Genomic DNA, 57,671 nt, shown 5'->3' on the forward strand with positions numbered 1-57,671 from the left:
AGGACCTGATGGAGAGATATGAGCGGCACAGACATTCAAAGTGGTACCAGGCGGCGATGGACCTGATCGTGCGGGCCACCTGGGACAGGATGAAGGAGGAGAAGGAAATGTGCGAGGCGTTGAGAGAGTTGTTTGCAGATGAGCTGCAGGAGTCGGAGGAGAGAGGAAAAGAAAAGGGGAAGGAGCAGGGGGAGGAGACAAAGCTTATATCACTGGTCTGCAAGAAAATCAGGAAAAACAAGGCAGTATCAGTCATAGCGGAAGAGCTTGAAGAGCCGGAGGAGAAGATAAGTCTTATCTGCGAGACGGCCCGCCGGTTTGCCCCGGACTATGACGCAGACCAGATCTACGCAGTCCTTGCCAAAAAAGAGACAGAGGAAGTGAAGAAACCGTAATAGACGGTCTGCATGTATATTTGAAACGATATTTTGCCCACACAGCAGCCTGTGTGGGCTTTTTCTGGTGTGATCATCGGCCTACAAGGACAATGACAGACCGCGCTCCGATGAGCAGACTGTCCCCTGCCAGCACAGGGAGGGGGTCCTCAAAGAGGATATGCTCCTCGTCTCCGGTGTTGACCGCGATGTGCCAGTGGAGGCCGCCGGGGAGGTGGGGCAGGGTCATGCTGTGGGCCTCCCAGTGCACATTGATCGCCAGATAGACAATGTCGTCCCTGGACTTGGACGAATCGTAGCCCGCAAAGAGGACGCCGGCCACCCCGTTTCCGTCATCCCGGGGCGCTTCCCAGGGCTCCTCCGAGTGATAGCTGATGTCCGGCAGGGTGTAGCGGCAGCTCCTGGCAGATCCCCGCAGCACCGAGTGCTCCCTGCGGAAGTGGATCATGTACTGGAAGAAGCGGAAGATGTCCTGGTGCTTTTCCAAAAGGGACCAGTCCAGCCAGGAAATCTCGTTGTCCTGGCAGTAGGGGTTGTTGTTCCCGAACTGGGTGTTGCAGAATTCGTCTCCCGCAAAGAACATGGGCGTGCCCCGGCTGCACAGGAGGACAGCGCAGGCGTTGCGTATCATCCTCATGCGCAGGGAGAGGACCTCCGGGTCGTCTGTCTCGCCCTCAGCCCCGCAGTTCCAGCTCCGGTTGTCACCCGCACCGTCTGTGTTGTCCCAGCCGTTTGCCTCGTTGTGCTTCTCGTTGTAGGAGTACAGGTCGTAGAGGGTGAAGCCGTCGTGGCAGGTGAGGAAGTTGACGGAGGCGTGGGTGCCCCGTATCTTGGGGTCGTAGATGTCCGGGGAGCCGCTGATCCGCTGCAGGGCCGCGGAGGTGTGGGAGATGCCTCCTTTCAGGAAATCTCTCATGTCATCCCGGTATTTTCCGTTCCACTCGCTCCAGCGGTTGAAGGAGGGGAAGTTGCCCACCTGGTAGAGACCGCCTGCATCCCATGCCTCCGCGATCAGCTTTGTGTTTCCCAGGAGCGGGTCAAAGGCCAGACTCTTGAGGAGCGGAGGGTGCTCCATGGGTGAGCCGTCCTCGTTGCGCCCCAGGATGGAGGCAAGGTCAAAACGGAAGCCGTCTATCCTGTAGGAGGTGACCCAGTAGCGCAGGCAGTCCAGGATCAGCTGCTGCACCACCGGGTGGTTGCAGTTCATGGTGTTGCCGCAGCCGCTGAAGTTGTAGTAGCAGCCCTCCGGGGTGAGGAGGTAGTACACGTTGTTGTCAAAGCCTTTAAAGGAGAAAATGGGACCGTTCTCGTTTCCCTCCGCCGTGTGGTTGAAGACCACGTCCAGGATGATCTCAATGCCGTTGTCGTGGAGCTCCTTTACCAGCTCTTTCAGCTCCAGCCCCTCCCGGTTGTACTCCACGTCAGCGGCGTAGCTGGTGTTGGGGGCAAAGAAGCTGACCGTGCTGTAGCCCCAGTAGTTGAGGAGCTCTTTCCCGTTGTAGGTGCGCTTGTCCATGAGCTCGTCGAACTCGAAGACAGGCATCAGCTCCACCGCATTGACGCCCAGGGCCTTCAGGTAGGGGATTTTTTCTTTTACGCCCAGGAAGGTGCCGGGGGCGGACACATCCTTTGCCATCTTTGTGAAGCCGCGCACGTGGAGCTCGTAGATGACCAGGTCCTCTATGGGGGTGCACAGCTGGGGCGCCACGCCCCAGTAGAAGTTGTTTTTTACCACCCTGGCCCGGTAGCCCTTCTCCAGCACCTTCTTCCCCCAGGTGCTCTGGCCGGTGATGGCCTTGGCGTAGGGGTCGATGAGGATGTTTTTCTTGCTGAACAGAAGGCCCTTCTCGGGGGCCCAGGGACCGTCCAGGCGGAAGGCGTACTCGAATTCCTCCACGTCCAGGCCGAAGACGATCATGGAGAAGACATTTCCTATCTTGTAGTTCTCCGGGATAGGGAGGACGGCATAGGGCTCCTCCGCCTCCCGATGGTAGAGGAGGATCTCGCAGGAGGTGGCGCTTTGGGAGTGGACCGTGAAGCTGACTCCCGACGGGATGGCCCAGGCTCCGAAATACTGGTAGAGGCCCGGGCGGACGCGAAATCCATTGATAGTTGCAAGCGGTTCCATGTGGGCTGGTAAGGTTTCTTTGATCATAGCTGCCTCCTTTGTCTGCTGTGTTGTCTGTTGTGTTGTCGGGTGTGTGGAGTGGACGGGTTACTGCAGGTGCTGGTAAAAAAAGACGGCCAGCTGGGTGCGGTCTCTGAGGGAGAGCTTTTCCAGCAGGCTGCTCAGGTAGTTCCTCACGGTTCCCTTCCCCAGGAACATGCGGGAAGCGATCTCCCTGTTGCTGAGTCCCTCCGCCACCAGACTGATGAGCTGATACTCCCTGTCTGTGAGACCGTACTCCTCACGCGGAAAAGCTTTCTCTTTCTGGAGAAGCCCCGGGATGCGGGACATGATCTCCGTGCCGAACACGGTCTGGCCTGTCTGCACGGCCCGCAGGGCGGGCAGGATACTGCTGTAGTCGGCTTTCAGGAGATATCCTTTGACCCCGCAGCGGAGGGCCTGGATGATGTACTCGTCGTCTGAAAATGTGGTGAGAAGGAGGATGCGGGCTCCCGGATCCTCCGCGAGGACAGCCTTTGAGGCCTCCAGGCCGCTCATGCCCTCCATGCGGATATCCATGAGGAGCACGTCCGGCCGCAGGGCTCTGTAGAGGGAGAGGGCCTCCCGGCCGTCGCTCCCTGTCCCTGTGACCGTGACATGCGGGTCTGCCTCCAGTATGGTCTTCAGCGCTGTGGTCACGAGCGCGTCGTCGTCAATGATCACTATATTCATATAGATTTCCTTTCTGTCATGTCTTTTGCCGCTGCCTTTGGGACAGAGGCGTGGATGGAAAATCCCTGCTCTGTGTTAAACTGGATGACGCCGCCCAGGCAGCGGATCCGCTCCTTCATGTTTGAGAGCCCCATGCCGTCCGTGAGAGACAGAGGGGCGGAGGTGCCGTTGTCCTGGATGCACAGCCGGTAGAAGCCGGGGTGCTCCCGGAAGGAGACGGTGACCCTGGAGGCATCGCTGTGGCGTATCACATTGCTCAGGGCCTCCTTGCAGATCATGATCACACTGTATTTTACCTCCCTCGGGATGGACAGCCCTGCCTCGTAGGAGAGGGAGGCGCTGCAGAACTGAAAATCCCGGATCAGGTCCTCCATCGCCTCCTTCAGGCTGACAGAGTCATCCCGCAGGTCGTGGACGCTGCGCCGGATGCTTGTCATGGCGGTGTGGAGGGTGTCCTCCAGCTCCTCCAGCGGTCTGTCCAGAGCCCTGTCCTGGCTAACCGTGCGGATAGCCCCTGTCATGAGGATGGAGCGGGAGAGCATATGTCCCACATTGTCGTGGATCTCCCTGGCGATCCGGTTCCGCTCTTTCAGGGTCGCGGTGTACACCTGGTAGTCCTGGTTTTCCAGCAGGGCTCTGTTTTTTTCTTCCAGGAGAAGATTTCTCTCCATGCCTGTGTCCCTGGCCGCATGGACCTCTTTTTCCAGGCGCAGGCCCTCCTGCGTCCGCCTGGCAAGGAGCAGGGCGGCCAGGCAGAAGCACAAAAGAAAAGCGGCGGGCCTGGGGCTGGCAGCGGGGACGTGGAAGGCTGCGGGCAGGAGGCACAGGGCAAAGAGAAGGGGGCTTTTGCAGGTGCAGACGGTGTACAGCACAGGGGGCAGGAAGATAAGCTGCCAGGGCGTAAGGAGAGCGGAAATAGTCCAGCAGAGAAAGGCGGGGATATATACGGATTTCCGCGGAAAGAGGAGGACGGCGGAAAGGCAGATCAGGGTTACCAGGAAGCCGGTGACGGCCCAGGTCAGGTCCTGACAGAAGAGGGTCAGGGACAGGGAACAGACAAACAGGAGAAGGCAGTCGCTCAGTCGTTTCATCAGGGGCCTCCTTTCTTTGGGATGGATAAAAAATGACAATTGTCATTCGGTCTGCTGACAGGTGACACTATCATTATAGGACGGAAACTTTTATACTACAAGTGAAATCAAAAATGAGAGAGGGAGGTCAGTATGGAGGAGAAAACCATTGTCAGTATACACAATCTGGTGAAGAGATACGGGGATGTGCTGGCTCTTGACCATCTGGATCTGGAAATAAAGAGAGGGGAGATATACGGCCTTTTGGGGCCAAACGGGTCGGGGAAGACCACGGCCATCAACTGCCTGCTGGCTCTCCTTGGATATGACAAAGGGAGCATCCGGGTCTTCGGAGAAAAGATGGAGCCGGACAGCTATGAGAGCAAGAGGAGGATCGGCGTGGTCATGCAGAATGTGGCCGTCTTCGAGGAGCTGACCGTGCGGGAGAACATCGACTATTTCTGCAGCCTGTATGTGAAGGACAAAAAGCGGCGCAGGCAGCTTGTGGAGGAGGCGGTCCGCTTTACCGGGCTGGAGGACCATCTGAAAAAATATCCCAAAAAGCTTTCCGGGGGACTTCTGCGCAGGCTGAACATCGCCTGTGGCATCGCGCACCGGCCGGAGCTGATCCTCATGGATGAGCCCACGGTGGCGGTAGACCCCCAGAGCCGCAATCACATCCTGGAGGGGATAAAAAAGCTCAATGAGCAGGGCTCCACCATCATTTACACATCCCATTACATGGAGGAGGTGGAGAAGATCTGCACCAGGATATCCATCATGGACCGGGGCCGCATTCTGGCCACAGGCACAAAGGAGGAGCTGAAGGCCATGATCGGCACCGGGGAGACCATCACGGTGGAGACAGGCGGAATGACAGGAGAGCAGGTGGAGGAGGTCAGGCTGCTCCCGGGCGTGGTGTCGGCAGACTGCCAGGAGGGAGTCCTGCGGGTGCAGTGCACCCAGGGGGCGGGCAACCTGACAGGGCTTCTGCACAGGCTGGAGGAGGCGGACATTCCCTTCGGGAGGGTCTGGTCCCAGCCCCCCACGCTGAACGACGTGTTCCTGGAGATCACGGGAAAGCGGCTCAGGGACAGAAAGGAAGAGGAGGAGGGATAAAATGGGAACCTATCTGAAATACAGATTTCTCACCCTTGTGCGGGAGAAGTCCTTTATGTTCTGGGCTCTTGCCTTTCCGCTGATCCTGGCGGTCCTCTTCTACGTGTCCTTCGGCAACCCGGCAGGGGATGGCATGGGAGAGAAGATGCAGTCTGTGCCGGCCGGCGTGGTGATCACGGAGGAAAACCCTCCTTTCTCTGCCTTCCTCGAAGCCCTGGACGGGGACGTGATAGAAATAAAAGAGTATGAAGACAGCCAGGAGGCTTTCGCCGCGCTGCGGGAAGGAGATGTGACAGGCGTCTTCACCGTAAAGGAAGAGCCGGAGCTGACAGTGGACGGCTCCGGGCTTGCACAGAGTATCCTTGGGGAACTCATGGAGGGGTACGAGCAGCAGGCCTTTCTCCTTGCCCGGGCAGCCAAGGACCACCCGGAGGGAGTGGAACGAGCCGCCGCGGCCGCACTGGAAGCGTCCGAGGAGAGCGGGGTGCGGGAGGTGAGCCTTGGCGGAAGGACCACTAATACGGGAGTGCAGTATTTCTTTGCCCTCATCGCCTTCTCCTGCCTGTCCGGCGCCTATCTTGGCATCAAGACGTGCTGCGACGGGCAGGCCAATCTGTCTGCCCTGGGAGCCCGCCGGAGCGTCTCTCCCATGCACAAGCTGAAGGGGATCCTGGCGGATTTTGCCGTGCTGATCCTTCTCCACTATGCAAATGTGCTGGTGCTGACCGGATTTATATGGCTCGTGCTGGGAGTGGACCTTGGCAGCAGCCCGGGATGGGTCCTTCTTGTGGACCTTGCGGGGACCCTGATCGGGGTGGGCATTGGCATCCTGACAGGGAGCATCAGCCGTTTTTCCTTCTCCATCAAGATGGGGCTTTGCGTCTGTGCGACCCTGTTTCCCTCCTTCCTGGCAGGGCTTATGTTCGGGAACATGAAATATGTCATAGAGACCCGCTGCCCGGTCCTTGACCGGATCAACCCTGCGGCAGTGCTGAGCGACGCCTTCTACTGCCTGGCGGTGTACGAGGACTATGACAGACTGCTGGAGGATATGGCGATCCTGGGAGGCATGAGCATCCTCTGCATCCTCCTGGCCTTCGCCGCAGTGAGGAGGGAACAGTATGACAGTATTTAGAGGATTTATCAAGCTGGCGCTCCGTCAGCTCCACATGCTGCTCCTGTATGTGGCTGTCTTTGTGACTATAGCTGTTATTGTCCAGCTCTCCCTGAGAGAGGAGGGGACGGATACCTTTGAGATGACCTCTCTGCCTGTGGCCGTGGAGGACCGGGACGGGGGAGCGGCGGCAGAGGGGCTGAAGGAATACCTGGGACAGATCCACCGTGTGACGGAGTGGGAGGGGGACCTGACGGGTCTGCAGGAAAAAATGTTTTACAGGGACATCTACTATTTAGTGCGGATACCGGAGAACTTTGAGGCTGCCTGCCTTGCGGGGCAGGAGAAGCTGGAGGTGACCAAAATCCCGGGGACGACCAGCGCTTACTATGTGGACAGCCAGATCAGCGCCTGGCTTCGGGAGATGAAGGCCATGCTGGCAGCGGGATACGGGATCCAGGAGGCCTGCGCCCTTGTGCTGCAGGCCCAGAGCGGGGCCGGCTCTGTTCAGATGCTGGACGAGAGCGGGTACGGGGGAGAGCCGGCGCCCCACGCCTTTCTCTTTCAGTATCTGCCCTACATGGTCCTCTCTATCCTGTGCTACGGGGCGGCCTTTATCATGATCGCCTTCAGGAAGGAGGAGGTGAGGCGAAGGCTCCTTGTATCCCCTGTGCCCAGGCTGCGTCAGAACCTGGGGCTGATGGCCGGATATCTGGTCCTGGGGGCGGTTGTGTGGGTGATCTCCCTGATCTTGCCGGTCACCCTCTACAGAGGTGACTTCCTGTCAGACGGAAATCTTCCCTATTATATGGCAAATGTGACCGCCCTGGTCCTGGTCAGCCTCTCCATCGCCTATGTGATCGGCATGCTGGTGAAAAACGCGGACATAGTGAACGGTGTGGTCAATGTGGTGACCCTGGGCATGTGCTTCCTCTGCGGTGTCTTCGTGTCTATGGATGTCCTGGCCGAGGGGGTGAGGCGGGCGGCAGCGTTCCTGCCTGTGTACTGGTACGAGACTGTGAACGGGATCCTGTCGGACCACGCCTCCCTCACGGCCGGCCAGAGGGCGGAGGTGCTGCAGGGGCTGGGGCTCCAGCTTCTCTTTGCGGCGGCCATCTTCGGCGTGGGGATGGCGGTGAGCAGATACCGGGAGACCGATTGAATTTGAGACCTCCTTATGTTACAATCTTTAGAGTACGATTGGAGCGTAAGGAGGTCTTTTATTATGAAAAATTTTGTGCAGTACGCACCCACGGAGATCGTATTTGGAAAGGATGCGGAGAAGGAAGCCGGGCGGCTTGCCAGGAAGTGGGGCGGGGATAAGGTCCTCATCGTCTACGGCGGCGGAAGCGTGGTAAGGAGCGGCCTTCTGGACAAGGTGAAGGAAGAGCTGACGGCCGAGGGCGTGTCCTATGAAGAGCTGGGCGGCGTCAGGCCCAATCCCCGCCTCGGTCTGGTGAGAGAGGGCGTGAAGAAGGCGGCGGACTTTGGCGCGGACCTGATCCTGGCCCTGGGAGGCGGAAGCGTCATCGACACAGCCAAGGCTGTGGCCATCGGTGCCGCGGATCATTCTGTGGACGTGTGGAGTTACTGGGCCGGGGAGAGACAGGTGCAGGCGGCTCTGCCGGTGGGTGTCATCCTCACCATCTCCGCAGCGGGCAGCGAGACAAGTGACTCCGCTGTCATCACCAACGAGGAGACCGGCAAGAAGGCGGGAATCAACACGGATTTTAACAGACCGAAGTTTGCCATCATGAACCCGGAGCTTACATACACCCTGCCGAAATACCAGCTTACCTGCGGCATCGTGGATATCATGATGCATACGCTGGAGCGGTATTTCACGCCGGTGGACGGCAACATGCTGACCGATGAGATCGCAGAGGGACTCTTAAGGACCATGATCACCTGTGGGAAAAAGGCATATGAAGACCAGACGGACTACGATGCCATGAGCGAGATCATGTGGTGCGGCAGCATTTCCCACAACAATCTGACAGGTCTTGGACGGCCAAAGGATTTCCTCTGCCACAAGCTGGGACATGAGATCGGCGGTATGTTTGATGTGGCTCACGGTGCAACCTTGTCCGCTATCTGGGGAAGCTGGGCAAGGTACGTGTACAAGATCGATCCGGCCAGATTTGCCCGGTATGGAGAGAAAGTATGGGGCATTGTTGAGGATGATGAGGAGAAGGCGGCTGTGGCGGCTATTGAGGCGACAGAAGATTTCTTTCGGTCTCTCCATATGCCCGTCTGCATCGGGGAGTTGGAGATAGGCGTGCAGTCGGACGAGGTGCTGCGGAAGCTGGCGGACAGCGCCACAAAGGGGGATACCATCCTGCTGGGTTCATTCAAGAAGATAAATGCGGAGGACGCCTACCAGATTTACAGGGCGGCAAACCATGACTGAGAAAGATACGAGAGGTGAAACGGTATGATTTTTTTAGGAAAAGAAGAAGTTGAGAAGCTGGTGGACCCAAATGAGATCATGGACCAGATTGAGGAGGCTTACCGGATCTTCGGGGCGGATGCCTACTATATGCCGCCCCGCCCGGTGATCGAGCACGAGAACAAGACGCTCATCTACATGCCATGCTTCACGGAAGACATCATCGGCACCAAGATGCTGACCATCTTCCCGGAGAACGCAAAGCTGGGGCTTCCCTCCCTGGACGGGCTTGTGATCCTGAACGACAGGACAACAGGCGCGCCGTTGGCCATCATGGATGGCCAGGCTGTGACGGCATGGAGGACAGGGGCTGTAGGCGGCGTGGGGATCCGCCATCTGTCCAGAAAGGATGCCCGCACAGTAGGTATTGTAGGCGCTGGAGCACAGGGCTTCCACCAGGCTGTGTACGCCTGCGCGGCCAGGAACATTGAGACCGTCTACATCTGGAACCACAGCGACCGTGATCTGACGGATTTCATGGCAAGACTGAAGAAGACTATTGCGGATCCGGCGGTGGAAGTAGTACAATGTAAGACAGTGGAAGAACTGGTGAAGGCCAGCGATATCATCTGCACCGCCACCCCGTCGGAGGAGCCGGTACTTCCCAATGACAGGGAGCTGCTGGAAGGAAAATGCATCATCGCCATTGGGTCCTATACTCCGCAGATGCGGGAGATACCGGATGTGATCTGGGATCTGGTGGACAACGTGTACATCGAGCTTCCCTATGCCTGTGAGGAGAGCGGCGATCTGAGCCAGCCGCTTGCCGAGGGAAGACTCACCATGGACAGAGTGGTTCTTATGGATAAGTTCCTGGCATCCGGGGCTGACGAAGATGAGATCGCAAAGAAAACCACATATTTTAAATCTGTGGGCATGGGTCTTTTTGACGTGTGTGTGGCACAGAAATTACTGGAGAAAGCAAAGGAGAGATAAGAAATGAAATTAGTAGCGACAGAGAAAGCACCAAAAGCACTTGGACCGTATTCACAGGGATACATTTACAACGGCGTGTTCTACGCGGCAGGACAGATCGCCATCAACCCGGCAACAGACGCAGTTGAGGCAGATACCATCGAGGGACAGACAGAACAGGTGTGCAAGAACATCGGCGAGCTCCTGGCGGCAGCAGGCACAACCTACGACAAAGTCATCAAGACAACCTGCTTCCTGGCAGACATGGGAGACTTTGGTGCGTTTAACGAGGTGTATGCAAAATATTTCACATCCAAACCAGCCAGAAGCTGTGTGGCTGTGAAGACACTTCCAAAGAATGTGCTGTGTGAGATCGAAGTCATCGCGGCAGTGGAAGAGTAAGAACAAAAGCCCTGGAAGGCAGAAGAGTAAGAAAAGAGGTAGAGTGAAAAATGGCAGAGCAGCAAAACGGGTGCTCCCCCTCCGACTGTGCGGGGTGCGCCCATGCAGACTCCTGCGGCAGCAAGCCCCAGGATATGAGGGAACCGGCGAACCCGTTTTCTCATGTGAATAAAGTGATCGCCGTGGTCAGCGGAAAAGGCGGCGTGGGCAAGTCCATGGTGACAGCCTCCCTGGCAAGGATCATGCGGGAGCAGGGATTTTCCGTGGGGATCCTGGATGCGGATATTACAGGGCCGTCCATCCCGAAGATGTATGGTATACACGAGACGGCAAAGGGGAGCGACGAGGGAATCTTCCCCAGCGTGGCAAAGGACGGCACGAAGGTCATGTCCGTCAACCTGCTCCTGGAGCATGAGTCTGACCCGGTGATCTGGAGAGGTCCCATCATCGCGGGAGTGGTGAAGCAGTTCTGGACCGATGTTATGTGGGGGGAGCTGGATTACCTGTTTGTGGACATGCCTCCCGGAACCGGGGACGTGCCTCTCACGGTGTTCCAGTCCCTGCCGGTGGACGGTATCGTCATCGTCACCTCCCCCCAGGACCTGGTGCAGATGATCGTGGACAAGGCCTGTAACATGGCCAGGCAGATGAACATTCCGGTGCTGGGCATTGTGGAAAATTACAGTTATCTCGTATGCCCGGACTGCGGAAAGAAGATCTCCGTGTTCGGCGAGAGCCACATCGAGGAGACAGCCCGGGAACTAGGCGTGCCGGTCCTCGGGAAAATGCCCATTGACCCGAAGCTGGCGGAGTCCGTGGAAGAAGAACGGTTCTACGAGGCGGACAACCAGTACCTGGCGGACGTGGTGAATAAGTTATAACGTAAATGGGGACGTAACCCTTTTTAAAAGGGTTACGTCCCCATTTACGTTTGTTGGTGTGCAATTTTGTATCATCCCCTGCGTAAAAATGAACAAACTGGTGTGAAATTGTGTATCACATAAAATAAATAATGGCAGTAAGAGAGGACCGAAAGAAAAGGACAGTCATATTTATCGCCTCTTGACATGCAGAACGTACGTTTGTATACTGAAATAAGAACATATGTTCTATATTGTTAAGAGGAGATGTATAATCATGGAACTTCAGCAGTCTATATCCATAGCTGACAAACTGAAAATACTGACTGACGCGGCCAAATATGATGTGGCCTGCACGTCTAGTGGCACCCAGCGCAGCAACGACGGCACGGGCATCGGAAGCTGTGCTCAGGCGGGAATATGTCACAGCTTTTCTGCGGACGGGAGATGCATTTCCCTGCTGAAGATCCTGTTTACAAATGAGTGTATCTACGACTGCAAATACTGCATTAACCGAAGGAGCAACGATGTGCCAAAAGCCTCCTTTACCCCGGATGAGATCTGTACGCTGACGATGGAGTTTTACCGGCGCAATTACATAGAAGGCCTGTTTTTGAGCTCTGGTGTGCTGAAAAGTCCGGATTATACAATGGAGCTTATCTACGCGGCGCTCTATAAGCTGCGGACAACGTACCGCTTTCAGGGCTACATCCATGTGAAGGCTATTCCCGGCACTAGTCAGGAGCTGCTGGAGAGGCTGGGATTTCTGGCGGACAGGATGAGCGTCAACCTGGAACTGCCTACAGCAGAGGGACTGCGTCTCCTTGCGCCCCACAAGACAAGAGAGAGGATCCTTGCGCCCATGCGGCTTGTGCAGAACAGAATGGAGGAAAACAGGCAGGAGATCCAGCTGTACCGGAATGCCCAGAGATTTGTGCCCGCCGGGCAGAGCACCCAGATGATCATAGGCGCCACACCGGAGACGGATTTTCAGATCATTCATGTGGCAGAGGCTCTCTATAAGAAGTTCGGGTTAAAGCGAGTGTTCTATTCTGCTTTTGTACACGTAAATGAGGACGCCTCCCTGCCGGCCAGAACAGGGGAGGGGCCGCCACTCCTTCGGGAACACCGACTGTACCAGGCGGATTTTCTGCTCAGATACTACCAATTTCAGGCTGGGGAGCTCCTGACAGAAGAAAATCCAAACTTCAATATTTTCCTTGATCCCAAGTGCAACTGGGCTCTGCGCAATCTGGATGTATTTCCTGTTGAGGTCAATACCGCAAGATATGAACTTCTGCTGCGAGTACCAGGCATTGGTTACAAGTCGGCTGGAAGGATCGTGAAGGCCAGGCGGTATGGAAAACTGGATTTTGGCGATCTGAAGAAAATGGGGGTGGTGCTCAAAAGGGCTCTGTATTTTCTGACGTGCAGCGGGAAGATGATGTATCCGGTAAAAATCGAGGAGGACTATATCACGCGGAATTTATTGAATGTAAAGGAGAGACTGCCTGAGGGGGCCGGCGGCATGACATTCAGACAGCTCTCGCTTTTTGATGATGTAAGATTTGGCAGTGCGGCGGAGGGAGGCGTCATATGAAAACAATCTATATCTGCACAGACAGCATCACAGGAATCTTTTCTGCTGTGTATGAGGCGTGGAAAGACCGGCGCCGGGAGGGGGCAAGCGGGATTGCGATCCAGGGCAGCGTGGAGCCGGAGCTGTTCTGCGAGTACCGGGAGATCCTGGAAAAGGAGAGTAAAGCGGAGGCAGTGGAGCGGATGATCCTGGGCAATCTTGGTCAGGATGTCTATCACCATATTTACTATGCAGCTCTTTCGCGGGACGACCAAAAAGGCGAGGCGATCCTGGGTACCCTTCTTGCGGCCCGGAAGATCAGGCAGCCCCGGAAGATCATGGAGCATCTTGGAAACTCTTCTGTAGAAAAGGTGTTTGAGTTAAGCCGTGCTGTGGGAAATGAAGCCCATCTGCTGACAGGGTTTGTGCGCTTTCAGGAACTGGAAAATGGAATACTTTTTGCGGACATCACACCGAAAAATCAGGTCCTGCCCTGTCTGGGAGCTCATTTTCAAGAACGCTTTCCACTGGAGAACTGGATGATACGGGATAAAAACCGGGATATGTTCGTTGTTCACGAGTCGGGACGGCGCTGGGTCCTGGTGCAGGAGGAAGATATGGAAGGCCGATTGGATGCGAGACTGTCCCGCCTTTCAGATCAGGAGGAAGAAATGCAGAAGCTGTGGCGGGAGTTTTGCAATACCATTTCCATTAAGGAAAGAGAAAACCCCAAATGCCAGAGGACTCACCTTCCGCTTCGGTACCGCCCCAACATGACAGAATTTGTTAGATAGTTCAGGATAGACAATTCCAAAAAATAATCAGATATTATTTTTTTGCTATGCACAATACCCCACCAGTTGGTTTGATTTCGGACGTAACATTGTTGAAAAGTATTACGTCCCCACTTATAATAGACCTATGGAAAAGCAACTGATCAAAATTTCGGTCCGCGCCCTGGTGGAGTTCATCCTCCAGAGCGGGGACCTTGACAATCGAACTGCCTCAGCTGACAAGGAGGCCATGCAGATGGGGGCCCGCCTCCACCGGAAGATCCAGCGGCAGATGGGAAGTCTGTACACTCCGGAGGTGTCCATGAAGTGCCAGGTACCGTACGAAAAGTTCATCCTCCAGGTGGAGGGGCGGGCGGACGGCGTCATGGATACGGAGGAGAGACTGGTCATTGACGAGATCAAAGGCGTGTTCAAGGATGTGAACACGATGGAGGAGCCAGTCCCGGTGCATCTGGCCCAGGCCAAATGCTATGCTTTTATCTATGGGGAGCAGAACGGGCAGGAGAAGATGGGTGTGCAGATGACCTACTGCCATCTGGAGACTGAAGAGATCCGCCGTTTCCGGCAGGAGTACACGATAGAAGAATTGAGAGAGTGGTTTTACGGCATCACGGATGCCTATGAGAAGTGGGCACTCTTCCAGGTGGAGTGGAAGGAAAAGCGGAATGCCTCCATCAAACAGGTGGAATTTCCCTATCAGTACAGGGAAGGGCAGAAAAAGCTGGCAGCCGCAGTCTACAGGACCATCCAGCGGAAGAAAAAGCTGTTTATCCAGGCACCCACGGGGGTGGGCAAGACTATGGCCACGGTCTTTCCTGCTGTGAAGGCAGTGGGCGAAGGGCTGGCAGATAAGCTTTTCTACCTCACGGCCAAGACTATCACCAGGACAGTGGCCCAGCAGGCCTTTGACATTCTGAAACACGCTTGTTCAGAAGAGGATGAGAAGGGGGCTCTCTGCTACAAAGTCATTACCCTGACAGCCAAGGAGAAGATCTGCTTCTGCGAGAAGCCGGAGTGCAACCCGGACTACTGCCCTTACGCCAAAGGGCATTTTGACAGGATCAACGATGCGGTCTACGAGATGATTATCACCTCTGACGACATGAGCCGGCAGGCGGTGGAGGAGCAGGCAAAGAAGTGGCAGGTGTGCCCTTTTGAGCTGGGGCTGGATCTGTCTTTGTGGGCAGACGCGGTGATCTGCGATTACAATTATGTCTTTGACCCAAACGCAAAGCTGAAGCGTTTTTTTGGTGAGGGAGTAAAAGGGGACTATATTTTCCTGATCGATGAGGCACACAATCTGGTGGAGCGGGGGCGGGAGATGTTCAGCGCCAGCCTCTGTAAGGAAGATGTGATGAAGGTGCGCCGCCTGGTAAAGACAAGAGATGGGCGGCTGGCCCGTCAGCTGGAGGAGTGCAACCGCCAGCTCCTGGCCCTGAAGAGGGAGTGTGACGGCTGCCAGGTGCTGGAGAGTGCCGGAGGCATCTACCTGAAGCTTTTGTCAGTCATGGCGGAGATGGAGAGATATCTGGAAGAGTGCAAGGAAGAAGATGTGCGGGAGGAGGTGCTGGACCTCTATTTTGAAGTGCGGATGTTCGAGACGATCTACGAGAAGCTGGATGAGAATTATATGATCTACTCGGAGATTGACGGGGAGGGAAAATTCCTCATCCGCCTGTTCTGCGTCAACCCTGCGGTGAACTTAAATGAGGCGCTGGAAAAGGGGGTGAGCACGGTCTTCTTTTCTGCCACCCTCCTTCCTATCCGGTATTACAAGCAGCTCTTGAGCACAAAAAGTGACGACTACGCTGTGTATGCGGAGTCCACCTTCGCAAGGGAAAACCGCCTTCTCCTCCTGGGAAATGACGTCAGCACCCGCTACACGGCGAGGGGAGAAACCACCTACCGGAAGTATGCCTCCTATCTCCTAGAGATGGTGCGGGAAAAAAAGGGCAATTACATGGCCTTTTTCCCCTCCTACAAGTTCATGGAGGAAGTATACGACCGGTTCCTCCTCCTGGCTGAGAAGGAGGGAAGCCGGATCCAGTGTGTGATCCAGGCCCCTTACATGTCGGAGGAGGCGAGGGAGATTTTCCTGGAAGAATTTGAGGAGGAGAGAGAGGAGAGCCTGCTTGGGTTCTGCGTTATGGGCGGCATCTTTTCCGAGGGCATCGATCTGTCCAGAGACCGGCTTATAGGCGCTGCGGTGGTGGGGACCGGACTGCCCCAGGTGTGCAGGGAACGGGAACTTCTGAAAGACTATTTCGACAAAAAAGGGCTTCGGGGATTTGACTATGCTTACGTCTATCCGGGCATGAACAAGGTGCTCCAGTCTGCGGGCCGTGTCATCCGCACGGAGGAGGACAGAGGGGTGATCCTGCTTTTGGACGACCGCTTCCGGGAGCCCAGATACAAAGAGACCTTCCCAAGAGAGTGGGAAGGCCTGGAGATATGCAATGTGAAAAATGCGGGTGATAAAATGCGGCTGTTCTGGGATCAGACTTCCTCGAAATAGTCGAGAAAGGCAGCAGCTGCCTTGGACAGGGGGATGCGTGTGCCCCGGACAGCCAGCAGCTCCCTCTGGGGCAGTTCTTCCTTTGTCTTTACGACGAAGAGATTGTCGTCCTCCCCGGGAATGCAGTAGTCCGGGAGAAAGGCGATGCCCAGCCCGATCTTGGCCAGGTCAATGAGCAGGTCATTGCTGCTAAGCTCCACCTCCGGGACAAGGTCCAGGTGATGCTGCTGGAACTGGCTGTGGAGAAATTCGCTGGTGGTGCTTTTTTTGTCCAGCATCAGGATGGGATACTTAAGAAGCTCTGCAAAAGAGAGCTGGCGGCCTTTTAGTTCCTCAAAGTCCCGGTTGGCCAGAAAGACATCCTGAAACAGTTTGATCCGTTTGACCGTGGCAGCGCTCCCTAAGTAGGCGTTGGGCGAGTTGACAACGATAAAGTCCACTTGTCCTGATTTCAGCAGCTCCACGCTCTGGATGGAGGTGGCGTTGGTCACCTTGATGTGAGCGCCGGGAAAAGCCTCGTGGAACCGCTTGATGTAGGGCACGAGAAAATACCGGCAGATGGTGTCGCTGGCGCCGATGCGGATCTGTCCTCCGGTGGAGGCGGACTCCATAAGCTGGGACTCTCCCCGCTGGATCAGGTTCATGGCCGGCTCCACGTGACGCAGCAGGATCTCCCCCTCGGGTGTCAGCTGGACTCTCTTTGTGCTCCGGATAAAGAGAACCTGGTCCAGCTTTCTCTCTAACGTCTTGATGGATTGGCTCACCGCTGACTGGGAGATGAAAAGCTGCTTGGAGGCCTCGGAAAAACTTAAAGTCGAGGCAACATAGTAAAATACTTTATATAATTCATAGTTAATATCCATGATAAGTCCTCCTAATAAAAATCATTAGTATTATAAGGGAAAATCAGGGAAATTACAATCACAAAAAACAAGACAACAGAAAGAAGGATTGCTTTATGAAGAAACTGCATCACATACTGGCCGTGGCAGCCATGTTCCTGCTTGTGCTGGCCCTCCTGATCACCAGCTTTCAGATCGCCATCTACGGAGATCCGGACTATGCATTTTATGAGAGGGAATACGAGAAATACAATGTCACGGATAGTCTTGGCATGGAGATGGAGGATGTCATGGATGTGACAGAGAAGATGATGGATTACCTCATCGGGGAGAGACCAGAACTGTCAGTGATCACAGAAGTGGAGGGGCAGACCCAGGACTTCTTTAACGAGCAGGACCGGCTCCACATGGCGGATGTAAAGAACCTGTTCCTTGGAGGCCTGTCTCTTCGGTGGTGGCTGCTGGGGGGAGCTGCAGTGCTTATCATCCTCCTTGTGATCCTGAAAGGAGACTGGAAACGGATCCTTCCAAAGGCATATTTTATAGCGCTGGGTATTTTTCTGGCATTGACTGTGGTGCTGGGGCTTCTGATCGCCTCGGACTTCACAAAGTATTTTACGATCTTTCACGAGATATTTTTCACCAATGACCTGTGGCTTTTTGACCCGGCCACGGATTACATGATCCGAATGCTCCCAGAGGGATTTTTCTATGATATGGTCATGCGGATCGGAGGCGTTTTCATTGGCTCGCTTCTGATCCTGCTGATCGTCTTTCTTGTGTGGCAGCGCTTCCTTGGGAAGGCAAGTCCGGCACCGGATGCCAAAGGAAATAAGAAAAACTTATAAAAATGTTTAGTTATATTAACTTTACTAATAATAAACCCCATGTTATCATAGAGTTAGCGTATCATAAAATGAACATATAAAAAACGGAGGAAGTTTTATGGGCAATGTAAGACGAGTATATGTGGAGAAAAAACCGGAGTATGCAGTCCAGGCGAAAGATCTCTTCCACGAGATCAAAAGCTACCTGGGGATAAAGACTCTCACCAGCGTGAGGGTGCTGATCCGCTACGATGTGGAGAATATTTCAGAGGAGACTTTTGAAAAAGCCTGCAGAGGTGTTTTTGCGGAGCCGCCGGTAGACATTTTGTATAAAGAGACATTTCCGGCAGCGGAGGATGACAGGATCTTTTCTGTAGAGTTCCTCCCGGGACAGTTTGACCAGAGAGCGGACTCTGCCGAGCAGTGTATACAGTTTATAAAGGAAGATGAGAAGCCGGTTATCCGCACCGCAACCACCTATGTGATCGGGGGAGAACTGACGGATGAGCAGTTTGAGGCAGTCAAACATCACTGCATCAACCCGGTGGATTCCAGGGAGACCGGTATGGACAAGCCGGAGACCCTTGTGACAAAATTTGACGAGCCGGCAGATGTCAAGGTCTTTGACGGGTTTAAGGACCTGGAAGAGGAGAAGCTCCGGGAGCTCTATGATTCCCTGGGACTTGCCATGACATTCAAGGACTTCCAGCACATCCAGAACTACTTTAAGGGCGAGGAGGACAGAGATCCCTCTATGACAGAGATCCGTGTGCTGGATACGTACTGGTCTGACCACTGTCGTCACACCACCTTCTCCACTGAGCTGAAGGATATTACATTTGGAGAGGGAGATTACAAAAAGCCTATCGAGGACACATACCGCCAGTATCTGGCGGACCACAGCGAGATCTTCAAAGGACGGGAGGACAAGTTTGTCTGCCTGATGGATCTGGCTCTCATGGCCATGCGCAAGCTGAAGAAGGAAGGAAAGCTGGAGGATCAGGAGGAGTCCGACGAGATCAACGCCTGCAGCATCGTTGTGCCGGTGACTGTGGACGGCGTGGAGGAAGAGTGGCTTGTGAACTTTAAAAACGAGACTCACAACCACCCCACGGAGATCGAGCCTTTCGGAGGGGCGGCTACCTGCCTTGGTGGCGCTATCCGCGATCCCCTGTCAGGACGTACCTATGTATATCAGGCCATGCGTGTCACCGGAGCAGCGGATCCCACTGTCTCTGTGAAAGACACCATGAAAGGGAAACTGCCCCAGAAGAAGCTGGTGCGGGAGGCTGCTCACGGATACAGCTCCTACGGCAACCAGATCGGTCTTGCTACCGGGGCGGTCAAGGAAATCTATCATCCCGACTATGTGGCCAAGCGCATGGAGATCGGCGCTGTCTTAGGAGCAGCCCCCAGGCGTGCAGTGATCCGTGAGACTTCAGATCCGGGAGACATCATCATTCTTCTCGGCGGACGTACGGGCCGGGATGGCTGCGGCGGCGCTACAGGTTCATCCAAGGTGCATACGGAGGAGTCCATCGAGACATGCGGCGCGGAAGTGCAGAAAGGAAATCCGCCTACAGAGAGAAAGATCCAGCGCCTCTTCCGCAGAGAGGAAGTGAGCTGCCTGATCAAGAAGTGCAACGACTTTGGCGCAGGCGGCGTGTCCGTTGCCATCGGTGAGCTGGCAGACGGCCTCAGGGTGGACCTGGATAAGGTGCCGAAGAAATACGCCGGACTGGACGGAACGGAGATCGCTATCTCTGAGTCCCAGGAGCGTATGGCAGTTGTGGTAGATCCAAAAGATGTGGCAGCCTTCATGGGCTATGCGAAAGAGGAAAACTTAGAGGCTGTGGAAGTGGCAGTGGTGACAGAGGATCCAAGACTTGTCCTTGTGTGGAGAGGAAAAGAGATCGTGAACATCTCCAGAGCTTTCCTTGATACAAACGGCGCCCACCAGGAGATAAGCGTGGCCGTGGACATCCCGGACCGCGCAGGCAAGGTGCTGACGGATAAAGTGGAAGTGACAGATGTGAAAGCAAAATGGCTGGAGACACTGGCAGACCTGAACGTATGCTCTCAGAAAGGGCTTGTGGAGATGTTTGACGGTTCCATCGGAGCAGGATCTGTGTTCATGCCTCACGGCGGAAAATATCAGATGACAGAGACCCAGGCCATGGTGGCGAAGCTCCCTGTACTGAAAGGGGACTGCGACACAGTGACCATGATGAGCTACGGCTTTGATCCCTACCTGTCAAGCTGGAGCCCCTACCATGGAGCGGTCTACGCTGTGACAGAGTCTGTGGCCAAGATCGTGGCAGCAGGCGGCGACTACCGGAAGATCCGCTTTACTTTCCAGGAGTACTTCCGCCGGATGACGGAGGACCCCCACCGCTGGAGCCAGCCGTTGGCCGCTCTCCTTGGAGCCTATGCGGCCCAGCTTGGATTTGGTCTTCCTTCCATCGGAGGCAAAGACAGTATGTCCGGTACTTTCGAGGACATCGATGTGCCGCCTACTCTTGTTTCCTTTGCCGTGGATGTGGCAAAAGAAAAAGATATCATCACGCCGGAGCTGAAGAAAGCGGGAAGCAAGCTTGTGTGGCTGCGCATCCCGAAGGATGAGTACGATCTGCCGGTATATGAGAAAGTGATGGAGCAGTACGGAAAATTTGCGGAGGATATCAAGGCCGGAAGGATCATCTCCGCCTACGTGCCGGACCGCCACGGCGTCATCGCCGCTGTCAGCAAGATGGCCTTTGGAAACGGCATGGGCGTGAAGATCGAGCACAGCATGGATGAAAGAGAACTCTTTGCCCCCGCCTTCGGAGACCTGGTAGCTGAGGTGCCGGAGGGCAAAGTGGGAGAGCTGCAGATCACCTACACGGTCATCGGTGAGGTGACGGATGACAAGGCTTTCTCCTACGGCGATGCAGTCATCGGACTTGACGAGGCGGAAGAGGCATGGACAGGCACTCTGGAGAAAGTGTTCGCCACACGGTCCGGCGCCCAGGACGGCCCCACAAGCTGGTTCATCAGATCAGAGAAGAAAGAGGACGGAGAGCTTAAGGAAGATGGCTGCTTCCACGCATCAAAAGTCCACATCTGCAGCCACAAGATCGCCCAGCCCACGGTGTTCATTCCTGTGTTCCCGGGCACCAACTGCGAGTACGACAGTGCGAAGGCCTTTGAGAGAGCAGGGGCCAGGGTCATCACGAAGGTGTTCAGGAACATGGACGCGGCGGACATCGTGGATTCTGTGGACGTGTTTGAGAAAGCCATCAGCCAGTCCCAGATCATCATGTTCCCGGGCGGATTCAGCGCAGGCGATGAGCCCGATGGATCAGCCAAGTTCTTTGCCACTGCTTTCCAGAACGCGAAGCTGAAAGAGGCGGTGGAGAAGCTCTTAAATGAGAGAGACGGCCTTGCCCTTGGTATCTGCAACGGCTTCCAGGCCCTCATCAAGCTGGGTCTTGTGCCAAATGGAAAGATCACAGGGCAGACAGAGAATGCACCGACGCTGACCTACAACACCATCGGACGGCACATCTCCAAGATGGTGTACACAAAGGTGGTGACAGACAAGTCCCCATGGCTTGCAAAAGCCGATCTTGGCGGCGTCTATGTCACTCCTGCTTCCCACGGAGAGGGACGCTTTGTGGCTCCTGCCGAGACCATTGCACAGCTCTTTGCAAACGGACAGGTGGCTACACGGTACTGTGATCCGGAAGGAAACATCTCAAATGACGAGGAGTGGAATGTGAACGGCTCCTACTTTGCCATCGAGGGCATCACGAGCCCGGACGGAAGGGTGCTGGGCAAGATGGCCCATGTGGAGCGCCGGGGCCGGAGCGTGGCCGTGAACATCTACGGAGAGCAGGATCTTAAGATCTTTGAGTCCGGCGTGGAGTATTTTAAATAAAGCAGCTGGATAAAAATGCATTTTTGCATGTGCAATATTGCAAAGTTTCTGTAAAAATATACTAAACAGGGTACGAAATGCAGGAATGAAAGTATAAAGTTGCAAAAAAATCATAAAAAATACAAAAAATACTTGTGTTTTGCCCGGGAATATTTTATTCTGTTAAAGAGGCAAAGAGGTCTAGTTAAGAGCAGGCTTATGCCTGCTCTTTTTGCTGGCTTCCGCCTGATAAGAAGATCAAGGAGGAAGAAAACAATGTCATATGTAGATGAAGTGATTGAAAGAGTTGTGGCAAAGAATCCGGCAGAACCGGAATTCCATCAGGCTGTAAAGGAAGTGCTGGAGTCCTTAAGACCTGTAATTGAGGCAAACGAGGAGAAGTACAGAAAAGAAGCTCTTCTTGAGAGACTGACAGAGCCTGAGAGACAGTTCAAGTTCCGTGTGCCGTGGGTGGACGACAACGGACAGGTACAGGTAAACACAGGCTACCGCGTACAGTTTAACAGTGCGATCGGACCATACAAGGGCGGCCTTCGTCTTCATCCGTCTGTAAACCTTGGTATTATCAAGTTCCTCGGATTTGAGCAGATTTTCAAGAACTCCCTTACAGGACTGCCCATCGGCGGCGGCAAGGGTGGTTCTGATTTCGATCCCAAGGGTAAATCAGACAGAGAAGTGATGGCATTCTGCCAGAGCTTCATGACAGAGTTATGCAAATATATCGGCGCTGACACAGACGTTCCGGCCGGCGACATCGGAACAGGCGCAAGAGAGATCGGATACATGTTCGGACAGTACAAGCGCATCCGCGGACTGTACGAAGGCGTTCTGACAGGAAAAGGCCTGACATACGGCGGATCCCTTGTAAGAACAGAGGCTACAGGATATGGTCTTCTGTACCTGACAGAGGAAATGCTGAAGATGAACGGTAAGGACATCGCAGGCAAGACCATCGCTGTATCCGGTTCCGGAAATGTTGCCATCTATGCTACAGAGAAGGCACAGCAGATGGGTGCAAAAGTAGTGACCATGAGCGACTCCACAGGCTGGGTATATGACTCTGAGGGCATTGACCTTGCAGCTATCAAAGAGATCAAGGAAGTAAACAGAGCAAGACTTTCCGAGTACAAGAAATACCGTCCCAATGCTGAGTACCATGAGGGCAGAGGCGTATGGAGCGTGAAAGTGGATATCGCTCTTCCCTGCGCGACACAGAACGAGCTGCATCTTGAGGACGCAAAAGCCCTTGTTGCAAACGGATGCATCGCAGTGGCAGAGGGTGCCAACATGCCTACAACACTGGATGCTACCGAGTACCTGCAGGAGAACGGCGTTCTCTTCGCACCTGGAAAGGCTGCAAACGCCGGCGGTGTTGCCACATCCGCTCTTGAGATGTCCCAGAACAGCGAGCGCTTAAGCTGGTCCTTCGAGGAAGTGGACAGCAAGCTGAAAGGCATCATGGTCAATATCTGCCACAGCATGGCTGACGCTGCCGAGAGATACGGACACGCAGGCAACTATGTGATGGGTGCAAATATTGCCGGATTTGAGAAAGTCGTAAATGCCATGGAGGCACAGGGTATCGTCTAGGATTTTCCTGGCGGTATGACCGGACATATATAAGTGGAAAAACGGCGCAGATGCGCCGTTTTTTCTACACATAAAAAGGAAGGAGGCGGCTATGGGATTTTTTCTGCAGGGGCTGTCGATAGGTCTTGCCTATGTGGCACCCATAGGACTGCAAAATCTTTTTGTCATCAACGGCGCGCTGACACATACGCGCCGCCGCGCCCTGGCGACCGCGCTGATCGTCATCTTCTTTGATGTGACGCTGGCTCTGGCCTGCTTTTTCGGCATCGGCGCGGTGATGCAGCGCTGGGAGTGGCTGCAGAGGATCATTCTGCTGGCGGGGAGCATTGTCGTCATTTCCATAGGGGCAGGCCTGCTGCGGGCAGAGACGGAGGAGTTAGACCGCTCCGGGGAGGTCATGTCCCTTAAAAAAACCATCTGTTCTGCCTGCGTTGTGACCTGGTTCAATCCCCAGGCCATCGTGGATGGGACCATGATGCTGGGAGCCTTCCGGGTGACGCTGCCTGCCTCGGAATCTCTTCCCTTCATCTGCGGCGTGGGGACGGCCTCCTGCCTGTGGTTTACAGGACTGACCCTTGTGATCTCCATGTTCAGCAGAAGGTTTAATGTCAGGGTGCTGCGGGTCATCAATGTCATCTGCGGCGTCATCATTCTCTTTTACGGGTGCAGGCTGCTCATCAGTTTCTTTCAGCTTATCTGACATATGGGTCGTCCTCGGTTGTTTTTTCTGCTATAATGATCATATTATGAAAATTCGAGAGTGGAGGAACAGGATATGGACAGGGAAACAGCAGAGAAAATGCACGGGGGCGGACTCTATCTGCCCACAGACGGGGATCTTCTTAAGGAGCAGGCGGTCTGCCTGGATCTTCTCTATGACTACAATCATCTGAAGCCCTCCAGGGGAGAGGAAAAGAGGGCGCTGCTGGAGAAAATGTTTGCAGAGATAGGCGAGGGATGTTATATTGAAACACCGTTCTATGCCAACTGGGGCGGAAAACATGTCCATTTTGGCAGCCATATCTATGCTAATTTCAATCTGACTCTGGTGGACGATACACACATCTATGTGGGGGATCACACAATGATCGGCCCCAATGTCATCATTGCCACGGGCGGACATCCGGTGCTTCCGTCTCTCAGGGAGCAGGAGTACCAGTTCAACCTGCCGGTGCATATTGGGAGAAACTGTTGGATCGGAGCGGGAGCCATCCTCCTTCCCGGTGTGACTGTGGGGGACAACACTGTGATAGGAGCAGGCAGTGTCGTGACAAAAGATATTCCGGCGGACGTGGTGGCGGTGGGAAATCCCTGCCAGGTGATGCGCCCCATCGGAGAGGAAGACAGAGAATTTTACTCCCGGGGACGGCGGATCGATCCGGATCTTTTGTAAATCCACAGCCCGAAAACGCCGTAAAAACGCCGTTTGCAACCCTTTTGAAAAAAATGTAAAAAAAGTGTTGACATTTGCTTGAAAATGATTGTATAATAGCAAAGCGGGTTGCGGGAAAGCAACCTGCAAGACCAGAAAATATGGGGTCTTAGCTCAGCTGGGAGAGCATCTGCCTTACAAGCAGAGGGTCATAGGTTCGAGCCCTATAGGCCCCATATCATATGGCGGGATAGCTCAGTTGGCTAGAGCATACGGTTCATACCCGTAGTGTCGCTGGTTCGAATCCAGTTCCCGCTACTCCCAGAAAACGGTGTCGGAAAACTTCCGGCGCCGTTTATTTTTGCCTTGCGGCAATCCCTCTCATTGACAAGCTCGATGTGATAATTATATACTTGTACATATGAAAAAATGAAGGAGCGAATACTATGAATGGAAAAACGAGAGACTGGATCTGGATCATTGTGGGAGGATATCTCACCTACACAGGCGTGCAGCTTGTTATGGATGTCCTGAACCAGAAGCCGGAAGGATATATCGGCTTTGTCGTGGCAGGCGTGCTCTTTGCGGTGTTTGGTGTGGGGCTGATCGTCTTTGCTATCAGAAATATGACAAAGCCTGTGGACGAGCAGGAGGAAGAAGAGCAGCCGTCCCTGGAAGAGCAGGCGAAAGATGAGGAAGAAAGCGGGGAATAGACCATGAGGATTGGAACAGGCTATGACGTACACAGACTGGCAGAGGACAGGAAGCTGATACTGGGAGGCGTGGAGATTCCCTATGAAAAAGGGCTTCTGGGACATTCTGATGCGGATGTCCTCCTTCACGCCATTATGGATGCCCTGCTGGGAGCAGCGGCCCTGGGGGATATCGGAAAACATTTCCCCGACACAGACGAGGTATACAGAGGGGCTTCCAGCCTGAAGCTCCTGGAGAGAGTGGGAGAGCTGGTGGAAGAGGAACTCTATGTGATCGGAAATATTGACGCCACGGTGATCGCCCAGCGCCCGAAGCTGGCCCCCTATATCGAACAGATGAGGGACAATGTGGCGGAGACTCTCGGCATCCGCAAGGACCAGGTCAATATAAAGGCCACCACAGAAGAAGGGCTTGGCTTTACAGGGAGCGGCGAAGGGATCGCAGCCCAGGCGGCTGCCTGCCTTGAGACGGTGGAAAATTATAGCTATGAGCCCCGGCTTCCCGAGGACGGTGGACAACCTGGAGACGGGTGCGCCACCTGCAGCGGCTGCCCGCGGGCAAAAGAACGATGGACAGAAGACAGGTGAAGGAAGATGCAGATCAGAAAGATCAGCGATGCAGAAAAAGGAAAGACCCGAAAGCTGTATGAGGAGATTTTCTCTGAAGACAGCGTTTCGTTTGTGGATTACTATTATACAGAAAAGACAAGGGACAACACCATCTATGTGGTGGAGGAGGACGGGGCCGTGCGTGCTATGCTACACCTCAATCCCTACACCTTGATGGTAAACGGAAAGGAAGAGCCCTCCCACTACATTGTGGCGGTGGCTACGGAAAAAGAATACCGGAAGAGAGGCTATATGGCAGCCCTTATCAGGACAGCGCTTGGGGACATGTATCAGGCAGGAGAGCCCTTCACATTCCTTATGCCGGCGGCGGAGGAGATCTATCTTCCCCACGGTTTTTCTACCGTGTATGAGCAGGAGCAGCGCTGTTTTGAGGGGGAGGGAAATCTTCCTGAAGAATGGAGCGCAAAGAGGGCTGCCCCGGGAGACGGTGCCCGGATAGGAGTTGCGGCTGAGAAGAGCCTGAGGGGACGCGCAAAAGTCTACGCAAAGCGGGATGAGGCTTACTATGAGAGGCTGATCCGGGAATACGAGAGCGACGGCGGCTGTCTGATGATCTGCGAGAAGGACGGGCAGATCGTGGACTGTCTGCCTGCGGTACCCCAGACTTCAAAGGACAGGCCGAAGATCATGGTGCGGCCGGTAAATGTCAGGCGGCTTTTGCTCCTTTTGGAGCTGAACTATCTGACTGCGGTGTGCTTTCGGGTGACAGATCCCCTTATCCCGGAGAACAACCAGGTGTTCATGCTGACCGGGACGGAGTTTTCGGGCGTGATGCTTATGGAGGGAAAGCCGGAGAACAGCGAGGGGACTTTGACGGTGGAGGCCCTGACAAAGCTGGTGTTTGGCAGTGTGTCTCCGGACGAGATCGAAAGGGAGCCCGGCGTCACTGTGACAGAGAGAATGAAGGAAGAGCTGAGAAAGATCGTTCCGCTGTCCCCTATTTACCTGAATGAGGTGGTGTGACAGGGGAAAGAGAAAAACTCTGCATGGCGGAGGTTGACAAATTCCGGCTTTTCACATACTATAGTATCTATAGCGGTAAAAACGGAGAACGGAAAGAGTAACATGGAAGGGAGCCATCAGAGAGGAACTGTCACCGGCTGAAAGCAGTTCCGGGCGAGCTCGATGTGAAGTGCATCCGGGAGTTGATCCGGCGAAAGGAAGACGGCAGGAGAGCCGCCCTGATTAGCCGGGTACGCCAGGGCGGGCGTTATCAGCCAGAAAGTGGAGAGCAGCTGTACATGCCAGGGGCAGGCGGGTGTTCTCAAAAAGAGTGGAACCACGGATCATCATTCGTCTCTTACATGGCATTGTGTAAGAGACGTTTTTTATGTTCCGGGAAAGTTCTTCGTACCTGCCTGTATAAAGAAAACTCCGGCTGAAGAGGCGCGCTGCGGCGTGTGGGATAGGCCGGGCGGAAAATAAAAAGAAAGGAAAGGATACGCATGGGACTTGTGAAATATATACGGGAAGAGATTCAGGTTATCCGGGAGAGGGATCCGGCGATCAAATCCAACTGGGAAGTGTTTCTCTACCCGAGTTTTAAAGTGATCTTAAGTTACCGGGTGGCCCACAGGCTGTACAGGAAGAAGCATTATTTCCTGGCCAGATGGGTGTCCCAGCGGGCAGCCAGGAAGACGGGGATTGAGATACACCCCGGTGCCAGGATCGGGAAGGGGCTCTTCATTGACCACGGGACCGGTGTCATCATAGGCGAGACCACCATCATCGGGAACAATGTGACCCTCTACCAGGGAGTGACTCTGGGGGGCACAGGAAAGGAAAAGGGAAAACGCCACCCGACGCTCAAAGACAATGTCATGGTCAGCGCCGGAGCCAAGATCCTGGGATCTTTTACCATCGGTGAGAACTCCAAGATCGGCGCCGGAGCAGTAGTGCTCAAGGAAGTGCCGCCCAACTGTACAGTGGTGGGCGTTCCGGGGCGCATCGTGAAGATGGGAGACCAGAAGATCCCCAGGGAGGACATGGACCAGGTACATCTGCCTGACCCGGTGAGCAACGATATCCGCGAACTGCAGAAGGACAACATGCGCCTGAAGACAGAGCTGCGCGAGCTGGAGAAGCATATGAGATGCATGAAAGACAATACTATAGAGATGGAAGAAATTAAGGAGGAACCACATGAAACTGTTTAACACTATGACAAGGACAAAAGAAGAATTTATCCCGCTGGAGGAAGGAAAAGTCAAGATGTATGTCTGCGGGCCTACGGTCTACAATCTGATCCACATCGGAAATGCAAGGCCCATGATCGTGTTTGACACAGTCAGGAGATACTTCCAGTACAAGGGCTATGATGTGAACTTTGTGTCCAATTTCACGGACGTGGACGACAAGATCATCAAAAGAGCGATCGAGGAGGGCGTGTCCGCAGACGAGATCTCCAAGAGATATATCGAAGAGTGCCGGAAGGACATGGATGGCATGAATATCCTGCCGGCCACAAAAAACCCCCTCGCCACAGAGGAGATCTGCGGCATGGTGGAGATGATCCAGCAGCTCATCGACAAGGGCTATGCCTATGAGAAGAACGGAACCGTGTATTTCCGGACAAGACAGTTCAAAGAGTATGGAAAACTGTCCCACAAAAATCTGGATGACCTGCGCTCCGGCAACAGGACACTGCTGGTCAGCGGCGAGGATGAGAAGGAAGATCCCCTGGATTTCGTGCTCTGGAAGCCGAAGAAAGAAGGAGAGCCGGCCTGGGAGTCACCCTGGAGCGACGGTCGCCCGGGATGGCATATCGAGTGCTCTGTCATGTCAAAGAAATATCTCGGAGAGCAGATCGACATCCACGCAGGTGGGGAGGATCTGGTATTCCCGCACCACGAAAATGAGATCGCCCAGAGTGAGGCGGCAAACGGAAAGACATTTGCAAAATACTGGATGCACAATGCATTCCTGAATATTGACAACCATAAGATGAGCAAGTCGCTGGGCAATTTCCGGACAGTCCGCGAGATCAGCGAGCAGTATGACCTGCAGGTGCTCCGCTTCTTCATGCTCAGCGCCCACTACAGAAGCCCCTTGAATTTCAGCGCCGATCTGATGGAGGCCTCCAAAAACGGGCTGGAGAGGATCGTGAACGCGGCAGAAAATCTGAAATATCTGGGCGAAAATGCCAAGACCTCCGCTATGTCTGAGGAGGAGAAAGCGGCTCTGGCCAGGACAGATGAGTATGTAAAGGCATTTGAGAAGGCCATGGATGACGACTTCAACACGGCAGATGCCATCGCGTCTGTGTTCGACCTTGTGAAATACTGCAACACCACAGCGGGAGAGGAAAGCTCAGCCGAGTTTGCGGGAGCGCTCCTTGCAGTCCTGGAGAAGCTCTGCGATGTGCTGGGGCTGATCGTGGTGAAAGAAGCCCAGATGCTGGACGGAGATATTGAGGCTCTCATCGAGGAGAGGCAGGCAGCCAGAAAGGCAAAAGATTTTGCGCGGGCGGACGCCATCCGGGATGAGCTGGCAGCCAAGGGCATTATCCTTGAGGATACGCGTGAAGGTGTAAAATGGAAAAGAGCGTAGAACAGAAAGTGCAGTGGCAGTTTGAGGAGTATATGAGCCAGGTCTTCCATATGGAGGAGGTGGATATCCGGGAGTATTCACCTCTCACGCTGGCCTACATCGGTGACAGCATCTATGACCTTGTCATCAAGACCCTTGTGATCAGCAGGGGGAACCGGCCTGTGAACCAGCTGCACAGGATGACCAGCTCTCTTGTGCAGGCCTCTGCCCAGTCCAGGATGATGCGCACTCTCCAGGGTCTTCTGACAGAGGAGGAGCACGCGGTCTACAAGAGAGGGAGAAATGCCAAGAGCGTATCTCCGGCAAAGAACCAGTCTGTGACAGATTACAGGAGGGCCACCGGATTTGAGGCGCTGATGGGATATCTCTATCTGGAGAAAGAGTGGGAGAGGATGCTCAGCCTGATCCGGACCGGACTTGAGAGTCTGGAGTATGGGGAGCTGGCAGAAGGCGGCTTTGAAATGGCCGGCCATGAAGATAAAGAGGAAGAGCGATGAAAGAGAGAGAGACAGAGAAAAACAGCACGGTGATAGAAGGGAGAAATGCGGTCCTGGAGGCTTTCCGGTCCGGAAAGACTATTGACAAGCTGTTTGTCCAGGACGGCTGCAAGGACGGGCCTGTGCAGACCATCCTGCGGGAGGCCAGAAAACACGACACCATCATCCAGTTTGTCTCCAGGGAGCGCCTGGGACAGCTCTCAGAGACAGGGCATCACCAGGGAGTGATCGCCCACGCTGCGGCCTGGGAATACGCGCAGGTGGAGGATATGCTGGAGCTGGCAAGGAGCAGGGGGGAGGCCCCCTTCCTTATCCTTCTTGACAATGTGGAGGATCCCCATAATCTGGGGGCCATCATCCGGACTGCCAACCTGGCCGGGGCCCACGGGGTCATCATCCCCAAGCGCCGGGCGGTGGGACTGACGGCCACAGTGGCCCGGACTTCCGCGGGGGCAGTGAACTACACGCCGGTGGCAAAGGTCACGAACCTGGCCCGCACCATGCAGGAGCTGAAGGAGGAAGGCCTGTGGTTCGTGTGCGCGGACATGGATGGAGAGCTGATGTACAACCTGGACCTGAAAGGCCCCATCGGCCTGGTCATTGGAAATGAAGGTGAGGGCGTGGGACGTCTGGTGAAAGAGAACTGCGATTTCACAGCATCCATCCCCATGAAGGGAGATATTGACTCCCTGAATGCGTCGGTGGCAGCGGGAGTCCTGGCCTACGAGATCGTACGGCAGCGGATGTCATAGAGGCAGAATAGCAGGATCAGGAAAGGAAGCGCGAGTATGCCCCAGTATGAACAGATGACAGATGAACAGCTGATACGCAGGCTCCGGGAGGGAGACCGGGCGATCACGGACTACCTGATGGAGAAATATAAAGGACTTGTAAAGAAGGAAGCCAAAGCCATGTATCTCCTGGGAGGAGAGAACGATGATCTGATCCAGGAGGGAATGATAGGCCTTTTCAAAGCAGTCCAGGATTATGACCTGGAGCAGGAGGCATCTTTTTACAGTTTTGCCAGGCTGTGCGTGAGAAGACAGCTCTACACGGCCATAGAGGCGTCCAGGAGAAAGAAGCACAGTCCCCTGAATTCTTATATATCCTTCTACGAGAAGGAGAACCCGGAGGAGGGGGAGGGTGCCAAGCTGATGGACACCATCCAGGCCGGCCGGGAGAGCGATCCGGAGCAGGCCTTTCTGGGCAAGGAGAATGCAAGAAGGATTGAGGAGGAGCTGGAGGGCGCTCTGAGCGATCTGGAGAGGAGGGTCCTCTACCTGCATCTCATGGGAACAGACTACCGGACCATCGCCAGACTGCTGGATAAAAGTCCCAAGACAGTGGACAATGCGATCCAGAGGATCAAGGCTAAGACAGAGAAGATCATACAGAACGAGCAGGAGAAAGATTGACAGACAGCCCGAAGTATGATATTTTATTAATCAATCTGGTATAAATCTGACAAATACCGGGAAATGCGTAAAAGAAAGGTGTGATTACATACATGGACGATGACAGTGACACTGAAAGGTGTAAGTGCTTTCAGATGACAGTGTGTGCGTCATATTTGTGTGCGCGGGAAAAAAAGAATCCATGTGGTATCATGAATAGATAGGGGTATAGCCTGCAGGCACGCATCAGTTGAGATGCGGGGCCTGTGGGTTATACCCTTTTGCCATATGTTTTATGTTTGAATGATTAATCAGGAGGAGTAAGAAAAGAATGGTTGGACCATTGATTTTACAGGTTGTGCTGATAGCGCTCAACGCTATCTTCGCAAGCGCGGAGATCGCCGTGATCTCCATGAATGAGACAAAACTGAAAAAAATGGCGGAGGACGGAGACAGGAGAGCCCGCCATCTCTACACATTGACAGAGCAGCCTGCCAAATTTCTTTCCACGATCCAGGTGGCCATCACACTGGCCGGACAGCTGGGAAGTGCCTTTGCGGCGGACAGCTTTTCGGGACCTCTCTCAGACTGGATCATCAGCATGGGAGTGGATGTGCCGGAGCGGGTCGTGCGGACGGTTGCCCTTGTTGTCATCACAGTCATACTGGCCTACTTCAGCCTTGTGTTCGGCGAGCTAGTGCCAAAGCGTATCGCCATGAAGAAGTCGGAGCAGCTCTCCCTTTTGCTGTCCGGTCTTCTGTACGGGGTGTCCAAGGCGTTCGCCCCCCTTGTGTTCCTGCTGACCAAATCCACCAACGGAGTGCTTCGTCTCCTGCACATCAACCCGGAGGAAGAGGAGGAGCAGGTGACGGAGGAGGAGATCCGCATGCTCCTTATGGAGGGAAATGCCCAGGGGAATATCGACAGCGAGGAGAGCGAGATGATCCGCAATGTATTCGAGTTTGACGATATTTCCGTGGAACAGATCTGCACCCACAGGGTGGACATGGACTGCCTGTATCTGGACGAGGATATGAAGGAGTGGGAGACGGTCATCCACTCCACCAGACACACCCATTATCCGGTGTGCAAGGAAAATCAGGAAGACATTGTGGGCGTGCTGGACACGAAAGACTATTTCCGGCTTGAGGACAAGAGCCGTGAAAACATTATGGCAAATGCCATGGAGAAAGCCTATTTTGTGCCGGATACCATGAAGGCCAACACGCTGTTCCAGAATATGAAGAAGAAGAGGATCTACTTTGCTGTGCTGGTGGACGAGTACGGCGGTGTCAGCGGCATCATCACCCTCCACGACCTGATGGAGTCCCTTGTTGGAGACCTCTACGAGCCGGACGAGGAGGAAGAACCTGATGATATTGTGAAGATCTCTGATAACCAGTGGCGCATCCAGGGAGGCGCGGATGTGGAGGATGTGGCGGAGGAGCTGCGGATCGAGCTCCCCTCACAGGACTACGATACGTTTGGCGGCTACGTCTGCGGCGTCATAGACCGGATCCCGGAGGATGGTGAGACCTTTGTGTGCAGCACGGACGATCTGGAGATCCGTGTTCTGGCTGTGGAGAACCACCGGATCAAGGAAACGGTTGTGTGGAAGAAGGAAAAAGAGGAAGAGGACTCCCAGGAAAGAAAATAAGACCGGGGACAAGACTTTTGCAGGGGTCAGCAGGGCATCCGGAGAATGAGCGGATGCCCCGCCGACTTTTGAGGTGGAAACCGATGCTGTGTTTTTTCAAAAAGTCATTGACAAGTCCGTCTTAATATTGTATATTGTTCATGTTGCTTACGAAATATATGCTGCCTTGGCTCAGTAGGTAGAGCGTCGCCTTGGTAAGGCGGAGGTCGGCGGTTCAAGTCCGCTAGGCAGCTTTTTCCATTAAATGGAGTTCATATGATTGAATGGGGCATTAGCGCAGTTGGGAGCGCGCCACACTGGCAGTGTGGAGGTCACGGGTTCAAATCCCGTATGCTCCATTTTTTTTGTGCCAAAATTTAAGAATTTCTTTACATTTCTTAAGTATTCTTTGCTCCTCTTGTGGTTCCTGTCGAATCAGGCTATACTCTGTCGAAGATAAAGTATGTCTGGGGAGGATAAGCAGGACCGATGAACAGGAAGAGGAACAGCATAGGAACAGAGTTGAGGGGGCGTATGCACAGGAGGAGACGGAGGAGTCTTGCGGTCAGGCTGCTGGTGGCTGCGGCCATCCTGTTCACCTGTGCCGGAGCCGCGGGGGCTGTCTTTGCCCTGTCCGGCTTTGGGCGGCGTGCCAGGATACAGATTTCGACGTCGGACCGGGAGGTCTATGTAGGAGAGGAGCAGCCGCCCCTGCTCGCGGAGGTCACCTCGGACACGGAAAGGTACAATAAGAGGATACGCCTGGACAAAAAGAAGAAGCTCACGGCAGAGGAGCTGGTGAGCCGGCTGGAGAAAGGGGAAGGGATTTCCCTTGTGTGCGATGCGGACCTGTCTATGGAAGGAACTTATCCTGTGCGGATCGAGCTGGACGGAGAGCTGAAGGAAAAGCTGGGGAAGGACTGGAGAAAGAAAGTACAGCTCCAGGTGCGGGAAGGCACACTGACGGTCAAGAACCCGGTGGGCAGGTGGAAGGATGAAAGATTTCAGCGCTACGACGGTTCCTGGGTCACGGACGGATTTGTCACCTGGCAGAAAAAGAGCTACTATTTTGACTCCGCCGGGGAGAAAGCGGTTGGCTGGCGGGAAATTGCCGGGGCCAGGTACTTCTTTGACGACAGCGGCGCCATGGAGGCCGGCCAGTGGAAGGACGGGGAGGACGGCAGATATTACCTGGGAGAGGACGGCCGCGCGCTCACCGGCTGGCAGGAGATAGAGGGGAGCAGGTACTATTTTGACCAGAAGGGAAAGATGGCCGTGGGGGATGTCTACATGGGCCTCTCCCTCTATTCCTTTGGCAAGGACGGGAAATTCCTCTCCGTGAAGGAGAGCATGGTGGATCCCTCCCGGCCCATGGTGGCGCTCACCTTTGACGACGGTCCGGGAAAGCGGACGGGGGAAATACTGGATCAGCTGAAAAAGTACGGCGCCCACGCCACCTTTTTCATGCTGGGGGAGAAGGTCTCCTCCTATCCGGAGCTGGTAAAGCGGATGAAGGACACAGGGTGCGAGCTGGGGAACCACTCTTATGACCACGCGGATCTGACTAAGCTGGACGCGGGGGCTGTGTCCTCCCAGGTCCAGAGGACGAACGACAGGATACGGGAGGCGGCCGGGACCTCCGCCACAGTCATGCGCCCGCCCTACGGGGCCATCAACAGCACCGTGTCCGGGAATGTGGGCATGCCCATGATCCTGTGGAACATTGACACGCTGGACTGGAAGACAAGGGATGCCAAAAAGACGGTGGACACGGTTATGAGCTCTGTGGACGACGGCGACATTATCCTGATGCACGATATACATACAGAGTCTGTGGATGCGGCCCTGGAGCTCATACCAAAGCTCCAGGAGGCGGGCTATCAGCTTGTGACGGTGTCAGAGCTGGCGGCGGCAAAGAACACAGCTCTTGTGAACGGAAAGAGTTACACGGATTTTTAGCAGGACTTAAAGGAAGACCTTGTGTCTTGTGCTTGTGGATTGACGGGAAGTATGGTAAGATATTCTTCATGACCAGAGGAATTATTGTTATCAGGAGGTTGACATGGGAGAAGAAGTGGTTTCTAAAAATTTTATTGAGCAGGAGATCGACAAAGATCTCAGAGAGGGAGTGTACGACAATGTGTGCACCAGATTCCCGCCGGAGCCAAACGGGTATCTCCACATCGGACATGCCAAGTCCATCCTTTTAAATTACGGGCTGGCGAAGAAGTACGGCGGAAAATTCCACCTGCGCTTCGACGACACAAACCCCATGAAAGAAGATATGGAGTTTGTGGAGTCCATCAAGGCAGATGTGCAGTGGCTGGGTGCAGAGTATGGGGAACATCTGTACTTTGCCTCTGATTATTTTGACATCATGTACGAGTGCGCGGTGAAGCTGATCAAAAAGGGAAAGGCCTATGTCTGTGACCTGAGCCCGGAGGAGATAAGGCAGTACAGAGGAACCCTCACAGAGCCCGGAAAGAACAGCCCTTACAGGGATCGCTCTGTGGAGGAGAACCTGGCCCTGTTTGAGGCTATGAAGAACGGGGAGCACAAAGATGGGGAGAAAGTGCTGCGCGCCAAGATCGACATGGCGTCGCCCAACATCAACATGCGCGACCCCATCATCTACCGAGTAGCCCATATGACCCACCACAATACAGGGGACAAGTGGTGCATCTACCCCATGTATGATTTCGCTCACCCGATCGAGGACGCAGTGGAGAAGATCACCCACTCTATCTGTACGCTGGAATTTGAGGATCACAGACCACTCTACGACTGGGTGGTAAGAGAGTGTGAGTTTGACCCGGCGCCCCGCCAGATTGAGTTTGCCAAGCTCTACCTGACCAACGTGGTGACTGGCAAGCGCTACATCAAGAAGCTGGTGCAGGAGGGCATTGTGGACGGATGGGATGATCCCCGCCTTGTGTCTATCGCGGCGCTGCGAAGGAGAGGATTTACGCCGGAGTCCATCAAGATGTTTGTGGAGATGTGCGGTGTGTCCAAGAGCCAGAGCTCTGTGGACTATGCGATGCTGGAGTACTGCATCCGTGAGGATCTGAAGATGAAACGTCCCCGCATGATGGCCGTGCTGGATCCCATCAAGCTGGTGATTGACAACTATCCGGAGGGAGAAAGAGAGTACCTGGATGTAGCCAATAACCTGGAGAACGAAGAACTGGGAATGCGCCAGCTTCCTTTTGAGCGGGAGCTGTACATCGAGCGGGAGGATTTCATGATCGAGCCCCCGAAGAAGTATTTCCGCCTCTTCCCGGGTAATGAGGTGCGCCTGATGCACGCTTATTTCGTGAAGTGCGTGAGCTATGAGACTGACGAGGAGGGCAATGTGACTGTGGTCCATGCCACCTACGACCCGGAGACAAAGGCCGGCTCCGGCTTTACGGGAAGAAAGGTCAAAGGTACTATTCACTGGGTACCGGCCTCCTGCGCACAGAAGGCGGAAGTGCGCCTCTATGAGAACCTGATCGACGAGGAGAAGGGTGTGTACAACAAGGAGGATGGTTCCCTGAATCTGAATCCGCACTCCCTGGAAATCCGGAAAAACTGCTATGTGGAGCCCAGCTTCCAGGATGCGAAGGCCTACGACAGCTTTCAGTTTGTGAGAAACGGCTACTTCTGTATCGACGCCAGGGATTCAGAGCCTGATGCCCTTGTGTTCAACCGTATCGTCTCCCTGAAGAGCTCTTTCAAGCTGCCTAAATAAGCCTGCCATGAACGAACTGACGATCCATCTGCAGCCCCACAGCGGCACGCCCCTGTACGAGCAGATTTACGGTTATATCAAAGAGAATATAAGGACGGGCCGGATCTCCTGCGGGGAGAAACTGCCTTCCACCCGCTCCCTGTGCCGCTATCTGGAGGTCAGCAGGAGCACGGTGGAGATGGCCTATGAACAGCTTTTGTCAGAGGGGTATATCGAGGCGGTCCCTTGCAGAGGGTATTTTGTGGCCCAGGTGGAGGACCTCTGGCATCTGGAGACGGCTCCTGCCAGAGATGAGAAGTCAGGGCCTAAGGAGAAGAAGAGACAAGCGTACCGGTTTGACTTTACCCCCAATGGAGTAGATCTGAACAGTTTTCCCTACAATATCTGGAGGAAGCTGTCCCGGGAAGTGCTGCTGGACGACAGGACAGAGCTGTTCCGGCTGGGGGATCCCCAGGGGGAATATGCGTTCCGCAGAGCCATATGCAGCTATCTCTACCAGGCAAGAGGGGTGAGCTGTACGCCCAGGCAGGTGATCGTGGGTGCCGGCAGCGACTATCTGCTCATGCTTCTTAGTTCCCTGCTTGGGCGGGATCATGTGATCGCTGTGGAGAACCCTACCTACAAACAGGCATACCGGCTTTTTTGCAGCCTGGACTTTCAGGTCTGCCCGATCCGGATGGACAAAAGGGGAATGGACACCCGGCTTTTGGAGGAGGCAGGGGCGGACATTGCCTATGTGACCCCCTCCCACCAGTATCCCACAGGGATCGTCATGCCCATCAAACGGCGGATGGAGCTGCTTGCCTGGGCCGAGGCGGGCAGGGGAAGATACATTGTAGAGGATGACTACGACAGTGAATTCCGATACAAGGGCAAGCCTATCCCGGCGCTGCAGGGATTTGACGCCAGGGGGAAAGTCATATACCTGGGAACCTTTTCCAAGTCCATCGCCCCCGCCATCCGTCTCAGCTATATGGTCCTTCCGGAGACGCTGTGCGAAGAGTATGAAAGGAAACTGGGATTTATCAATTCCACTGTGTCCAAGGTGGATCAGCTCATCATGTGCCGCTTTCTTGAAGAAGGATACTATGAGCGGCATCTCAACAAGACCCGTGCTCTGTACAGGGGCAGGCACGACCAGCTCATAGCGGGGCTGAAGCCCCTTGCGGATACATGCAGGATATCCGGCGAGAATGCGGGAGTCCATCTTCTTCTCCACTTTGATGACGGCAGATCGGAGAGGGAGCTGATCGAGAAGGCGTCGGCCTGCGATATAAGGGTGTACGGCATGTCGGACTACATCGTGGGAGAACCTGGCAGGGAAGCGGTTATCCTGCTGGGCTACGCCAATATGCCGGAAGATAAGATCAAAGAGGCCTGCAGTATCCTTTGCAGGATATGGAAAAAATAGAAAAAAGAGAAATCTTTACGAAAAAGCGGGAACCCGCCTGTGGAGATCTTTGCAGATCATCCGGGGGTTTCCCGCTTCTGTTATGCCTGTTTTGACAGGACGTTTTATGCGTCTTTTTTATCCTCGTCTGCGGATGGTTCTGCAGTGGCCTCTTCCTCCGCGTCCGCCTCCCCGGCATCGCTGCCGCCCTTGGGAGATGTGTTGAGGGGCACATACTCCCTGTCGCCTACAGGCTTCAGGTCGTTGTCGAGATCAAAATCCTCATCCTCAAAATCATCCATATCGTCATCTGTGTTATCTGAAGAAGATTTTTTCAGATAATAGTAAAGTCCGGCAGCGGCGCTTCCTACAGCAGCCAGACCAAGCACGCGTTTTATCCATTTAGACATATCCATGACTCCTTTCTGCAGACTGCGTGTATGATATGATACATTGTAATACTTTTGAACAAAAAAAGAAAGGGGAAACATGCAAATACTGGCGAAATTCAGGGCATGCGTCCGGTTGTAGAGGGCAGGAAAGTGTGTTACACTATATTGCGTCAGACAAGATAAGGAGGACTTTATGGGAAAGAACGAACCGGGAAAGGCGAAATCAGGACTTTCCAGGATCATATTCAGCCGTACAGGATTTATTCTTCTTCTGATCCTGATACAGCTTGGACTTTTTATAGTGACAACCAATCTGCTACAGTCATACGCACTGTTTATCAACGGTACGCTCAGGGTAGTAGGAGTCGTGGTGCTGATCTACATCATCAACGCAGAGGGCAACCCCGCGTTCAAGATGACGTGGATGCTCTGCGTCATGGCTTTTCCTGCAGTGGGCACATTGTTTTATATATATGTGAAGAGTCAGGTGGGCGTCCGCTGGATGGGAAAGAGGCTGGCAACCCTGAAGATAGAGACAGATCCCTATATGATGCAGGATATGGACGTGGTGGACGCTCTGCGTGCCAGCAAGCCGGCCAATGCCAACCTGGCCTACTATCTGGCCCATCACATGGGATTCCCCACATACCGCAACACGGAGGTGACCTACTTCCCTCTTGGGGAGGATAAATTTGAGGCGCTGGTTCCTGAGCTGAAAAAAGCGCGGAAATACATTTTCATGGAATATTTTATCGTGGAGAAGGGATATATGTGGGACACCATCCTGAAGATCCTCGTGCAGAAGGCCAGGGAGGGAGTGGAAGTGCGGTTCATGTACGACGGCACCTGCGCCATCTCCAATCTTCCCTACGAGTATCCCCAGGAGCTGGAGCGAAAAGGGATCCGGTGCAAGATGATGAACCCCATCAGGCCTTTCCTGTCTACGGTGCAGAACAACAGGGATCACCGCAAGATCTGCGTGATCGACGGGAGAGTGGGCTTCACAGGCGGCATCAATCTGGGAGATGAGTACATCAACCGTAAAGAGCGCTTCGGACACTGGAAGGATACAGCTGTCATGCTGAAGGGGGACGCGGTCCAGAGCCTCACTATGCTCTTCTTGCAGATGTGGAATGTGGACGAGAAAGAGGAGGAGCACTATACCCGCTATCTCACGCCGAGACGCCAGGGGCTCAGGCGGGAGCTGGGGTACGTGCTGCCCTACGGAGACAGCCCCTTTGACAATGAAAATGTGGGGGAGGAAGTATATTTCCATATACTGAATCACGCGAAAAAGTACGTGCATATTATGACCCCCTATCTCATTTTGGACAACGAGATGATCACCACCCTGACAAGGACGGCCAAGAGCGGCATCGAGGTGATCATCATCATGCCCCACATCCCGGACAAGTGGTATGCCTTCGTGGTGGCCAAGACCTACTACCGGGAACTGATCCGCGCGGGCGTGCAGATCTACGAGTACAAGCCGGGGTTTGTCCACGCCAAAGTTTTCGTGTCAGACGATGACACGGCCACCGTGGGCACCATCAACCTGGACTACAGGAGCCTTTACCTGCATTTCGAGTGCGGGGTGTTCATCTATAACAACTCCGTGGTGGACCGGGTGGAGAGAGATTTCCAGGAGACGCTTATGAAGTGCCACAAGGTGAGCCTTGTGGAGCTGCGTAACAGGAGTTTGTTCTCCAAGATCACAGGACAGGTGCTTAGGCTCTTTGCTCCCCTTATGTAGGTGGCTTCGGGAAAATAGTATTGTACATTGAGGGGAAAATATAGTATAATGCATATGGCTGTTTGTGAGCCAGTAATGTAAATGATACACAGGAGGAATGGATATGGTAAAAGCAGTAGTAGGTGCCAACTGGGGCGATGAAGGTAAGGGAAAGATTACCGACATGCTTGGCGAGAGCGCGGATATAATCATCCGCTTTCAGGGAGGCGCCAATGCAGGACACACCATCATAAATGACTATGGCAAATTTGCGCTGCACACACTGCCTTCCGGCGTGTTCTACAGTCACACGACAAGTATTATCGGCAACGGAGTTGCTCTGGACATTCCGCGCCTTTTCGGTGAGATCCAGTCCATCGTGGAAAAGGGAGTTCCCATGCCAAAGATCCTTGTGTCCGACAGGGCGCAGATCGTGATGTCCTACCACAAAAATTTTGATGCGTACGAGGAGGAGAGGCTGGGCGGAAAATCCTTCGGATCCACAAAGTCCGGGATCGCTCCTTTCTACTCAGACAAATATGCCAAGATCGGCTTCCAGGTAAGTGAGCTTTTCGATGACGAGCTGCTGAAAGAGAAGACGGTCCGCGTTGCAGAGCAGAAAAACGTACTGCTGGAACATCTGTACCATAAGCCATTGATCGATCCTGCTGACCTTTATAAAGAACTGAAAGAATACAAAGAGATGATCGAACCCTATGTGTGTGATGTGTCTCTCTTCCTTTACAATGCGCTGAAGGAAGGAAAGGAGATCCTTCTCGAGGGACAGCTTGGCTCCCTGAAGGATCCGGATCACGGTATCTACCCCATGGTCACATCATCCTCCACACTGGCAGGATACGGCGCCATCGGAGCCGGCATCCCGCCCTATGAGATCAAGCAGGTCATCACTGTCTGCAAGGCCTACTCCAGCGCAGTGGGAGCCGGCGCTTTTGTCAGCGAGATCTTCGGCGAGGAGGCAGATGAGCTGAGAAGACGCGGAGGAGACGGCGGAGAGTTCGGCGCCACGACAGGACGTCCGAGGCGTATGGGATGGTTTGACTGTGTTGCTTCCAGGTACGGCTGCAGGCTGCAGGGAACCACAGACGTGGCGTTCACAGTGCTGGATGTGCTGGGATATCTGGATGAGATCCCTGTCTGCGTAGGTTACGAGATCGATGGAAAAGTGACAAAAGACTTCCCCACCACACATCTTCTGGAGAAAGCAAAACCGGTTCTTGAGACGCTGCCGGGATGGAAATGCGATATCCGGGGCATCAAGAAGTACGAGGATCTCCCGGAGAACTGCCGGAATTACATCGAGTTTATCGAGAAGGAGATCGGCTATCCGATTACTATGATCTCCAACGGACCGGGAAGAAAAGATATTATCTACAGAAATAAATAGCAGGTTCGCGAAGGAGCAGCCTCAAAAAGATGTTATGTTTTGCCCCCACAGGTCAATGCCTGTGGGGCTTTTTTACTTATTTTGCAGTTGACAGGGCGCGCTGCACTGTGGTATTCTTTTAGAGAAATGATTTAGTGCTTTAAAGCGTTACGGTTTAAAGTGGTGTAGAAAAAAGGAAGTGCAGAGAAAAGGAGGAAACAAAAATGATCATCAAGCTTACGATCCTGCTGTTGTTTTTTGTGGTAATGGTGGCAGTGGGGATCTATGCCAGAAGACATGCAGGCAGTGTGGACGGATTTGTGCTGGGAGGGCGGTCAGTGGGACCGTGGCTGACAGCTTTCGCCTACGGAACCTCCTATTTCTCAGCAGTCGTGTTTGTGGGGTATGCCGGACAGTTCGGGTGGAAATACGGCCTCGCCTCCACCTGGATCGGGATAGGAAACGCGGTCATTGGCAGCCTTCTCGCCTGGGTCATCCTGGGGAGGCGGACACGGGTCATGAGCCAGCACCTTGGCTCCAGGACCATGCCGGACTTTTTCGGGGAGAGATACGGGAGCCGGGGACTGAAGATTGCGGCGTCCGCCATTGTATTTATCTTTCTTGTACCTTACACGGCGTCCATCTACAACGGGCTTTCCAGGCTTTTCGGGATGGCTTTCAACATTCCCTACCATTGGTGCGTTATCCTCATGGCAGTGATCACAGCCGTGTACGTCATCCTGGGAGGCTACATGGCCACAGCCATCAATGACTTTATACAGGGAATCATCATGTTGGCCGGCATTGTGGCAGTCATTGCGGCAGTGCTGGCAGGACAGGGAGGTTTCATGGAGGCAGTGGGAAAGATGGCCCAGATTCCAAGTGACGTGGAAGTGACGATGGGGCAGCCCGGCGCCTTCACCTCCTTCTTTGGACCGGACCCGCTGAATCTGCTGGGTGTGGTGATCCTGACTTCCCTGGGGACGTGGGGACTGCCCCAGATGATCCACAAGTTCTACACCATCCGGGATGAGAAGTCCATTCAGACCGGCACCATTATCTCCACAGTGTTCGCCATCATCGTGTCCGGCGGATGCTACTTCCTGGGAGGCTTTGGGAGGCTCTTTGATTCGCCGGAGATCTACGGGACAGACGGATCGGTTGTGTACGACAGTATTATCCCCTTTATGCTGTCAGGGCTTCCGGACATTCTGGTGGGCATTGTGGTGATCCTTGTGCTGTCCGCGTCCATGTCTACCCTGTCTTCCCTGGTTCTTACGTCCAGCTCCACGCTGACGTTGGATTTCCTGAAGGATACGGTGATGAAGAAGATGAGCGAGAGAGGGCAGATCATAGTCATGCAGCTTCTGATCGTGTTCTTTATCCTCCTGTCTGTTGTGCTGGCTCTGGATCCCCCGGCCTTTATCGCACAGCTCATGGGAATTTCCTGGGGCGCTCTGGCAGGTGCGTTCCTGGCGCCCTTCCTGTATGGCCTGTACTGGAAGCGGACGACAAGGATGTCTGTGTGGGCCAGTTTTGCGGCAGGGATAGGCATTACTGTGTCCAACATGCTCATAGGATATATTGACTCGCCTATCAATGCAGGTGCGCTGGCGATGGTGGCAGGCATGATCATTGTGCCGGTGGTAAGCCTTTTGACACCCAAGCCCTCCGGAGAACATATTGACAGGATCTTTGCCTGCTATGACGAGACGGTTGTTATAAAGAAAAAGCATTCTCTCGAGGAGGAGTGACAATATTTTTTTAAGAAATTCCTTACTTTTATTTTAGCTTCTCTCCATACAGAAGACACATTTGTGAAGTATAGTAACAGCATAGCAGAAAAAGTCATAAAAACAGAAAACCGGCAATATAATAATAAAGCCGGGAAATCGGAGTATGGAGTATAAATAAATAGAAGTGGAGGTATGCAGCATGAGAAACAGCGAGAGAAAAGACATCAGCCAGGAAGCAATTTCCATGGAAGAGTACTTAAATAAGAGACAGAAGATAAAAGAGGCGCAGCAGAGTAGAAAAGGTCAGGTAAAAGAAAAAAGCCCGGCCTGGATGTGGGCCGGACTTTACGTCTGATCACTGCCGGGATCTTCTTCCCCTGCCAGATCCGTCATATCTTCACAGGCGCTCTCCTCGCCGGAGGCCGGGCGGCTGTTCTGGATGTTCCTGTACACGAGTGTGTAGGCGTACAGAAGGACAGGGATGATAAAGGTACATGCAATGGAGGCTTTCAGAAGACCCATTGTCTGTGAATGGTCAGTGATGGCGAAGAAGAGCGTGCTGCCGTACATGGCGAGGAGAAGAACAGCCCCGCAGGCTGCCAGGATCCGCCTGATCTTTTCCATATGAGAAGACTCCTTTCAGAAACATATTGCTGTATTCCAGTATTATATAGGGAAACAGTTAAAAAATCAAATCCATCCTCTTTGAAAATCGGGGAAAATAGTATATAATAGGGCTTGCACAGAAAAAAACCTGCGCAGGCAGGAGCACAAAGGAGTATAAAAATGAGTACATTACTGGAACAGTGGCGGGCTACCGCTTACAATGAGAAGGCAGACAGAGGCCAGCTTCAGAAGTTCTGGGCTTCCTATTTCCAGATCGAGAAGGAGATCTATGAGAAACTGCTCTCCAACCCGGAGGAGGAAGTCCGCGGCACAGTCAAAGAGCTGGCAGACAGATTCGGACACAGCGTTATGACGATGGTGGGCTTTCTGGATGGCATTGACGAGAGCCTGAAGGTGCCAAACCCCATTGAGACCATGGACGAGGATACACAGGTAAACCTTGTGTACGACAAAGCCCTGTTATATAAGAACATGGTGGCCGCCAAGGCTGACTGGCTTTACAATCTTCCCCAGTGGGATGCTATTTTCACCGAGGAGGAGAGAAAGGCTCTCTACAAAGAGCAGAAGGAGTCAGGCACGATCCGCAAGCCGAAGAAGATCGGGCGCAATGATCCCTGCCCCTGCGGAAGCGGAAAGAAATACAAACACTGCTGCGGAAGATAAGATGATACTGGCAGCAGCGGTTTTCTGTCTGGCATATTATCTGATCATCTGTATGGCGATGGGAAAGTGGAAATCTACCTTTGCCTGGTTCTGGCCAGGGGCCGGGGCCGTGTGTCTTCTGGGACATGCGGCCGCCCTTGCGGGGCCTTCCTGGCTGGAACTGGCAGTGGAGAGTTCTTTTTCCATTGCCCTTTTTGTATTTGCGGTGGTGGAGATGCGGATCCTTCTGGGGATGCGCCCGGATCGGGAGGCAGACTGTCCCTTTATCATCGTCCTCGGGGCCCATATCCAGGGAACGAAAGTGGCAGGCTCCCTGAGCCGCCGCCTGGAGGCGGCGGTCACTTATCTGGAGTCTCATCCAGGTACGGCGGTGATCGTGTCCGGCGGCATGGGAAAAGGGGAGGCGATCACCGAGGCGGGGGCGATGGAGGCGTATCTGCGGGCAAAAGGGATCAGCCCGGAGCGGATCCTAAAGGAGGACCGTTCTACGTCCACCAGGGAGAACTTTGCCTTCTCCAGCGCCTTCATACCGGACAAGACAGAGCCGGTTGGAGTTGTGACCAACAACTTCCACATGTACAGGGCCAAGGAGTATGCCAGGAGAACAGGTTATAAAAATCCCCGGGCCATCCCGGCTTCCAGCAGCGCAGTACTGTTCCTTAACTATGCGGTAAGAGAGTTCTTTGCGGTCTGGAAGATGTGGATTTTCAGATAAAGGAGAGAAATGATGAAGAATATGTACGACTGCTACACGTTAAACAACGGAGTGAAAAATCCCTGCCTTGGCTACGGCACCTACAAGGCGGCGGACGGTAAGAGCGCGGATATAATAGAAATGGCCATTGAAGCCGGGTACCGGTATTTTGACACGGCCTCCTTCTACGGAACGGAGGAGTACCTGGCGGAGGCCGTGCGGCGAAGCGGCATTCCCAGGGAGGAGCTTTTTATCACCTCAAAGGCGTGGAAGACCCAGATGGGATATGAGAATGTTAAAAAAGCCTTCCGGCAGTCTCTGGAGATGCTGGAGACAGATTACCTGGATCTCTATCTGATCCACTGGCCCCTGCCTGAGGAAGGATACGAGGACTGGAAACAGCTGGACAAAGAGACATGGAAGGGGCTGGAGGAACTGTACGAGGAGGGAAAGGTCAGAGCCATCGGCGTGAGCAACTTCCTTCCCCACCACATTGAGAACCTGCTGGAGGACTGCCGTGTCCGTCCGGCGGTGGACCAGATCGAGTTCCACCCCGGCTACACCCAGGAGATGACGGTCCGGTACTGTCAGGAAAAGGGAATCCTGGTACAGGCCTGGAGCCCCATTGGAAGGAGAGCCCTCCTGGACAATGAGATGCTGCAGGAGATGGCGGGCCGCTACGGCGTCTCTGTGGCGCAGCTGTGTATCCGCTATTCCATCCAGAGGGGCGTCGTGCCCCTGCCTAAGTCCTCCGCCATGGAGAGGATGAAGCAGAATCAGGATGTGTTCGGGTTTGAGATAGAAGAGGAGGATATGTACAGGCTGGGAACCATGCCCCAGACCGGCTGGTCGGGGCAGCATCCGGACACCGGATCCATAAGAGGGAGTGAGAGATAATGAGAGAGATACAGAAATACATACATAAAGTGCAGTACTATGAGACGGATCAGATGAGAGTCGTTCATCACTCCAACTATATCCGGTGGTTTGAAGAGGCCAGGGTCGACCTTATGGAGCAGATGGGCATGGGGTATGACCGGATGGAGGAGCTGGGGATAGCCAGCCCCGTCCTGGGCGTAGAGGCGGACTATCTGCGTATGGTCCGCTTTGGGGACACCGTGTCCATCCGAACCAGGATGAAGGAGTACAACGGCATCAAGCTGACTCTGGAGTATGAGGTGACAGATGAGAACACCGGCATGGTCCACTGCCGGGGGCTGACAAAGCATTGTTTTTTAAATGAAAAGGGGCGCCCTGTATCCTTGAAGAAAGACTATCCCGATATCCATGCGCTCTTTGTGGGAGTCATGGGACAGGAGAAGTAAAAGCCAGAATATTTTTCAAAAAAGTGCAGATACTATTTCCGATAAACGGATAAAGGAGGTAGTATCAATGCCAGAATTGAAGTGCACAGTGCAGACTTGCATGCACAACCAGAATTACTACTGTACCCTGGACAAGATCCAGGTGGGAGGAAACTCTGCAAAAAGAGCGGACGAGACCTGCTGTGACAGTTTCCAGGAGAGAGGAAACGCCCAGACGAATGCATCCGGCAGCTCCTACAGCAATTCCTACAGCGGAGCATCCGGCATGGGAATGACTGACAGCGCGGCAAGCGCTTCAGCCTGCAGCTGTGTGGACTGCCAGGCCGTTCAGTGCAAGTACAACGACAACTGCCAGTGCCATGCCGGAAAGATCAGCGTGGAGGGCGGAAATGCCAGTCAGAGCAGTCAGACAGAGTGCGCCACATTTACCTGCTGAGACGAATAAGATCAGTGCGGATAGAAGACGACGCGCACAGGATAACAGAACAGGAAAGAGAGAGGAAGGACAGCATACAGCAATGTCCTTCCTTTCTTCGTTGCTTTTTCAGAAGGGCATTGATATAATGATTTATATGCGCAGAATGGAAAAGGAATGATGGATATGACAGAGAAGGAGACAGAAAGAGAGAACAAGGACAGGGCAAGGAGCGGCAGGGGGACATCCTGGATCCGGCAGCAGTTCGGCAGGGGAATTACCTATTTCCTCGTGGTGGCAGCCGGCATCATGTTTTATTTTGCGCTGCTCCGGGCCACCAATCTGACGGATGTGATGTGGACAGTAGTAGATGTGCTGAAGCCGATCCTGTACGGGCTCGTCATCGCCTACCTGCTGAATCCTATTGTAAAGCAGGTGGACCGCCATCTCGTCCCCGCACTGAAGAGGAAAATGAAAAATGACGAGAAGGCGGAGAAGTTCTCACGGGCAGCCGGCATCGCCCTGGCGGTGGTGTTCCTGCTCTTTCTGATCGCGGCCCTGTTTAATATGCTGATACCGGAGCTGTACAAGAGTATCCGGGACCTGATCATGACCCTGCCGGGGCAGCTGAACGGCCTGGGAAAACAGCTGAACCGGATCTACGCTGATGATTCAGCCATCGGGGATATCATAAAGAGGGCACTCAGTGAAGGAACAGACATGCTGCAGAACTGGCTGCGCACAGACCTTCTGGCCCGGATCAACGACCTGATGGCCAGCCTGACAGAGGGAGTGATCAGCTTCCTCAGCGAAGTCTTTAACGTGCTGATCGGCATCATCGTCTCGGTGTATGTGCTGTTCAGCAAAGAGAAATTTGTGTCCCAGACAAAGAAGACCGTCTACGCGGCATTTTCCAGCAGGAACGCCAACGCTATCCTTCACCTGACAAGAAAGAGCAACGAGATCTTCGGAGGGTTTATCATCGGGAAGATCATCGACTCCGCCATCATCGGAGTGCTGTGCTTTATCGGCATTTCCATACTCAAGATGCCGTATGTGGTGCTGGTCAGCGTGATCGTGGGCGTGACCAATGTGATCCCGTTTTTCGGCCCCTACATAGGAGCGATCCCATCTGCCCTCCTGATCATGCTCGCAGATCCGCTGAAGGGTGTGTATTTTATTATCTTTATCTTTCTTCTGCAGCAGCTGGACGGCAATTTCATTGGACCTAAGATCCTTGGAAACAGCACAGGGCTTTCCGCTTTCTGGGTTATTTTCTCCATCCTTCTGGGAGGTGGACTGTTCGGATTCCCGGGAATGCTCATGGGTGTGCCCACCTTTGCAGTGATCTACTATATCATCCAGAGTATTGTCAACAGGCGGCTGGAGAAAAAAGATCTCCCTGTTCAGTCTGACTATTATGATGAGCTGAGCTATGTGGACGATGAAGGCACCTATATACACAGAGACAAGGCTCCCCGGGACGACGGGGAAGCAGAAGAGAAGACAGGCCCAGACAAACCATAGCAGATAAAAGTTAAAGGAGAAGAGACTATGCCAATTCGAGTACAGAATGACCTGCCAGCAAAAGAGATATTGGAGCAGGAGAATATATTTGTGATGGACGATCACCGTGCCACCCACCAGGATATCAGGCCCATCCGCATCGGGCTTCTGAATCTGATGCCGCTCAAGGAGGACACAGAGCTTCAGATCCTGCGGTCCTTGTCCAACACACCTCTGCAGATAGACGTGGTGTTCATCAACGTGTCCAGCCACGAGTCCAAGAACACCTCCACCAGCCATCTGAATAAATTCTATCTGCCCTTTAATGAGGTAAAGGACCAGAAATTTGACGGATTTATCATTACCGGCGCCCCGGTGGAGCAGATGCCCTTTGAGGAAGTGGACTACTGGGAGGAACTGACCCAGATCATGGAGTGGACGAAGACCAATGTGACCTCCACCCTTCACCTGTGCTGGGGAGCCCAGGCAGCCCTCTACTACCACTACGGGATCAACAAAGTGCCTCTGGAGAAAAAGCTGTTCGGCGTCTTCAACCACAAAGTGCTGAATCGGAAGATCCCCCTGGTGAGAGGGTTTGACGATGTCTTTCTGGCGCCTCACTCCAGGCACACAGATGTACCGGCGGAGAAGATCCGGCAGGACGGAAGGATCACCATCCTGGCAGAGTCCAAAAAGGCAGGTGCCTTCCTCTCCATGGCCCAGGATGGCCGGCAGATCTTTGTCATGGGGCATCCGGAGTACGACAGGGTTACGCTGGACGGGGAGTACAAGAGGGATCTTGCCAAGGGACTGCCCATTGAGATCCCGGAGAACTATTACCCGGACAATGATCCCCAGAACAGGCCGCTTCTGACATGGAGGGCCCACGGGAACAATCTGTACACAAACTGGCTGAATTACTACGTGTACCAGGTGACGCCCTACAATATGATCGGGACACCCTTCTAAAAGACCGGATTTTCGAGGATGTAAAAGGATAAATATTAAAAATATACGGGGCCGGACAGCGGTAAAAAGCTGTCCGGCCCCGTTCTATATCGTCCGGTGTCCGTCAGGCAAGCAGCTCTGCCAGGCACTTCATCAGCCGGTCATTGTCCTTTGGCAGCATGACGCAGAAGCGGATGTATTCTCCTGGCAGGCTCTCGAAGGAGGAGCAGTCCCGGATCATCATGCCCTGACGGATGGCCGCCTCGAAGACCTGGAAGGAGGAGAGTCCCTCTTTCAGGATCCGCACCAGGATAAAGTTGGCGTAGGGGGCGTAGACCCGGGCATGGCGGAAACCGGAGAGGATCTCAGTCAGGCGGGTGCGCTCAGAGTCTATGAGCTGCCAGGTCTTCTCAATGTAGCCGGTATCCCGCAGCATCAGCTCTCCCGCCAGAGCAGCAATGCTGCTGACGCTCCATGGGTTCTGGTGGATCTTGAGTGACGCGAGAAAGTCCTGGTTTCCAGTGACCCCGTAGCCCAGGCGAAGCCCCGGAGCCGCAAAGAACTTGGACACGCCCCGGATGACCATGAGATTGTCAAAGCGAAGAGTCAGAGGGATGGCCGTGACCAGGCGCGGATCCGGGGCGAACTCGGCGTAAGTCTCATCCACCATGACGAAGATGTCCCGCTCCCGGCAGGCGCTGACAAGAGATGTGAGATCGTCCCGGCTGATGGCGGAGGAGGTGGGATTGTTGGGGTTGCACAGGATGACAAGATCTGTGTCTTCCGGGAGAAAGCGCAGCAGATCCGCGGTGTCCAGTAAAAAACCGCCCTCTTCTTTCAGATTGTAGGCGGTGACCTGCCCGCCTGTCAGGGCCAGTTCCCGCTGGTATTCTGAGTAGGTGGGGCCGATGACCACGGCATGGCGGGCCCGGCGCTGGCTGATGAGCAGAGAGATCAGCTCTGTGGAGCCGTTTCCCACGGCGACAAAGGAGGCGGGGATCTGACAGTAGTCAGAGATGGCGGCCTTCAGGGAAACATAGTCCCGGTCAGGATAGCGGCTGATGACATCCAGATTTTCTGCCAGAGCTTTTTTGACAGAGGGGGACAGCCCCAGAGGATTGACATTGGCTCCAAAGCTTATGATGTCCTCCTTTTTGATATGGTAATATGCCTCGATCTGTTCCAGATCACTGCCGTGGAAGGCGGGGCGGTTCGTGTTTTTCATACGTATTCCTCCATGTTTCTCGTATATTCTTCTACATTTTCAGATTACGGCATTGCTATTATGATTGCAGTAATGATATAATCTATTATAGTATGTCTAATAAAAGCGATGCAAGAAGAGGTGGAAGGCTTGAAGAATAAAATTAAAAAATTTTCAAAAGGGGACTTTCAGACAGCAGGCCCGGAGATCGTGTTCGACGAGACCTGCCTGATCCTTACCATCGGTGAGGGGGAAGTGTACCGTGGAAGTTTTACGATCAGAAGCCAGACAGACGGGGCGATCCGGGGGATCGTATATCCGTCTTCTTTTCGTATGCGCTGTGTGGAACAGGGCTTTGAAGGAAACCCTGTCACGGTGAAGTTTGAGTACGATGGAAGAAATCTGCGTCCCGGTCATGTGGAGCAGGGAAAGTTTTCTGTCGTCTGCAACGGAGGCGAGTACGAGGTGGCTTTCACGGCTATCATCGAGAAGCCCTATGTTATGACAACTTACGGGAAAGTCCAGAGCACGGATGATTTCAAGCGACTTGCCATCAAAGATTTCTCTGAGGCACAGAGGCTGTTCCGCTCCCGGGAGTTCTACGAGGTGCTCAAATACGAAAATCCCAGGACCTTCCATCTCTATGACAATATGCGCAAGTGGGCCCTGGATGAGCAGGCTATGGAGGAGTTCCTTGTGGGGATCAAGCAGAAAGAGTGCATCTTCCTCACCCTGCAGGGAGAGGGTATGCTCTTTGAGGACCTGAAGGAAGCCACCAAGGGAAGCTTCACTGTCATCAAGAACACCTGGGGCTTTATGCCCGTGCACATCCAGACAGAGGGCGGATTTATCACAGTTCCCAGACCGGAGATCACCACGGATGATTTTGTGGGAAATGTGTATGAGCTGGAGTTTGTGGTGAACACGGACCACCTCCACGCAGGGCGGAATTTTGGCAAGATCTATCTTGTCACCCCCTATGAGACCCTCTCCTACGATGTGGAAGTGTTTCAGAATGGAAATTATGATGAGAACCGCCGTGAGATCGAGTTCCTGGCGGCCCAGATCCTGAAAGAATACATCGCCTGTGAGGCGGGGCGGATCGATCTGAACACCTGGACAAACAGTGCTGTGGAGAAGTCAAAGAGGATGCGCCAGTATGCGCCTCTGGATGACGGGCTGCAGCTTTTTCAGGCCCATGTCTATATAAGAGGGGAGAGGATCGAGGAGGCAAAGTGGATACTGGAGAACTATAATTACAACCGTTTTGCCATCGGCAAAGACCCTGTCACTAATGCTTACTACCTGTACCTGACAGCCCTCATAAGGAAGAACGGAAGCCATGTGGAGAGAGTGCTGGACGAGATCGGGAAGACTTACCTCCGTCATCAGGATTCCAGTGAGCTGCTTCTCATGCTCCTGACGCTGGACCCCCAGTATCGGGATGCCTACCGCAGGCTCCGGGTTCTGGAACAGCAGTTTTACGGGTATGAGACGAACCAGGTGCTCTTTTATCAGATTGCCTACCAGTGCTTTGTGGAGAGGACCAATCTCCTGAAGAAGCTGGGGAAATTTGAGCTCCACGTGCTGAATTTCGCCGTAAAATACCGGCTGCTGACAAAGGAGCTGGCTCTCTATGCGGCGAACCTTGCCAGCCAGCAGAAAAACTATGACGATCTTCTGTTCCACATACTGGAGCAGATTTACGATATGTACAAGGAACCCATGATCCTGAACACCATCTGTACCCTTCTCATCAAGGGAAATAAGATGCAGCAGAGGTATTTTGTGTGGTACCAGAGAGCGGTGGACGCGGAGCTGAAGATTGCCCAGCTCTATGAGTACTATATGGAGACCATAGAGGAGGACAGAGTCAGGGAGGCCCTGCCCAGATCCATCTTCCTGTATTTTATGCACGGGAACAATCTGGACTACAAAAAGGCGGCCCTCCTCTACGCCAATCTGATCACCTATGAGCAGTATGCAAGCGATCTGTATATCAGCTACCGGGAGCAGATGGTGGAGTTCGCCTGGGATCAGCTAGTGAAGAGGCACATCAACGAGTCCCTGAAGATCATTTACAAGCGCTTCTGCACCGAGGAGGAGATGACCGGGGAGAGGCTGGAGGCTATGCGGGATATCTGCTATGCCTATGAAGTGACGACAAAAGTCAGAGGCCTCAAGTGTGTGCTTGTCATCGAGAAGGACGGCACGATCAAGCAGAGAGTGCCCTACCGCGAGGAGGGAGCGGTCGTCTACCTGTACGACAAGGAAGCCAGGATCATCTGGGAGGGGATGGACGGACGTCATTACACGGATTCCATTGCCTTCGAGACAAGGCGGATGTTCTACGAGCCCAGATATCTGGAAATGTGCAAAAAGTACATGTCCCACATGAACAGCTGGGGCGGCGACGGCGCCAAAGAGGAAGTGACATTCGACAATCTTCATATAAAGGATATCGATGATTTCGACGAGAAGGAAGTGTTCCAGCTGTGCAGCAGGAGGATCCGGGAGGACAACTACGAGGAGGATGACTTCCTGCTCTACCTGTGTTTTGAGATGTTCAAGCGGCAGCAGTACGACAGGGTGACACTGACCTATCTGTCTAACTTCTGCTGCGGCGCCACAAAGGATATGAAGCAGCTGTGGAAGACGGCCAAAGAATATGGCGTCCAGACCGGGAAGCTGGGAGAGAGGATCATCACCCAGATGCTGTTCTCGGAAGATATGTTTGACGAAGAGGAGATCTTTATCGAGTACTATCTGGGAGGAAACGCTTACTTCCGGCTGAAGCAGGCTTATCTGGCCTACGTCTCCAGAGAGTACATGGTGAGAGGGCGCAGGACGGGCCATACCATTTTTGAGATCATTGTCAACGAGCGCCGCCAGGAGGAGGATCTGGCAGATATATGCAAGATCGCCCTGCTGCGGTATTACTCGGACAGGGAGTACGGCCACGAGGTGGAGGAAGTGCTCCACGGCGTGCTGGGAGAGCTCTGCGAGAAGCAGATCATCTTCCCCTTCTACCTGAAATACCCGGAGAGCTGGCTGCGCGAGGCGCAGCTCTACGACAGGACGATGGTGGAATACCGGGCCTCCAGAGGAGGAAAGGTGCGCATTGTATATAAGATGCGCCAGGACGGAGTGGATGATCTGGGATACCAGAGCGAGAGCCTGACTCCCATGTATGAAAACATTTACGTGAAAGATTTTATTCTCTATAAGGGAGACCTGGTGCGCTACTACTTCCAGGAGTCCCAGGGGAAGAAGACAGCCAGCCAGGAGGAACATGTGCTGGAACAGACAAGGGATGTGCCTCCCATCGGCCGGTATGGCAGGCTGAACGCCATGTCATCCATGAAGCCGGAGGAGCGTGAGGCTGCCATGAGGGCCTACCAGCAGGAACTTTATCTGGCTGAGCAGATCTTTGAGAAGTATTAAGGAGGAATTTTTCTGTGAGAGGCGGAAGCATATTAGGAATTGAACTGAATGACCAGTACTGCCAGATCAGCTTTTACGATGAGGAAAAGAGTGAGCCGGAGACACTGGAGACGGCAGTGGACAATTACCAGATACCGCTGATCCTCGGATATTACAGAGAACAGTGGGTGTACGGACGAGAGGCGAAACGCCTGGCCACGGTCAATGAGGGCTGCACAGTGACAGATCTGTTTGAGCGGGCAAAACGGCAGGAGAAGGTGCGTGTGGGGGCAAAGAACCACGACGCGGTGTGGCTGCTGGCCAAATTCTTCCAGCTGGCCCTGGCCCAGTTCCGTCATATAGAGTATCTGACCTTCTCCGTCCCCTACACGGACATTGATATCAGCAAGATGCTCAAGGGCGTGGGACAGTTTGTGGGCGTGCCCAAGGAGTCTGTCTACGTGCAGGACTACAAGGAGAGTTTTTGTCACTACATGTTCTACCAGCCCAAAGAGCTGTGGCAGTACGAGGCGGCTCTCTTTTACTGCGACAGAAACGAGATCAGGGCCTACATGCTGCGGCGCCTGCGGAAACTGCGGGGCAGGGGCGACGAGCTCTTTGTGGCTGTGGATGAGGTGGCAAACGCTCATATGAAGGAGCTGGCGGCTGTCTACCCCGTGCTGAATGTAGATAAGGCGAAAGACGCGGACGAGAGATTTAAGTCTTTTATCCAGAGCGTGTTTGACAAGAAGGTGGTCTCCTCTGTCTATCTGACAGGGGAAGGGTTTGAGAACAACTGGTACCCCGCCTCCCTGAAGGTGCTCTGCAATGGCCGCAGGGCTTTCCTTGGAAACAATCTGTACAGCCGGGGAGCCTGCTATACAGCCTACAGAAAATGCAGGGATTACGAGGACAGCCCCATTTATCTGGACAATACAAAGATGACAGACCAGATCTGTCTGCGTATGCGTGTGGGCGGCAAAGAAGGCTGGTATCCCATCGTCCAGTGGGGATCTCACTGGTATGAGGCGGACGGACAGTGGGATGTGCTTCTGGAGGACACCTCTGATATTGAGATACATATTGAGTCTCTGGGGAGCGGCGAGCTCCAGGCCGAGACGGTCTCTCTTGCCGGACTTCCGGAGAGGAAGGACTATGCCCTGCGGCTCACCATAGAGGTCATGTTCCTGGATGAGTATACCTGTAAGATCAGCTTCAAGGATGCGGGCTTTGGAGAGTTTTTCCCGGCCACGGATTTCCACGTAGAAAAGACGATTCACTTAGGAGGAAGCAATGGGCAGTTTAATTCTCTGTCATAAGAAGAAGGCAAAACATCCATATGAGATATCCAGGATCCATATGCGGATCTATACCATAGAAGAGCTGTGTTATTATTTCTGCAACAACCTTTATCTTGTGGATTACACCATCATTAACCGGCAGCTCTGCGACTGGCTGGAGGAGGAGCTGGAACTGTACGATCTGGCGGATGAGCTGAGAGGTATCCTGGATCAGAACGGGCCGGTGGAGCAGTTTCTGCTGGCAGTACTGAGCCACGCCTCCATCTACTCTTCCTCGGAGATCACCCGGATCCACAATGTGCTGGAGCACTTAAAGAACCAGAACGAGGTGGAGCGGGAGAAGTACAAGGCCGACAACCTGTTCAAAGCCGGCGAGGTGGCCTCGGCTATCCTCGTATATCAGTCCATTGTAAGTAAAGAGTGGGATGATTCCGTGGGCAGGGAGTTCTACGGACAGGTGTACGGATGCCTGGGCTCGGCCTACGGCAGGCTTCTTCTCTACGAGGAGGCGGCCGCCATGTACGAGAAGGGATTCAATGTCTGCCAGGACACGAAAATGCTGAAAGCCTACCTCTACTGCTGTTACAGGTATCTGCCCCAGGAGCAGTACGTGAAGATGCTTTCCAACGAGCCGGTCTATCTGAGCATAGGGTCTGTGCTGAAAGAAGAGATCCGCAAAGCAGCCGAGAATGTGAAGGTGGACGCTTCGGATGAACAGCTTGGCAGATGGAAAAAGGAATACCAGAGAGGAAATATCTGACAGAAAGTACACTTATCTGCGGTTGACAGGCTGTGGATAAGTGTGTTATTATAACAGAGCAATTTAGTGTGGTAGAGTAATCAATTGATAAATTGCTAATATAATAAAGTTACATACGGGAGGAAATGAGAGATGAAGAAGAGATTGGCACTTGTGATGGCACTGACAATGACAGCGGCGACCCTGCTGGCAGGCTGCGGCGGCAGCTCTGACGGGGCCTCGGATGAGGGATCAGACAGCCAGAGCACATCCACGGCAGAATTTACGGAAAAGGCAGAGGGAGATACGTTTACTGTTGGATTTGACCAGGATTTCCCGCCTATGGGATTTGTGGGCGAGGACGGAGAGTACACAGGATTTGACCTGGAGCTTGCCCAGGCTGTCTGTGATAAGATGGGATGGGAGTTTGTCCCGGAACCGATTGCCTGGGACGCAAAGGACGCCATGCTCGAGTCCGGAGCCATCGACTGCATCTGGAACGGGTTCACCATCAATGGAAGAGAGGACGAGTACACATGGTCCGATCCCTATCTGGACAACAGCCAGGTGTTTGTCGTGAGAGCGGATTCCGGCATCGAGTCTGCGGAAGATCTGGCAGGAAAGACAGTGGATGTACAGACAGACTCCTCCGCCCAGGCGGCGCTGGAGGACAACCAGGAGCTTTCCAGCACCTTCGGCAACCTGCAGGTGATCGCGGATTACAATACAGGATTTATGGAGCTTGAGTCCGGAGTCGTGGACGCTGTTGCCATGGATATCGTGGTGGCGAGCTACCAGATCGAGTCCAGGGATGCGGACTTTGTGATCCTGGACGATGTGATCTCCACAGAGGAGTACGGCGTGGGCTTTGCAAAGGGCAACGAGGCCGTGAGAGATCAGGTGCAGACAGCGCTGGAGGAGCTGGCCGCAGACGGGACTATGGCGGAGATCTCCACGAAATGGTTCGGTGAGGACATTACGACCATAGGAAAGTAAAATAAGTAGAATATACAAAAAGGGCTGTCCTTTTGGGCAGCCCGTTTTGCCGGACTGGCGGAGAGGAGTTTTGGTATGGAATTTTCAGTTATGCTGAACCTTCTGATCGAGGGAACCGTGATGACGGCGGAGATCTTTTTCGTGACACTGGTGCTGTCACTGCCTTTGGGGATGCTTGTGTGCTTTGGCAGGATGTCGAAAAATATCATTGTCCGCTCGTTTTTTAAATTTTACATATCTGTTATGAGGGGAACTCCCCTGATGCTGCAGCTCATGGTCTTCTACTTCGGACCCTTCTATCTATTTGGACTGCAGATCACAGACACCTGGAAGCAGCTGGCCTGGATACTTGGATTTTCTCTCAACTATGCGGCCTATTTTGCGGAGATATACAGAGGCGGGATCGAGTCCATGCCCCAGGGACAGTATGAGGCGGCCAAGATCCT

General features: G+C 53.8%; 50 protein-coding genes, 4 tRNA genes, 1 pseudogene and 1 other annotated feature (1 of these 56 running past the window's edge). Of the genes and pseudogenes, 48 read left to right on the forward strand and 7 right to left on the reverse strand.

The window, feature by feature from the left end:
- A pseudogene (locus Q5911_RS04500) lies at window positions 1-395 on the forward strand (3-isopropylmalate dehydrogenase); the annotation flags it as partial.
- A gap of 73 nt (window positions 396-468) precedes the next feature.
- Here Q5911_RS04500 and Q5911_RS04505 read toward each other — a convergent pair.
- Genes Q5911_RS04505 through Q5911_RS04515 form a run of 3 tightly spaced genes read right to left on the reverse strand, consistent with a single transcriptional unit; the run spans window position 469 to window position 4,325 of the window.
- The gene (locus Q5911_RS04505) at window positions 469-2,550 is read right to left on the reverse strand and encodes a glycogen debranching protein (protein WP_303181322.1); all 2,082 of its coding nucleotides are present in this window, start codon (window positions 2,548-2,550) and stop codon (window positions 469-471) included.
- Between the two features lie 60 nt (window positions 2,551-2,610).
- Window positions 2,611-3,234, reverse strand: coding sequence for a response regulator transcription factor (locus Q5911_RS04510; protein WP_303181323.1), 624 nt, complete (start codon window positions 3,232-3,234; stop codon window positions 2,611-2,613).
- Window positions 3,231-4,325, reverse strand: a complete 1,095-nt coding sequence (locus tag Q5911_RS04515) for a sensor histidine kinase (protein WP_138302706.1) — start codon at window positions 4,323-4,325, stop codon at window positions 3,231-3,233. Before Q5911_RS04515 ends, Q5911_RS04510 begins: the two co-directional genes overlap by 4 nt.
- A gap of 147 nt (window positions 4,326-4,472) precedes the next feature.
- Here Q5911_RS04515 and Q5911_RS04520 point away from each other — a divergent pair, with 147 nt between their 5' ends.
- The 10 genes from Q5911_RS04520 (at window position 4,473) to Q5911_RS04565 (ending at window position 16,051) form a co-directional block, all read left to right on the forward strand.
- The gene (locus tag Q5911_RS04520; protein WP_033124625.1) at window positions 4,473-5,423 is read left to right on the forward strand and encodes an ABC transporter ATP-binding protein; all 951 of its coding nucleotides are present in this window, start codon (window positions 4,473-4,475) and stop codon (window positions 5,421-5,423) included.
- A gap of 1 nt (window position 5,424) precedes the next feature.
- Window positions 5,425-6,558 (forward strand): ABC transporter permease, encoded by a 1,134-nt coding sequence (locus Q5911_RS04525; protein ID WP_303181325.1) that lies wholly within the window; start codon window positions 5,425-5,427, stop codon window positions 6,556-6,558.
- The gene (locus tag Q5911_RS04530) at window positions 6,545-7,699 is read left to right on the forward strand and encodes an ABC transporter permease (protein WP_303181327.1); all 1,155 of its coding nucleotides are present in this window, start codon (window positions 6,545-6,547) and stop codon (window positions 7,697-7,699) included. Before Q5911_RS04525 ends, Q5911_RS04530 begins: the two co-directional genes overlap by 14 nt.
- Before the next feature lie 63 nt (window positions 7,700-7,762).
- Complete coding sequence (locus Q5911_RS04535; RefSeq protein ID WP_303181328.1) at window positions 7,763-8,947, forward strand: iron-containing alcohol dehydrogenase; 1,185 nt, start codon at window positions 7,763-7,765, stop codon at window positions 8,945-8,947.
- Between the two features lie 24 nt (window positions 8,948-8,971).
- Window positions 8,972-9,922 (forward strand): ornithine cyclodeaminase family protein, encoded by a 951-nt coding sequence (locus tag Q5911_RS04540; protein ID WP_076777175.1) that lies wholly within the window; start codon window positions 8,972-8,974, stop codon window positions 9,920-9,922.
- Between the two features lie 3 nt (window positions 9,923-9,925).
- Window positions 9,926-10,303, forward strand: coding sequence for a Rid family detoxifying hydrolase (locus Q5911_RS04545; RefSeq protein ID WP_076777176.1), 378 nt, complete (start codon window positions 9,926-9,928; stop codon window positions 10,301-10,303).
- 50 nt (window positions 10,304-10,353) lie between these two features.
- Window positions 10,354-11,184: an Mrp/NBP35 family ATP-binding protein gene (locus tag Q5911_RS04550; RefSeq protein ID WP_076777177.1), complete on the forward strand. Its 831-nt coding sequence runs from the start codon at window positions 10,354-10,356 to the stop codon at window positions 11,182-11,184.
- A gap of 256 nt (window positions 11,185-11,440) precedes the next feature.
- The gene (locus Q5911_RS04555) at window positions 11,441-12,763 is read left to right on the forward strand and encodes a putative DNA modification/repair radical SAM protein (protein WP_331591744.1); all 1,323 of its coding nucleotides are present in this window, start codon (window positions 11,441-11,443) and stop codon (window positions 12,761-12,763) included.
- The gene (locus Q5911_RS04560; RefSeq protein WP_303181333.1) at window positions 12,760-13,536 is read left to right on the forward strand and encodes a TIGR03915 family putative DNA repair protein; all 777 of its coding nucleotides are present in this window, start codon (window positions 12,760-12,762) and stop codon (window positions 13,534-13,536) included. Before Q5911_RS04555 ends, Q5911_RS04560 begins: the two co-directional genes overlap by 4 nt.
- A gap of 127 nt (window positions 13,537-13,663) precedes the next feature.
- Complete coding sequence (locus tag Q5911_RS04565; protein WP_303181334.1) at window positions 13,664-16,051, forward strand: ATP-dependent DNA helicase; 2,388 nt, start codon at window positions 13,664-13,666, stop codon at window positions 16,049-16,051.
- Here the strand turns inward: Q5911_RS04565 and Q5911_RS04570 are convergent.
- Window positions 16,033-16,914: a LysR family transcriptional regulator gene (locus Q5911_RS04570; protein ID WP_303181335.1), complete on the reverse strand. Its 882-nt coding sequence runs from the start codon at window positions 16,912-16,914 to the stop codon at window positions 16,033-16,035. The two genes, Q5911_RS04565 and Q5911_RS04570, sit on opposite strands and share 19 nt — an antisense overlap.
- Window positions 16,915-17,009: 95 nt before the next feature.
- Between Q5911_RS04570 and Q5911_RS04575 the strand changes: the two genes are divergently transcribed.
- The 21 genes from Q5911_RS04575 to pdxR all read left to right on the forward strand — a co-directional run bounded on the left by Q5911_RS04575 (window position 17,010) and on the right by pdxR (window position 38,161).
- Window positions 17,010-17,741: a TIGR01906 family membrane protein gene (locus Q5911_RS04575; RefSeq protein ID WP_303181336.1), complete on the forward strand. Its 732-nt coding sequence runs from the start codon at window positions 17,010-17,012 to the stop codon at window positions 17,739-17,741.
- A gap of 97 nt (window positions 17,742-17,838) precedes the next feature.
- Complete coding sequence (locus Q5911_RS04580; protein ID WP_303181337.1) at window positions 17,839-21,639, forward strand: phosphoribosylformylglycinamidine synthase; 3,801 nt, start codon at window positions 17,839-17,841, stop codon at window positions 21,637-21,639.
- A gap of 255 nt (window positions 21,640-21,894) precedes the next feature.
- Window positions 21,895-23,229: an NADP-specific glutamate dehydrogenase gene (gdhA, locus tag Q5911_RS04585; protein ID WP_076777184.1), complete on the forward strand. Its 1,335-nt coding sequence runs from the start codon at window positions 21,895-21,897 to the stop codon at window positions 23,227-23,229.
- A gap of 91 nt (window positions 23,230-23,320) precedes the next feature.
- On the forward strand, window positions 23,321-23,929 hold the full coding sequence (locus Q5911_RS04590) for a LysE/ArgO family amino acid transporter (RefSeq protein ID WP_303181339.1): 609 nt from the start codon (window positions 23,321-23,323) through the stop codon (window positions 23,927-23,929).
- 75 nt (window positions 23,930-24,004) lie between these two features.
- A complete protein-coding gene (locus tag Q5911_RS04595) occupies window positions 24,005-24,622 on the forward strand; it encodes a sugar O-acetyltransferase (RefSeq protein ID WP_303181341.1) in 618 nt (205 codons plus the stop codon).
- A 142-nt stretch (window positions 24,623-24,764) separates the two neighbouring features.
- A tRNA-Val gene (locus Q5911_RS04600) sits at window positions 24,765-24,837 on the forward strand.
- An 8-nt stretch (window positions 24,838-24,845) separates the two neighbouring features.
- Window positions 24,846-24,919, forward strand: a tRNA-Met gene (locus tag Q5911_RS04605).
- 128 nt (window positions 24,920-25,047) lie between these two features.
- Entirely contained in the window at window positions 25,048-25,314 is a 267-nt protein-coding gene (locus tag Q5911_RS04610; RefSeq protein WP_303181342.1) for a hypothetical protein, read from the forward strand.
- Window positions 25,315-25,317: 3 nt separating this feature from the next.
- Entirely contained in the window at window positions 25,318-25,902 is a 585-nt protein-coding gene (ispF, locus tag Q5911_RS04615; RefSeq protein WP_303181343.1) for a 2-C-methyl-D-erythritol 2,4-cyclodiphosphate synthase, read from the forward strand.
- Window positions 25,903-25,908: 6 nt separating this feature from the next.
- Window positions 25,909-26,907 carry a GNAT family N-acetyltransferase gene (locus Q5911_RS04620; RefSeq protein WP_303181345.1) on the forward strand — a complete coding sequence of 333 codons (999 nt, stop codon included), beginning with the start codon at window positions 25,909-25,911 and terminating at the stop codon, window positions 26,905-26,907.
- A 75-nt stretch (window positions 26,908-26,982) separates the two neighbouring features.
- Window positions 26,983-27,248, forward strand: a binding site (T-box leader).
- A gap of 141 nt (window positions 27,249-27,389) precedes the next feature.
- A complete protein-coding gene (gene epsC, locus Q5911_RS04625) occupies window positions 27,390-28,100 on the forward strand; it encodes a serine O-acetyltransferase EpsC (RefSeq protein ID WP_076777189.1) in 711 nt (236 codons plus the stop codon).
- Window positions 28,087-29,493 carry a cysteine--tRNA ligase gene (cysS, locus tag Q5911_RS04630; RefSeq protein ID WP_226395222.1) on the forward strand — a complete coding sequence of 469 codons (1,407 nt, stop codon included), beginning with the start codon at window positions 28,087-28,089 and terminating at the stop codon, window positions 29,491-29,493. The genes epsC and cysS overlap by 14 nt, the downstream gene beginning before the upstream one ends.
- Entirely contained in the window at window positions 29,478-29,990 is a 513-nt protein-coding gene (locus tag Q5911_RS04635) for a Mini-ribonuclease 3 (RefSeq protein WP_076777191.1), read from the forward strand. Before cysS ends, Q5911_RS04635 begins: the two co-directional genes overlap by 16 nt.
- The gene (gene rlmB, locus Q5911_RS04640) at window positions 29,987-30,742 is read left to right on the forward strand and encodes a 23S rRNA (guanosine(2251)-2'-O)-methyltransferase RlmB (RefSeq protein WP_076777192.1); all 756 of its coding nucleotides are present in this window, start codon (window positions 29,987-29,989) and stop codon (window positions 30,740-30,742) included. The genes Q5911_RS04635 and rlmB overlap by 4 nt, the downstream gene beginning before the upstream one ends.
- A 36-nt stretch (window positions 30,743-30,778) precedes the next feature.
- Window positions 30,779-31,405: a sigma-70 family RNA polymerase sigma factor gene (locus tag Q5911_RS04645; protein ID WP_076777193.1), complete on the forward strand. Its 627-nt coding sequence runs from the start codon at window positions 30,779-30,781 to the stop codon at window positions 31,403-31,405.
- 310 nt (window positions 31,406-31,715) lie between these two features.
- Window positions 31,716-33,041: a hemolysin family protein gene (locus tag Q5911_RS04650; RefSeq protein WP_303181350.1), complete on the forward strand. Its 1,326-nt coding sequence runs from the start codon at window positions 31,716-31,718 to the stop codon at window positions 33,039-33,041.
- A 160-nt stretch (window positions 33,042-33,201) separates the two neighbouring features.
- Window positions 33,202-33,274: transfer RNA gene (locus Q5911_RS04655), tRNA-Thr, on the forward strand.
- Between the two features lie 32 nt (window positions 33,275-33,306).
- Window positions 33,307-33,379 (forward strand) — tRNA-Ala (locus Q5911_RS04660).
- A gap of 130 nt (window positions 33,380-33,509) precedes the next feature.
- Entirely contained in the window at window positions 33,510-34,979 is a 1,470-nt protein-coding gene (locus tag Q5911_RS04665; protein WP_303181352.1) for a polysaccharide deacetylase family protein, read from the forward strand.
- 103 nt (window positions 34,980-35,082) lie between these two features.
- The gene (locus Q5911_RS04670; RefSeq protein ID WP_303181354.1) at window positions 35,083-36,750 is read left to right on the forward strand and encodes a glutamine--tRNA ligase/YqeY domain fusion protein; all 1,668 of its coding nucleotides are present in this window, start codon (window positions 35,083-35,085) and stop codon (window positions 36,748-36,750) included.
- A 7-nt stretch (window positions 36,751-36,757) separates the two neighbouring features.
- Entirely contained in the window at window positions 36,758-38,161 is a 1,404-nt protein-coding gene (gene pdxR, locus Q5911_RS04675) for a MocR-like pyridoxine biosynthesis transcription factor PdxR (RefSeq protein ID WP_303181357.1), read from the forward strand.
- Between the two features lie 104 nt (window positions 38,162-38,265).
- Here the strand turns inward: pdxR and Q5911_RS04680 are convergent, their stop codons facing one another.
- Complete coding sequence (locus Q5911_RS04680; RefSeq protein WP_303181358.1) at window positions 38,266-38,550, reverse strand: hypothetical protein; 285 nt, start codon at window positions 38,548-38,550, stop codon at window positions 38,266-38,268.
- A 175-nt stretch (window positions 38,551-38,725) separates the two neighbouring features.
- On the opposite strand from Q5911_RS04680, the gene cls reads away from it, so the two are divergent.
- The 4 genes from cls (at window position 38,726) to Q5911_RS04700 (ending at window position 43,739) form a co-directional block, all read left to right on the forward strand.
- Entirely contained in the window at window positions 38,726-40,285 is a 1,560-nt protein-coding gene (gene cls, locus Q5911_RS04685; RefSeq protein WP_076777199.1) for a cardiolipin synthase, read from the forward strand.
- A gap of 103 nt (window positions 40,286-40,388) precedes the next feature.
- On the forward strand, window positions 40,389-41,669 hold the full coding sequence (locus Q5911_RS04690) for an adenylosuccinate synthase (protein WP_076777200.1): 1,281 nt from the start codon (window positions 40,389-40,391) through the stop codon (window positions 41,667-41,669).
- A gap of 203 nt (window positions 41,670-41,872) precedes the next feature.
- Window positions 41,873-43,402, forward strand: a complete 1,530-nt coding sequence (locus Q5911_RS04695) for a sodium:solute symporter family protein (protein ID WP_303181362.1) — start codon at window positions 41,873-41,875, stop codon at window positions 43,400-43,402.
- Window positions 43,403-43,583: 181 nt separating this feature from the next.
- Entirely contained in the window at window positions 43,584-43,739 is a 156-nt protein-coding gene (locus tag Q5911_RS04700; RefSeq protein ID WP_173829252.1) for a hypothetical protein, read from the forward strand.
- Here Q5911_RS04700 and Q5911_RS04705 read toward each other — a convergent pair.
- Complete coding sequence (locus Q5911_RS04705) at window positions 43,730-44,008, reverse strand: hypothetical protein (protein ID WP_076777202.1); 279 nt, start codon at window positions 44,006-44,008, stop codon at window positions 43,730-43,732. The two genes, Q5911_RS04700 and Q5911_RS04705, sit on opposite strands and share 10 nt — an antisense overlap.
- Before the next feature lie 162 nt (window positions 44,009-44,170).
- Between Q5911_RS04705 and Q5911_RS04710 the strand changes: the two genes are divergently transcribed.
- From Q5911_RS04710 to metA, 7 genes are all read left to right on the forward strand, one after another.
- A complete protein-coding gene (locus Q5911_RS04710) occupies window positions 44,171-44,674 on the forward strand; it encodes an SEC-C metal-binding domain-containing protein (RefSeq protein WP_076777203.1) in 504 nt (167 codons plus the stop codon).
- Window position 44,675: 1 nt separating this feature from the next.
- Window positions 44,676-45,389: a YdcF family protein gene (locus tag Q5911_RS04715; protein ID WP_303181370.1), complete on the forward strand. Its 714-nt coding sequence runs from the start codon at window positions 44,676-44,678 to the stop codon at window positions 45,387-45,389.
- 9 nt (window positions 45,390-45,398) lie between these two features.
- Complete coding sequence (locus tag Q5911_RS04720) at window positions 45,399-46,265, forward strand: aldo/keto reductase (RefSeq protein ID WP_331591760.1); 867 nt, start codon at window positions 45,399-45,401, stop codon at window positions 46,263-46,265.
- Window positions 46,265-46,693 (forward strand): acyl-CoA thioesterase, encoded by a 429-nt coding sequence (locus Q5911_RS04725; protein ID WP_076777205.1) that lies wholly within the window; start codon window positions 46,265-46,267, stop codon window positions 46,691-46,693. The genes Q5911_RS04720 and Q5911_RS04725 overlap by 1 nt, the downstream gene beginning before the upstream one ends.
- 67 nt (window positions 46,694-46,760) lie before the next feature.
- Window positions 46,761-47,129 (forward strand): DUF1540 domain-containing protein, encoded by a 369-nt coding sequence (locus Q5911_RS04730; RefSeq protein WP_226395213.1) that lies wholly within the window; start codon window positions 46,761-46,763, stop codon window positions 47,127-47,129.
- A 165-nt stretch (window positions 47,130-47,294) separates the two neighbouring features.
- Window positions 47,295-48,635 (forward strand): AI-2E family transporter, encoded by a 1,341-nt coding sequence (locus Q5911_RS04735; protein ID WP_331591762.1) that lies wholly within the window; start codon window positions 47,295-47,297, stop codon window positions 48,633-48,635.
- 27 nt (window positions 48,636-48,662) lie between these two features.
- Entirely contained in the window at window positions 48,663-49,583 is a 921-nt protein-coding gene (gene metA / locus Q5911_RS04740) for a homoserine O-acetyltransferase MetA (RefSeq protein WP_303181375.1), read from the forward strand.
- Between the two features lie 103 nt (window positions 49,584-49,686).
- On the opposite strand, the gene Q5911_RS04745 is transcribed toward metA, so the two are convergent.
- Entirely contained in the window at window positions 49,687-50,787 is a 1,101-nt protein-coding gene (locus Q5911_RS04745) for a pyridoxal phosphate-dependent aminotransferase (protein ID WP_303181377.1), read from the reverse strand.
- Between the two features lie 129 nt (window positions 50,788-50,916).
- Between Q5911_RS04745 and Q5911_RS04750 the strand changes: the two genes are divergently transcribed.
- The 5 genes from Q5911_RS04750 to Q5911_RS04770 all read left to right on the forward strand — a co-directional run.
- Window positions 50,917-54,210 carry a DUF5717 family protein gene (locus tag Q5911_RS04750; RefSeq protein ID WP_303181378.1) on the forward strand — a complete coding sequence of 1,098 codons (3,294 nt, stop codon included), beginning with the start codon at window positions 50,917-50,919 and terminating at the stop codon, window positions 54,208-54,210.
- 14 nt (window positions 54,211-54,224) lie between these two features.
- Window positions 54,225-55,508: a DUF5716 family protein gene (locus tag Q5911_RS04755; protein ID WP_303181380.1), complete on the forward strand. Its 1,284-nt coding sequence runs from the start codon at window positions 54,225-54,227 to the stop codon at window positions 55,506-55,508.
- Window positions 55,483-56,250 (forward strand): hypothetical protein, encoded by a 768-nt coding sequence (locus tag Q5911_RS04760; protein ID WP_303181381.1) that lies wholly within the window; start codon window positions 55,483-55,485, stop codon window positions 56,248-56,250. Before Q5911_RS04755 ends, Q5911_RS04760 begins: the two co-directional genes overlap by 26 nt.
- Window positions 56,251-56,382: 132 nt before the next feature.
- Window positions 56,383-57,225 (forward strand): amino acid ABC transporter substrate-binding protein, encoded by an 843-nt coding sequence (locus tag Q5911_RS04765; protein WP_303181382.1) that lies wholly within the window; start codon window positions 56,383-56,385, stop codon window positions 57,223-57,225.
- Between the two features lie 75 nt (window positions 57,226-57,300).
- On the forward strand, window positions 57,301-57,671 hold the 5' portion of the coding sequence (locus Q5911_RS04770; protein ID WP_281724581.1) for an amino acid ABC transporter permease. It continues 280 nt past the right edge of the window; 371 of the gene's 651 nt are visible here — the first part of the coding sequence; it begins with the start codon at window positions 57,301-57,303; its stop codon lies off the right edge, out of view.

The organism is Lachnoclostridium phocaeense, from assembly GCF_959599685.1.
GTDB lineage: Bacteria > Bacillota > Clostridia > Lachnospirales > Lachnospiraceae > Claveliimonas > Claveliimonas monacensis.

What these genes read in the sequence shown, in the direction of transcription:
- Q5911_RS04505 (WP_303181322.1), bottom strand. Translation starts at nt 2,550, where the DNA reads ATGATCAAAGAAACCTTACCAGCCCACATGGAACCGCTTGCAACTATC.
- Q5911_RS04510 (WP_303181323.1), bottom strand. Translation starts at nt 3,234, where the DNA reads ATGAATATAGTGATCATTGACGACGACGCGCTCGTGACCACAGCGCTG.
- Q5911_RS04515 (WP_138302706.1), bottom strand. Translation starts at nt 4,325, where the DNA reads ATGAAACGACTGAGCGACTGCCTTCTCCTGTTTGTCTGTTCCCTGTCC.
- Q5911_RS04525 (WP_303181325.1), top strand. Translation starts at nt 5,425, where the DNA reads ATGGGAACCTATCTGAAATACAGATTTCTCACCCTTGTGCGGGAGAAG.
- Q5911_RS04530 (WP_303181327.1), top strand. Translation starts at nt 6,545, where the DNA reads ATGACAGTATTTAGAGGATTTATCAAGCTGGCGCTCCGTCAGCTCCAC.
- Q5911_RS04535 (WP_303181328.1), top strand. Translation starts at nt 7,763, where the DNA reads ATGAAAAATTTTGTGCAGTACGCACCCACGGAGATCGTATTTGGAAAG.
- Q5911_RS04540 (WP_076777175.1), top strand. Translation starts at nt 8,972, where the DNA reads ATGATTTTTTTAGGAAAAGAAGAAGTTGAGAAGCTGGTGGACCCAAAT.
- Q5911_RS04545 (WP_076777176.1), top strand. Translation starts at nt 9,926, where the DNA reads ATGAAATTAGTAGCGACAGAGAAAGCACCAAAAGCACTTGGACCGTAT.
- Q5911_RS04550 (WP_076777177.1), top strand. Translation starts at nt 10,354, where the DNA reads ATGGCAGAGCAGCAAAACGGGTGCTCCCCCTCCGACTGTGCGGGGTGC.
- Q5911_RS04555 (WP_331591744.1), top strand. Translation starts at nt 11,441, where the DNA reads ATGGAACTTCAGCAGTCTATATCCATAGCTGACAAACTGAAAATACTG.
- Q5911_RS04560 (WP_303181333.1), top strand. Translation starts at nt 12,760, where the DNA reads ATGAAAACAATCTATATCTGCACAGACAGCATCACAGGAATCTTTTCT.
- Q5911_RS04565 (WP_303181334.1), top strand. Translation starts at nt 13,664, where the DNA reads ATGGAAAAGCAACTGATCAAAATTTCGGTCCGCGCCCTGGTGGAGTTC.
- Q5911_RS04570 (WP_303181335.1), bottom strand. Translation starts at nt 16,914, where the DNA reads ATGGATATTAACTATGAATTATATAAAGTATTTTACTATGTTGCCTCG.
- Q5911_RS04575 (WP_303181336.1), top strand. Translation starts at nt 17,010, where the DNA reads ATGAAGAAACTGCATCACATACTGGCCGTGGCAGCCATGTTCCTGCTT.
- Q5911_RS04580 (WP_303181337.1), top strand. Translation starts at nt 17,839, where the DNA reads ATGGGCAATGTAAGACGAGTATATGTGGAGAAAAAACCGGAGTATGCA.
- gdhA (WP_076777184.1), top strand. Translation starts at nt 21,895, where the DNA reads ATGTCATATGTAGATGAAGTGATTGAAAGAGTTGTGGCAAAGAATCCG.
- Q5911_RS04590 (WP_303181339.1), top strand. Translation starts at nt 23,321, where the DNA reads ATGGGATTTTTTCTGCAGGGGCTGTCGATAGGTCTTGCCTATGTGGCA.
- Q5911_RS04595 (WP_303181341.1), top strand. Translation starts at nt 24,005, where the DNA reads ATGGACAGGGAAACAGCAGAGAAAATGCACGGGGGCGGACTCTATCTG.
- Q5911_RS04610 (WP_303181342.1), top strand. Translation starts at nt 25,048, where the DNA reads ATGAATGGAAAAACGAGAGACTGGATCTGGATCATTGTGGGAGGATAT.
- ispF (WP_303181343.1), top strand. Translation starts at nt 25,318, where the DNA reads ATGAGGATTGGAACAGGCTATGACGTACACAGACTGGCAGAGGACAGG.
- Q5911_RS04620 (WP_303181345.1), top strand. Translation starts at nt 25,909, where the DNA reads ATGCAGATCAGAAAGATCAGCGATGCAGAAAAAGGAAAGACCCGAAAG.
- epsC (WP_076777189.1), top strand. Translation starts at nt 27,390, where the DNA reads ATGGGACTTGTGAAATATATACGGGAAGAGATTCAGGTTATCCGGGAG.
- cysS (WP_226395222.1), top strand. Translation starts at nt 28,087, where the DNA reads ATGAAACTGTTTAACACTATGACAAGGACAAAAGAAGAATTTATCCCG.
- Q5911_RS04635 (WP_076777191.1), top strand. Translation starts at nt 29,478, where the DNA reads ATGGAAAAGAGCGTAGAACAGAAAGTGCAGTGGCAGTTTGAGGAGTAT.
- rlmB (WP_076777192.1), top strand. Translation starts at nt 29,987, where the DNA reads ATGAAAGAGAGAGAGACAGAGAAAAACAGCACGGTGATAGAAGGGAGA.
- Q5911_RS04645 (WP_076777193.1), top strand. Translation starts at nt 30,779, where the DNA reads ATGCCCCAGTATGAACAGATGACAGATGAACAGCTGATACGCAGGCTC.
- Q5911_RS04650 (WP_303181350.1), top strand. Translation starts at nt 31,716, where the DNA reads ATGGTTGGACCATTGATTTTACAGGTTGTGCTGATAGCGCTCAACGCT.
- Q5911_RS04665 (WP_303181352.1), top strand. Translation starts at nt 33,510, where the DNA reads ATGAACAGGAAGAGGAACAGCATAGGAACAGAGTTGAGGGGGCGTATG.
- Q5911_RS04670 (WP_303181354.1), top strand. Translation starts at nt 35,083, where the DNA reads ATGGGAGAAGAAGTGGTTTCTAAAAATTTTATTGAGCAGGAGATCGAC.
- pdxR (WP_303181357.1), top strand. Translation starts at nt 36,758, where the DNA reads ATGAACGAACTGACGATCCATCTGCAGCCCCACAGCGGCACGCCCCTG.
- Q5911_RS04680 (WP_303181358.1), bottom strand. Translation starts at nt 38,550, where the DNA reads ATGTCTAAATGGATAAAACGCGTGCTTGGTCTGGCTGCTGTAGGAAGC.
- cls (WP_076777199.1), top strand. Translation starts at nt 38,726, where the DNA reads ATGGGAAAGAACGAACCGGGAAAGGCGAAATCAGGACTTTCCAGGATC.
- Q5911_RS04690 (WP_076777200.1), top strand. Translation starts at nt 40,389, where the DNA reads ATGGTAAAAGCAGTAGTAGGTGCCAACTGGGGCGATGAAGGTAAGGGA.
- Q5911_RS04695 (WP_303181362.1), top strand. Translation starts at nt 41,873, where the DNA reads ATGATCATCAAGCTTACGATCCTGCTGTTGTTTTTTGTGGTAATGGTG.
- Q5911_RS04700 (WP_173829252.1), top strand. Translation starts at nt 43,584, where the DNA reads ATGAGAAACAGCGAGAGAAAAGACATCAGCCAGGAAGCAATTTCCATG.
- Q5911_RS04705 (WP_076777202.1), bottom strand. Translation starts at nt 44,008, where the DNA reads ATGGAAAAGATCAGGCGGATCCTGGCAGCCTGCGGGGCTGTTCTTCTC.
- Q5911_RS04710 (WP_076777203.1), top strand. Translation starts at nt 44,171, where the DNA reads ATGAGTACATTACTGGAACAGTGGCGGGCTACCGCTTACAATGAGAAG.
- Q5911_RS04715 (WP_303181370.1), top strand. Translation starts at nt 44,676, where the DNA reads ATGATACTGGCAGCAGCGGTTTTCTGTCTGGCATATTATCTGATCATC.
- Q5911_RS04720 (WP_331591760.1), top strand. Translation starts at nt 45,399, where the DNA reads ATGATGAAGAATATGTACGACTGCTACACGTTAAACAACGGAGTGAAA.
- Q5911_RS04725 (WP_076777205.1), top strand. Translation starts at nt 46,265, where the DNA reads ATGAGAGAGATACAGAAATACATACATAAAGTGCAGTACTATGAGACG.
- Q5911_RS04730 (WP_226395213.1), top strand. Translation starts at nt 46,761, where the DNA reads ATGCCAGAATTGAAGTGCACAGTGCAGACTTGCATGCACAACCAGAAT.
- Q5911_RS04735 (WP_331591762.1), top strand. Translation starts at nt 47,295, where the DNA reads ATGACAGAGAAGGAGACAGAAAGAGAGAACAAGGACAGGGCAAGGAGC.
- metA (WP_303181375.1), top strand. Translation starts at nt 48,663, where the DNA reads ATGCCAATTCGAGTACAGAATGACCTGCCAGCAAAAGAGATATTGGAG.
- Q5911_RS04745 (WP_303181377.1), bottom strand. Translation starts at nt 50,787, where the DNA reads ATGAAAAACACGAACCGCCCCGCCTTCCACGGCAGTGATCTGGAACAG.
- Q5911_RS04760 (WP_303181381.1), top strand. Translation starts at nt 55,483, where the DNA reads ATGGGCAGTTTAATTCTCTGTCATAAGAAGAAGGCAAAACATCCATAT.
- Q5911_RS04765 (WP_303181382.1), top strand. Translation starts at nt 56,383, where the DNA reads ATGAAGAAGAGATTGGCACTTGTGATGGCACTGACAATGACAGCGGCG.